The organism is Janthinobacterium agaricidamnosum NBRC 102515 = DSM 9628 (genome assembly GCF_000723165.1).
Taxonomy (GTDB): domain Bacteria; phylum Pseudomonadota; class Gammaproteobacteria; order Burkholderiales; family Burkholderiaceae_D; genus Janthinobacterium; species Janthinobacterium agaricidamnosum.
Map to the genome: position 1 here is coordinate 3,887,597 of NZ_HG322949.1, position 46,702 is coordinate 3,934,298.

Annotated in this window: 37 protein-coding genes and 1 pseudogene (2 of these 38 cut by a window edge); 7 read left to right on the top strand and 31 right to left on the bottom strand. The window is 61.1% G+C overall.

The window, feature by feature from the left end; translation table 11 throughout:
* Positions 1-31 carry the 3' portion of a winged helix-turn-helix transcriptional regulator gene (locus GJA_RS16590; RefSeq protein WP_051780999.1) on the top strand. 494 nt of this gene lie to the left of the window's left edge, so the window shows 31 of its 525 coding nt (coding positions 495-525); the start codon falls outside the window, past its left edge; it ends in the stop codon at positions 29-31.
* Positions 32-68: 37 nt separating this feature from the next.
* On the opposite strand, the gene GJA_RS16595 is transcribed toward GJA_RS16590, so the two are convergent.
* On the bottom strand, positions 69-1,211 hold the full coding sequence (locus tag GJA_RS16595) for a thiolase family protein (RefSeq protein ID WP_038494258.1): 1,143 nt from the start codon (positions 1,209-1,211) through the stop codon (positions 69-71).
* 332 nt (positions 1,212-1,543) lie between these two features.
* On the opposite strand from GJA_RS16595, the gene GJA_RS16600 reads away from it, so the two are divergent.
* Positions 1,544-2,485 (top strand): bestrophin family protein, encoded by a 942-nt coding sequence (locus tag GJA_RS16600; RefSeq protein ID WP_038494260.1) that lies wholly within the window; start codon positions 1,544-1,546, stop codon positions 2,483-2,485.
* 66 nt (positions 2,486-2,551) lie between these two features.
* Complete coding sequence (locus tag GJA_RS16605; protein ID WP_038494262.1) at positions 2,552-2,743, top strand: heavy-metal-associated domain-containing protein; 192 nt, start codon at positions 2,552-2,554, stop codon at positions 2,741-2,743.
* A 171-nt stretch (positions 2,744-2,914) separates the two neighbouring features.
* Here GJA_RS16605 and GJA_RS16610 read toward each other — a convergent pair whose 3' ends face one another.
* The 11 genes from GJA_RS16610 to GJA_RS16660 form a co-directional block, all read right to left on the bottom strand.
* Positions 2,915-5,104, bottom strand: coding sequence for a TonB-dependent receptor (locus GJA_RS16610; RefSeq protein WP_242404563.1), 2,190 nt, complete (start codon positions 5,102-5,104; stop codon positions 2,915-2,917).
* A 38-nt stretch (positions 5,105-5,142) separates the two neighbouring features.
* Positions 5,143-6,609 (bottom strand): ABC transporter permease subunit, encoded by a 1,467-nt coding sequence (locus GJA_RS16615; RefSeq protein ID WP_038494267.1) that lies wholly within the window; start codon positions 6,607-6,609, stop codon positions 5,143-5,145.
* Between the two features lie 8 nt (positions 6,610-6,617).
* Positions 6,618-8,015 (bottom strand): ABC transporter permease subunit, encoded by a 1,398-nt coding sequence (locus tag GJA_RS16620; protein ID WP_038494270.1) that lies wholly within the window; start codon positions 8,013-8,015, stop codon positions 6,618-6,620.
* On the bottom strand, positions 8,012-8,722 hold the full coding sequence (locus GJA_RS16625; RefSeq protein ID WP_038494272.1) for an ABC transporter ATP-binding protein: 711 nt from the start codon (positions 8,720-8,722) through the stop codon (positions 8,012-8,014). The genes GJA_RS16620 and GJA_RS16625 overlap by 4 nt, the downstream gene beginning before the upstream one ends.
* A 77-nt stretch (positions 8,723-8,799) precedes the next feature.
* Positions 8,800-9,207 carry a Cu(I)-responsive transcriptional regulator gene (cueR, locus tag GJA_RS16630; protein ID WP_038494275.1) on the bottom strand — a complete coding sequence of 136 codons (408 nt, stop codon included), beginning with the start codon at positions 9,205-9,207 and terminating at the stop codon, positions 8,800-8,802.
* Complete coding sequence (locus GJA_RS16635; protein ID WP_038494277.1) at positions 9,204-11,615, bottom strand: heavy metal translocating P-type ATPase; 2,412 nt, start codon at positions 11,613-11,615, stop codon at positions 9,204-9,206. Before GJA_RS16635 ends, cueR begins: the two co-directional genes overlap by 4 nt.
* Positions 11,616-11,696: 81 nt before the next feature.
* Positions 11,697-12,449: a FecR family protein gene (locus GJA_RS16640; RefSeq protein ID WP_038494280.1), complete on the bottom strand. Its 753-nt coding sequence runs from the start codon at positions 12,447-12,449 to the stop codon at positions 11,697-11,699.
* A complete protein-coding gene (locus tag GJA_RS26295) occupies positions 12,421-18,750 on the bottom strand; it encodes a YDG domain-containing protein (RefSeq protein WP_051781001.1) in 6,330 nt (2,109 codons plus the stop codon). Before GJA_RS26295 ends, GJA_RS16640 begins: the two co-directional genes overlap by 29 nt.
* Before the next feature lie 22 nt (positions 18,751-18,772).
* Positions 18,773-20,407 carry a ShlB/FhaC/HecB family hemolysin secretion/activation protein gene (locus GJA_RS16650; RefSeq protein WP_038494283.1) on the bottom strand — a complete coding sequence of 545 codons (1,635 nt, stop codon included), beginning with the start codon at positions 20,405-20,407 and terminating at the stop codon, positions 18,773-18,775.
* A gap of 240 nt (positions 20,408-20,647) precedes the next feature.
* A complete protein-coding gene (locus GJA_RS16655) occupies positions 20,648-22,915 on the bottom strand; it encodes a CHASE2 domain-containing protein (RefSeq protein WP_422567915.1) in 2,268 nt (755 codons plus the stop codon).
* Entirely contained in the window at positions 22,912-24,534 is a 1,623-nt protein-coding gene (locus tag GJA_RS16660; protein ID WP_038494286.1) for an HD domain-containing phosphohydrolase, read from the bottom strand. The genes GJA_RS16655 and GJA_RS16660 overlap by 4 nt, the downstream gene beginning before the upstream one ends.
* A 177-nt stretch (positions 24,535-24,711) precedes the next feature.
* On the opposite strand from GJA_RS16660, the gene GJA_RS16665 reads away from it, so the two are divergent.
* Positions 24,712-25,602: an MBL fold metallo-hydrolase gene (locus GJA_RS16665; protein WP_038494289.1), complete on the top strand. Its 891-nt coding sequence runs from the start codon at positions 24,712-24,714 to the stop codon at positions 25,600-25,602.
* Positions 25,603-25,614: 12 nt separating this feature from the next.
* Here the strand turns inward: GJA_RS16665 and GJA_RS16670 are convergent, their stop codons facing one another.
* The 8 genes from GJA_RS16670 to rpsF form a co-directional block, all read right to left on the bottom strand.
* Positions 25,615-26,169: a GNAT family N-acetyltransferase gene (locus GJA_RS16670; protein WP_038494292.1), complete on the bottom strand. Its 555-nt coding sequence runs from the start codon at positions 26,167-26,169 to the stop codon at positions 25,615-25,617.
* Between the two features lie 287 nt (positions 26,170-26,456).
* Positions 26,457-27,470: an inorganic phosphate transporter gene (locus GJA_RS16675; RefSeq protein WP_038494295.1), complete on the bottom strand. Its 1,014-nt coding sequence runs from the start codon at positions 27,468-27,470 to the stop codon at positions 26,457-26,459.
* Between the two features lie 47 nt (positions 27,471-27,517).
* Positions 27,518-28,144: a DUF47 domain-containing protein gene (locus GJA_RS16680; protein WP_038494298.1), complete on the bottom strand. Its 627-nt coding sequence runs from the start codon at positions 28,142-28,144 to the stop codon at positions 27,518-27,520.
* Positions 28,145-28,259: 115 nt separating this feature from the next.
* On the bottom strand, positions 28,260-29,645 hold the full coding sequence (locus GJA_RS16685) for a replicative DNA helicase (RefSeq protein ID WP_038494301.1): 1,386 nt from the start codon (positions 29,643-29,645) through the stop codon (positions 28,260-28,262).
* A 118-nt stretch (positions 29,646-29,763) separates the two neighbouring features.
* A complete protein-coding gene (gene rplI / locus GJA_RS16690; protein WP_038494304.1) occupies positions 29,764-30,216 on the bottom strand; it encodes a 50S ribosomal protein L9 in 453 nt (150 codons plus the stop codon).
* Positions 30,217-30,243: 27 nt separating this feature from the next.
* Positions 30,244-30,534 carry a 30S ribosomal protein S18 gene (gene rpsR, locus GJA_RS16695; RefSeq protein ID WP_010400024.1) on the bottom strand — a complete coding sequence of 97 codons (291 nt, stop codon included), beginning with the start codon at positions 30,532-30,534 and terminating at the stop codon, positions 30,244-30,246.
* Between the two features lie 26 nt (positions 30,535-30,560).
* Positions 30,561-30,860, bottom strand: coding sequence for a primosomal replication protein N (gene priB / locus GJA_RS16700; RefSeq protein ID WP_038494307.1), 300 nt, complete (start codon positions 30,858-30,860; stop codon positions 30,561-30,563).
* Positions 30,861-30,880: 20 nt separating this feature from the next.
* On the bottom strand, positions 30,881-31,267 hold the full coding sequence (rpsF, locus tag GJA_RS16705; protein ID WP_038494310.1) for a 30S ribosomal protein S6: 387 nt from the start codon (positions 31,265-31,267) through the stop codon (positions 30,881-30,883).
* A gap of 255 nt (positions 31,268-31,522) precedes the next feature.
* On the opposite strand from rpsF, the gene lexA reads away from it, so the two are divergent.
* Positions 31,523-32,164, top strand: coding sequence for a transcriptional repressor LexA (lexA, locus tag GJA_RS16710; RefSeq protein WP_038494313.1), 642 nt, complete (start codon positions 31,523-31,525; stop codon positions 32,162-32,164).
* Positions 32,165-32,229: 65 nt separating this feature from the next.
* Here the strand turns inward: lexA and GJA_RS16715 are convergent, their stop codons facing one another.
* From GJA_RS16715 to GJA_RS16765, 11 genes are all read right to left on the bottom strand, one after another.
* On the bottom strand, positions 32,230-33,474 hold the full coding sequence (locus tag GJA_RS16715; RefSeq protein WP_038494316.1) for a cystathionine gamma-synthase family protein: 1,245 nt from the start codon (positions 33,472-33,474) through the stop codon (positions 32,230-32,232).
* 120 nt (positions 33,475-33,594) lie between these two features.
* Positions 33,595-35,118, bottom strand: a complete 1,524-nt coding sequence (gene purF / locus GJA_RS16720; protein WP_038494318.1) for an amidophosphoribosyltransferase — start codon at positions 35,116-35,118, stop codon at positions 33,595-33,597.
* A gap of 38 nt (positions 35,119-35,156) precedes the next feature.
* Positions 35,157-35,645: a CvpA family protein gene (locus GJA_RS16725; RefSeq protein ID WP_038494320.1), complete on the bottom strand. Its 489-nt coding sequence runs from the start codon at positions 35,643-35,645 to the stop codon at positions 35,157-35,159.
* Positions 35,646-35,667: 22 nt separating this feature from the next.
* Positions 35,668-36,723: an SPOR domain-containing protein gene (locus GJA_RS16730; protein WP_038494323.1), complete on the bottom strand. Its 1,056-nt coding sequence runs from the start codon at positions 36,721-36,723 to the stop codon at positions 35,668-35,670.
* A gap of 23 nt (positions 36,724-36,746) precedes the next feature.
* Positions 36,747-38,045: a bifunctional tetrahydrofolate synthase/dihydrofolate synthase gene (folC, locus tag GJA_RS16735; RefSeq protein WP_038494326.1), complete on the bottom strand. Its 1,299-nt coding sequence runs from the start codon at positions 38,043-38,045 to the stop codon at positions 36,747-36,749.
* 112 nt (positions 38,046-38,157) lie between these two features.
* Positions 38,158-39,030: an acetyl-CoA carboxylase, carboxyltransferase subunit beta gene (accD, locus tag GJA_RS16740; RefSeq protein WP_038494329.1), complete on the bottom strand. Its 873-nt coding sequence runs from the start codon at positions 39,028-39,030 to the stop codon at positions 38,158-38,160.
* Positions 39,031-39,370: 340 nt separating this feature from the next.
* Entirely contained in the window at positions 39,371-40,168 is a 798-nt protein-coding gene (gene trpA / locus GJA_RS16745) for a tryptophan synthase subunit alpha (RefSeq protein WP_038494332.1), read from the bottom strand.
* Between the two features lie 74 nt (positions 40,169-40,242).
* Positions 40,243-41,490 (bottom strand): tryptophan synthase subunit beta, encoded by a 1,248-nt coding sequence (gene trpB / locus GJA_RS16750; RefSeq protein WP_038494335.1) that lies wholly within the window; start codon positions 41,488-41,490, stop codon positions 40,243-40,245.
* The gene (locus GJA_RS16755; protein ID WP_038494338.1) at positions 41,474-42,166 is read right to left on the bottom strand and encodes a phosphoribosylanthranilate isomerase; all 693 of its coding nucleotides are present in this window, start codon (positions 42,164-42,166) and stop codon (positions 41,474-41,476) included. The genes trpB and GJA_RS16755 overlap by 17 nt, the downstream gene beginning before the upstream one ends.
* A gap of 27 nt (positions 42,167-42,193) precedes the next feature.
* Complete coding sequence (truA, locus tag GJA_RS16760) at positions 42,194-42,991, bottom strand: tRNA pseudouridine(38-40) synthase TruA (RefSeq protein ID WP_038494341.1); 798 nt, start codon at positions 42,989-42,991, stop codon at positions 42,194-42,196.
* A 50-nt stretch (positions 42,992-43,041) separates the two neighbouring features.
* Entirely contained in the window at positions 43,042-45,675 is a 2,634-nt protein-coding gene (locus GJA_RS16765; RefSeq protein ID WP_277914403.1) for a motility hub landmark protein FimV, read from the bottom strand.
* Positions 45,676-45,812: 137 nt separating this feature from the next.
* On the opposite strand from GJA_RS16765, the gene GJA_RS27460 reads away from it, so the two are divergent.
* Positions 45,813-46,010, top strand: a complete 198-nt coding sequence (locus GJA_RS27460) for a hypothetical protein (protein WP_144241575.1) — start codon at positions 45,813-45,815, stop codon at positions 46,008-46,010.
* A 67-nt stretch (positions 46,011-46,077) separates the two neighbouring features.
* Positions 46,078-46,702: pseudogene (locus GJA_RS28725) on the top strand (contractile injection system protein, VgrG/Pvc8 family) (it continues 1,010 nt past the right edge of the window).

Consider the following 46,702-nt stretch of genomic DNA (forward strand, 5'->3'; position numbering starts at 1 on the left):
ACGGCTGGGGACTACGCCGCCTGCGCCTTGAGCATGAAGAGCGCGCCGGCATGTCTCGGCGCATACCATCAGATCATTTCCAGGACCGTCGCCACGCCCTGCCCGCCGCCGACGCATTGGGTCGCCAGCGCATAGCGTCCGGAGGTGCCGCCGCTGCGCGCCAGCAGCGCCGCCGCCTTGCCGGTGATGCGCGCGCCGGTCGCGCCCAGCGGATGGCCGATCGCCAGTCCGCCGCCATCGATGTTGACGATGGCGGGATCGATGCCCAGTGCGCGGATGCAGGCCAGCGCCTGCGATGAAAACGCTTCGTTGATCTCGGCCACCGCCAGGTCTTGCACGCCGATGCCGGCCATGGCCAGCGCCTTGCAGGTGGCGGGAATCGGACCGATGCCCATCAAGGCCGGATCGACGCCGACCGACGCCATCGCGACTATCCGCGCGCTCGGCAGCAAACCGTGCCTGGCCGCAAAATCCTCGCTGGTCACCAGTACCGCCGAAGCGCCGTCGGTCAGCGGCGACGCGGTGCCCGCCGTCACCACGCCCGGTTCGCCAAAGGCCGGTTTGAGCAGGGCCAGCGCTTCCAGGTTGGTGCCGGGCCGGATACAGCCGTCTTCGCTGACGGTCTCGCCGGCCTCGTTAATGATCGGCACGATTTCATCGCGCAGCAAGCCGGTCGAGCGCGCATGCGCCGCCTTCTGGTGCGATTGCAGCGCCAGCAGTTCCTGGTCGGCACGGCTGACTTCATATTGGCGGGCCACGTTTTCCGCCGTATCGCCCATGCTGATGTAGGCGTCGCCATGCTCGAACAGCCACGGATTCGGCGAAAAGTTAAACCCGCCTTGCGGCACCATCGTCATCGATTCGACGCCGACGCATAAATATGCTTCGCCGATGCCCGCTTCGATCATCGCGGCGGCAATGTGGATCGCCGACATCGACGAACCGCAAAAGCGGTTGACGGTCATGCCGCCCAGCTGTTCGGGCAAGCCGGCCAGCAGCGACACGATACGCGCCAGGTTATTGCCCTGCGACGATTCGGGATAGGCGCAACCGAGTATCACATCGTCCAGCAAGGCCGGATCGAGTCCGCTGCGCTCCAGCAAACCTTGCACCACCTGCGCTGCGATGGTATCGGGACGGGTTTCCGCCAGCTTGCCTTTGCGGGCAAAGTGGAATGGCGAACGCGCGTAGGCACTGATGACTGCTTTCATGTTCAACTCCTGTGGTTTCGAGGTTTAACTGCCTGCCAACATATATTACGATCATACTTTAAAAAGTCAAGCATTAACTTTCATGCAAGCTTGCAAGTCGGCCGTTTTTTTATTGTTGGAATGGAGTATTCTCTGATGGAACAATTTGCTCAGCTTGCCCCAAAGAAGTCATATAAAAATTCACCGCACAAAGAAATAATCATTCATCAAATGAATATTATGCATTGCCATTGTGAATTGGCGAGTCGCCGGGGCGAGGCCTATACTCTTGCTCCCTGCCTCATCCTGTTTCCCATGCCTACCCATCTTGCATCAGACCAAGGGAGCGCCGCATGATCGTGCGCGACCGTCCCTCGGCGTTAAAACTGTTCCTGATCGTACGCGGTTCGGTCTTGCCGCGCATCCGTGTCACCCTGTTCGTCAATACCCTGATCGCCACGCTGGTGACCTTGTCGCACGGCGTGCTGTTCGACCAGAAGATCACGCTGACGGTGATCCCGTTCACGCTGATCGGCTTGCCGCTGGCGATTTTCCTCGGCTTTCGCAACAATGCCGCGTATGACCGGTATTGGGAGGGCCGCAAGCTGTGGGGCGAACTGGTGCTGCGCAGCCGCAACCTGTCGCGCCAGTGCCTGACGCTGATCAGCGCCGGGCAGCCGGCCCATGCCGGCCTGGGCTTGACCGACCTGCGGGTGCGCATGATTTACCGGACCATCGCTTTTTGCCATGCGCTGCGCCATCAATTGCGCGGCAGCAGCAGCGCGCACGACTTGCAACCACTGCTGCAACAAGCGGAATGGCAGGCGTCGCAGTTATCGTCGAATCCGGCCGATTACCTGATGCTGCAAATGGGCCACGACTTGGCCAGCGCCGTGAAAGACGGCAAGATCGATGGCTGCCTGGCGGCGGCTGTCGACGGCACGATTTCGGCGATGGTCGGCGCGGCCGCATCGTGCGAGCGTATCAAGGGCACGCCGATTCCGTTTTCGTACACGCTGCTGCTGCACCGCACCGCTTACCTGTATTGCTTTTTGCTGCCTTTCGGCCTGGTCGATACGCTGGGTTTCATGACGCCGTTCGTGGTCGCCATCGTCGCGTACACTTTTTTCGGGCTCGATGCGCTCGGCGATGAAATCGAGGAACCGTTCGGCGTCGACGCCAACGACTTGCCGTTGAGCGCGATGTGCCGCGCGATTGAAATCAATTTGCGCGAAGCGCTGCAAGATAGCTGCATTCCGCCGCCGCTGGCGGTCAAGGATTTCAGCCTCCATTAAAAGCTTGACCTTCCCATGGAGGGAAGGCCTACAGTACAGTCCTACCCATCATCAGGAGTATCTGTCATGCTTGAATTACAAGTCGAAAACATGAGCTGCGGCCACTGCGTCAGTTCGGTCACCAAGGCAGTACTGGCGCTCGATCCGCAAGCCAAGGTGACGGTCGACCTGGCCGCCAAAAAAGTGGCGGTCGACTCCGCCGCGCCAGTGGCCGATATTCGCTCGGCGATCGTCGAAGCGGGTTATCCCGTCAATTAATCACGCATCCAGTTCCGGATAGTGACGGAAGATGGCCTCTTTACTGCACGGCAATCTCCGCTTCGATGCCAGGTAGCGCTGGATACGCGGCTGCCGTGCGACTTGCCCACGCAAGTCCATGTCGATGATGAGCGGCGCCGCCAGCCGATGCCCGCTACAACCGGGCATCTATTAAAAGTCGACTGTGGCGCCGATTTCAACCGTCCTGAGAGGCGCCAGCAATACCTGGCTGCTCGCGCGTCCGCCATAATCCGCATACAGCTTGTTGCTCAAATTACGCACGCGTAGCGTGAGCGCAGCATGGTTGATCCGATAAGTAATGCCTGCGTCAGCCGTAGTATGCCCGTTGATCCGGATCTGGTTCGCCGTGTCGGTAAACATGTGACCGGTATGATTCAGCCCCAGGAAGAGTTCCGCCGGCAGCGCATCAGGTTTCCAGGTTGAAAAGACATTGTAAACCCGCTCGGGGACATTGGTCGGCATGTTGCCGATGCGCGAAACTCCCCCCGCTTCGATCAGGTTGTCGAAGCGGGCCCGTAATATCGCTGCGTTGCCTGACAGACTCCACTGCCGTGTCGCACGCCATGCGGCTGTGAATTCCAGGCCTTGTGACGATTGCTTTCCGTTATTGACTGTCAGCGCCGCATTGTTCGGGTCGCGCGACAGCACATTGTCCAGTTCGATGCGGTACAGTGCGGCCGTCCAGCTCAGGCGCGCATCTTGCGAACTTTGCTTGAAGCCGATCTCGGCCTGCTTGCCGCGGGATTGCTCAAATGCGGTATTGGCTGCCGAGTACAGGAAAAGCGTGCTGACCGGCAGCGTGGCGGTGGTGTACTGGGCGTAAGCGCTGCTCGTCTGGTCGAAGTCATACACGCCGCCCAGACGTGCCGACGTCGCGTTCAGCGTGGTGCCGAAGGCGCTGAAGCTGCCGGTGTTCAAATCACGGACAGAACGATCGAGGCTGGTATGGTCATAACGTAAGCCACTGACCAGCGTAAAGCGTTCACCCAGTTTCAGCGCGTCTTCCATGAACAGCGCCGCGCTGTTGATATCGGTCGTGGTATCGGTCCGGTTGCCGGCGCCGCCAGAGAGCACCGGCGATGGGTTGAACAGTCCGACCTGGGGCGCCAGGGCGGAGGTGGTCAACAGCGCGCGGGTGGCATTACTGCCGTCGGAGAACCGTCGTTCGCTATCAAACCCGGTCTTGCCCAGCTCCGCGCCGGCGACGAAACGGTTGCCGAAGCCGGCAATAGTGCCTTGGTGAGTGACATCAAAACGGTCGGATACATAATGCTGCGCGTGAGTAATCAAGGTCTGGTCACGCACGATGCTATCCGGACTCGTGAAAACGGCGCTCTCGGAATTCTTGAACAGGCGCTGCGCCTGATTGAGCGCCAATTCATTTTGCCAGCGCCATCCCGGCCCAATATTTCCGCTCAGCTTGATTCTTCCCCAATAGGTTTCGGAACTGTTTTCGTTGTCCTGGACGTTGTAGTTATTTCCGGCAATGCGGCGATCGATGACGCGGCCATCCGGCGTACTCACCACGCCGGTCGGTTCCGTCGAAAACGCGCGAGGCACCAGCGGCGTGCCGAAATAGCCTTTGTTGTTGTCCTTCAAGTAGTCCAGGCTCAATTCAACCTTGATATCGCCCGGCCCGTCGAAGCGGACGGCGCCGGTCAGGTGATCAATTTTCTCTCCAGCATTGGGCACCGTGCCCAGTTTGCTTTCATTGTGGCTATAGTCCAGCCGGTAAGCGCCATTGGCGCCGACGGCTCCGCCCAGGTCCACGGCGGCACGCAGCGCGCCGTGGCTGCCGTAGGACAGCATGGCCTGCCGGCTGGTGCTGCGCTCGGGTTTGCGGGTCACGACGTTGACGATGCCGCCAATCGCGGTATCGCCGTTCAGTACGGAGGCCGGTCCCTTCAGAATGTCGATGCGCTCGTAGTTCCATGTGTCTTCGACGCGGTTCGTGATGCCGGCGGCGGAACTGCGCATGCCGTCGTACAGGAACAGCACGTTGCTGAAACCGCGCATAGACAAGCTCGCCGGCGCCGACGGCGGATTGCCGCCGCTCACGCCGGCCGCGCCGCGCAACGCGTCCAGCACGGTACGGTCGCCCCGTTCCTGCATGGTGTCCTGGGTGATCACTTCCACCGACGCCGGCGTTTCGCGCAGCGTCAGTCCGAGCCTGCTGGCGCTTCCGGCATTGGTATCCAATGTCGCCATGCCGCTGTCACGCGTGCCTGGCACTTCGATCACCGTTACCGGATGCGGCGCGACCTCCTGGGCCCCTACCGTACCGGCGCTCATCATCGCCAATGCGGCGGCCTTGTATACCTGGATGTTCATTTTTTCCATTCTCCCGTTATGGACATTGACTAATTTTTTTGTATGGATCAGACGACTTGATAGCGGCGCAGGCGCCAGCCGGCAAAGGCCAGCAGCAACAGGCACGGCGCGAGTAGCTGCGCCAGTGCGAGCAAGGCCCCGTGCCTGACGACCGCGCTGTCTTCCTCGCGCCAGCTGAAGCGCGGGATGTTGGCGAAATCTGCCACGGCAAGGGCCTTGCCGGCATCGATGCGGCTAAAGAAAAATTGCTTCCAGGCGGCGTGATAGTCCGACGTTTGCTGCATGAACCAGGCATGCCGGCGTTGTCCGGTACCGGCCAGGGCGCTCATCGCTTCAGCAGCCACTGCCGCCGGCGACAGGAAGCTGTAGCGCACCACCAGCGCCTGGCGCCGATCTTGCTGGCGATCAAAACGGGCAAGCTCGGGAGCGATCTTTTGGTCGACTTCGCGCTCGATGAAGAACATGCCGCGCAGCCGCCCCGCCATCTGGATGCTGCCATCTTTCGGCACCAGTACGCCGGGCTTGCCGACATGGGCATAATCCGTGCTGAGCAGCTTGTTGTTGCGCGCCATGGCCTCGGCGGTCAGTACCCTGGTGCGTGTCGCCAGCTCGGCACGCGATGGCGACGGCAGCGCCAGGTTCACCGCCAGATTCAGAAAGGCCGGCAATACCAGTACCAGCGTGACCCATGCAATGATCAGCACCATCGCGTTGGTCGCCGACGACTTGCCGCACGCATTGACCGCCAACACCAGCGCAAACCAGAACAAGGCATAGATGCCAACCGTGGCCAGCCAGTACAACGGGGCCAGCAAACTGCCGCCCAGCGCGCCTGGCTGCGCCAGTAACAAGGTGATGGCCGGCACCAGCACCGCCAAGGCCAGCAAGATCCCGGCCCGGCTGACGACCTTACCTATCAGCAATGTCCACAGCGCCAGCGGTTGCGACATCAGCAGGCGCAGCGTGCCGCTTTCCCGTTCGCCCGACAACAGGTTGTAGCCCAGCGCAAAGATCAGGAAAGGCAGCAGGTAGACCACCACAAAGGACAGGTCGAAATGGCCGCTAAGCAAATTCCACGGATTTTCGATATCGTTGTTGCCGATGAAGCTGATCTTGCTTTCGTAAGTCACCTTATATTGGCTGGGAAACAAATCATCTTGTCCCAATGCGATCGCCGCCAGCGGCGCAGGCGGCAGGATGGCGTGGTGCGCACCGTAGCCGCCGCCCATATGGGTCGGATCGGCGGGATTGTCGAACGGGCCAGGTAGGATGTCGCCAGTCATGATGTGTTCGAGCTTGACCAATTGCTGCGCACGCCGCTGCAGGTCGTCATGCACGATGGCCGCCTGGGCAACCCTGTGCAGCGTAGCCTGGTGGATGCCGTTCGACAGGGCATAGCCTATCAGCAGCAGGAACACGATACTGACCACCCAGAAGCTGCGGTCCGCCGCGAGCAGGCGCAGCTCCTCGGCCATCACCATGCGCAGACGGCGCGTTTGAGAGTTTTTTTTCATGATATGTCTTAAAAAGCGCGCTGGCGCGCGCTAGCTTGCCATGCAAAAACGACGGCCAGCAGCAGCGCGACGCACAAGGACAGCCAGCTGCGCCAGCTGCGCTGTATCGCCCAGCCGGCGGCTGGCGGGTGGTAGTCGAAGGCCGGGATGCGTTGCCATAATTCCGGTCCGGATTGGTAGGCGAAGTGCTGCCCCCCCAGTACGTCGGCGTGCTGTACCAGATCTGCGCTGACAATGTCCTGTATCAGCCGCCGATGCTGTTCCGCCGCCGTCGTAAAACTGCGGTGATGCCCGAAGTCGGTTCCCGCCGCATTCGTCGACAGCGCACGCATCGCCAGCATCGGCAGCAAGGCGCCGCTCCATTCCTGCACGCTTTGCTGGCGCTCCCAGGTGTCCCACAGCCGGCCGAAATTGCGATCGTAAACCGGATAGCTGGCGTGATCGTCCAACTGAAGGGCAAGCCCCCACTTGGACAGCGGCACGTCGCGTCCCCAGCGCTCGGTGGTCCCGAAATTCGCTTGCCACAAACGATCGGAGGTGGCTTTCAGGTCGGCGTCGAGTTGATGATTGAATTCAAGCCGGGTCGGCGTCGGATAGAGCCGACGCGACAGTTCAGCGATCACGCGCGGCGCGATCACCGCGTTAGCGATCCACAGCGCGAGCAATACCGTGATCGCGACGCGCGAGGTCGATGCCGCTGCCGACGTGCCCAGGGTCAGGAAGACGAAGACGGCCAGATACAGGCAGTAGCACAGCACCAGCAGGCAGAAACGCAGCAGCGTATCGGCGCCGGCGCCAGGATCCGCCGCGACCATGGCGGCGATGCCGGCAATCACGCCCGCCGGCGCCAGCAAAATAATCAGGCTGAGTCCAAGCGCGCCCGCCTTGCCCCACAACATGCGCGAGGCCGGCACGCCAAGGCTCATCGACTGGCGCAGAATACCTTGCTCGCGCTCCCCGGCAAAGGCGTTAAAGCCCAGCACGATCACCAGCAGCGGCCCAAGTACCTGCAGGATCCAGCCGGCCGACAGGTCGCCAAAGCGTTGCAGGCCGGTGGCGTCCTGCGCCGGCCGGAACATCACCTCGCTCTGGCGATGCGCCTGCAGCCAGATGGTGCTGCCGATATACGGATTGATGCCCGGGTCGATCAGCGACAATGCCGCCTCGGGCTTGAACGCGTGCATGCCCTGATGGGCGGCATCGTGCGGGTGGCGGCGTCCCTGCTTGAGCCAATCGGCATAGTCCGCACTCTGGGCGGCGCGCTGTTCGGCACGCGCCTGCTGGCGGTGTTGATAGCCGATCGCCAGTGCGGTAAACAACAGCACCATGATCATGCCGCCGGCCCAGAACAGGCGGCCATCGCGCCAACGTTCGAGCAGGTCGCGCCGTGCAATCAGCCAGATCATGCCGACGCCCTCATATGGCGCAGATACACGGTCTGCAGTTCCAGGTCGCTGATCTCGTGGCTGGCAAAATTTTCCACCAGCTTGCCCTGCTTCATGATGCCGATCCGGGTACCGGTATGACGGGCGTGGAACAAGTCGTGCGTGGTGGTCAGCACCGCCACCCCGTTCGCGCTGGCGCGCGTCAGCAGGCTCGAGAATTCATTGGCCGCATGGGGATCGAGGCCGGAGGTCGGCTCGTCCAGCAATAAGGCCTTGGCCTGCTTGGCCAGGGCGACCGCAATCCACACCTTCTGCCGCATCCCTTTCGAATACCCGGCCACGCGCCGGTCCGCCACCGCCGGATCCAGGCCGACTTGCTCCATCAAGCCCAGCAAGCGCTCACGCGTCAGTTCCACTCCCAGCGCCAGCGCCGAGAAATAACGCAAGTTTTCGAGTCCGGACAAGGTCGGATACAGGTTGACCTGTTCTGGAATGTAGGCAACGTCTTGCTTGGTACGCAAGGGATCACGGGTGACATCGACGCCGTTGATCAATGCGCTTCCAGCGCTGGGCGCAATGAAATTCAGGAACAGGTTGATGGTGGTCGTCTTGCCCGCGCCATTCGCACCCAGCAAACAAAAAATTTCGCCAGGTCCGACACGCAGGTCCAGACTGTCCAGGGCAGTATTCTTGCCGTAGCACTTGGTAAGACCGATTGCTTCAAGCATAAGTCACTCTCATCAGAAAGCGACAGAATACCTTAATGAGAATGATTTATCAATATCAATTAAAGGCCGCGAGCACGTCAATGGCAGCAATCGCCGTCCAGCGTTCCGAGGCTTTGCAGGATCGGGCAATCCGGCCTGTCGTCGCCATGGCACGACAAGGCCAGGTGGTTCAGCGTATCGCGCATTTCCGTCAATTCGGCGATGCGCGTATCGAGTTCCGCGACATGGGCCAGCGCGATGTGCTTGACGTCGGCGCTGGCGCGCTGGTCGTTTTGCCACAATGACAGCAAATCACGGATCTGGTCCAGCGAAAAACCCAGGCTGCGGCCACGCTTGATAAAACGCAGCGCGTGCAAGTCTTTCTCCGTGTACGTGCGATAACCGGCGCCGGTACGCGCGCTTTGCTTGATCAGGTCGATGCTTTCGTAATAACGGATCATCTTTGCCGACACGCCGGTCGCGCTTGCCGCTTGGCCGATATTCATTGCTTTCCCTCCTGAAGTTGTTTGCCGGATGCTTTCCAGCGCCGCAGCAGCAAGGCATTGCTGATCACGCTGACCGAGCTGAACGCCATTGCGGCGCCGGCCACCATCGGATTGAGCAAACCGAACGCGGCCAGCGGAATGCCGACCAGGTTATAGATGAATGCCCAAAACAGGTTTTGCCGGATCTTGCCATAGGTGCGGCGCGAAATGTCGATCGCGTCGGCCACCAGCGCCGGATCGCCGCGCATCAGCGTGATGCCGGCCGCATGCATCGCCACGTCGGTGCCGGTGGACATGGCGATGCCGACATCGGCCGCCGCCAGCGCCGGCGCGTCGTTGATGCCGTCGCCGACCATTGCCACCTTCTGCCCCGCCTGCCTGTATGCCTCGATGCTCGAAGTTTTATCGGCAGGCAGCATTTTCGCCACCACCGTGTCGATGCCCAATGCCGCGCCAACCGCGTCGGCGCTGCCCTGGTTATCGCCGGTCAGCAAGACGGTGCGGATGCCGAGGCTGCGCAAGTGAGCGATCGCAGCGGGTGCGGACGGCTTGATCTGGTCGCTGAAGGCAAACAGGCCCAGCAATTGCGGCGCGGCGCCGCTGCTGGCCAGCCATGAAATCGTGTTGCCGGTATTTTCCAGTGCGCTGGCGCGGTCCAGCAGCGGCGCCAGGTCGACGCCCAGTTCGTTCATCAGGCGGGTGCTGCCCAGTTGCAGCGCCAGCCCATCGACAGTGGCGCCCAGGCCGCGTCCCGGCAATGCGGCCAGCGCGGTCGCCGGCAAGGCGTCAATCTTGCGCGCGCCGGCGGCGTCCAGCACCGCCCGCGCCAGGCTGTGTTCGCTGCCTTGCTGGATGCTGGCCGCCAGTTGCAGCAAGCGCTGTTGCGTGACGCCGTGCGGCAAGGCCGCGGCCAGCGCGGGCTTGCCGATCGTCAAGGTGCCGGTCTTGTCGAACACCACGGTGGTGATGTTGTGCGCCACTTCCAATGCCTCGGCATCCTTGATCAAGATGCCGAAGCGGGCCGCCACGCCGGTGCCGGCCATGATCGCGGTCGGCGTCGCCAGGCCCAATGCACAAGGGCACGCGATCACCAGCACCGCCACAGCATTGATGATGGCCGTTTCCAGCTGGCCAGTCGCCAGCCACCAGCCGGCCACCGTCAGCAGGGCCAGCACCAGCACCACCGGCACGAAGACGGCGCTGACTTTATCGACCAGGTGCTGGATCGGCGCCTTGGCCGCCTGCGCATCCTCGACCAGGCGGATGATGCGCGACAAGGTGGTTTCCGCGCCGACCGCGCTGGTCTTGACCACCAGCAAACCATCGGCATTGATCGAACCGCCGGTGACATGGTCGCCGGCATGTTTATCGACCGGCAAGCTTTCACCGGTGATCAGCGATTCATTGACCTGGCTGGCGCCGTCGACGACGACGCCATCGACGGCGACCCGTTCGCCGGGACGTATCACCACCAGGTCGCCCACTGTTACTTCAGCCACCGGGATATCGCTGTCCTGCCCGTCGCGCCGCACCCGCGCCGATTCCGGACGCAGCACTTGCAGTGCGCGTATCGCCGACGCGGTTTGCCGCTTGGCGCGCGATTCCAGCCATTTGCCCAGCAGCACCAGCGTAATCACCACGGCCGAGGCCTCGAAGTACAGATACGGCATCGCGTCCGCATACACCAGCAGTTGGTACACACTCAGGCCGTAGGCGGCGCTGGTGCCCAGCGCAACCAGCAAATCCATATTGCCGCTGCCCGCCTTGACGGCTTTCCAGCCGGCCCGGTAAAAACGCCAGCCGAGCCAGAATTGCACCGGCGTGGCCAGTCCCCATTGCAGCCAGCCCGGCAACATCCAATGGATGCCGGCCCATTCGAGCAGCATCGGCAGCATCAGCGGCAACGACAATACTGCCGCCAGCAATACTTTGACACCGTCGCGCGAGGGCGCCGTCACACTTGCCGCGCCAGCTAGCCTGGGCAGGCTGGCCTGGTAGCCGGCCGCATCGATGGCGGCGATCAGCGTGGCCGCCTCGACCGCGCCGCTGACGGTGATGCGCGCGCTTTCGGTGGCCAGGTTGACGCTGGCCTGGCTGACGCCCGGGACTTTGAGCAACGCTTTCTCGACCCGCCCCACGCAAGAGGCGCACGTCATGCCGCCGATGCCGAGGCTGATGTCGCTGCTGGCGATGGCGTAGCCGGCTTTTTCGACGGCCGCCTGCAAGGTTGCCAGCGCAATCGGCGTAGCCGACGTGACGCGGGCCATTTCGGTGGCCAGGTTGATGCTGGTCTGGCTGACGCCCGGCACCGCGCCCAGGGCTTTTTCAACCCGGCCGACGCACGAGGCGCAGGTCATGCCCTCGATGCCGAACGATTGCGAGAAGGTAGTAGCAGTGTTCTGGTGCATGGCGTAAATCCTGTACTGATGAGTAATACAGTACAGGATTTACTATCCCATGATGGGAAGGTCAAGCAAAATATCGGGAAATCAGCGCACGATGCAATCGACATCGCCAGGCTTGCCATTCCCTTGGGCCGACGGTGACGTCGTGCCGCTGCTGCTGGAAAATGCCGGCGGCGGCGTAAACTGGATATTCGGGTTCGGATTCGGCGGCACGATGATCGGCGCCATCAAGCCGCTCGGGATAAACCCGAACTGGCCGGCGCTGAACGATTGCTGGCCGCCGTTATTCTGCACATGGATCATGCCGTCGAGCACCTGCACATACAGCCCCGGCGCCAGTCCGTCCAGGCCCGGACCTGGGGTGCCGAGCGGAATCAGCGGCACATATTGGGCGGTAAAGTTGGTGCCGCGGATGCCGATGGTGGCCAGCGGGGTTTTCAGCAAGAACTTTTCCTTGTTGCGCTTGCCGAGCAAGCCGGTAACCGAACGCAAGCCGCCCTTGATCAGGTTGAACGAGGCGCGGTCGTTATCGGGCTGGTCGGCTTCGAACGTAAACTGGTCGATCACAAAGGCGCTGTCCGGCTTCAAGGTGATTTCACCGTTATCGATGAATTTCACCAGCGCATAGGTGTTCTTTTCCGTCACCAGCACATCGCCCTGCTCGACTTCCGATTTGACGGCCAGGATCTTGACCTTGCCATCGGCTTTTTTTGCCATCAGCGGGCCGCTCAGGTTGATTACCGTGCCGACCACCTGGCCGGCCCAGGCGGCGCCGCCCATCAGGCTCAGCGCCAGCCATAACAAGACCTTAGCTGCAATACATTTTCTTGGTGTCATTTGGATTTCCATTTTCTTTCTCGCTGGTCGCCGGCTTGGCCGGCGTCTTGTCCTTGTCCGCCACCTTCGGCCCGCTCGCGGCGTCGCCTGCCGCGCCAGTCGCACTCGACGACGAGTTGCCTTGCTGGATCACGGCGACCGTGGCGGCGGAACTCTGGGCCACCTGGCTGGCCGTCGGGACAGACGGCGGTGGCGGCGGCACGCCGACGAAAATCGACGACGGCATCGAGATCGAGCCTTTCGGCGCCAGCAGCGATACCGGCGCGCCGCGGCTGTTGATGCGCACCTCCGGCGTGCCGCTGATATTGCCGTTCTGCGCCAGCAGATTGATGCCGCCGCCCGCTTGCACGTCCAGCGTCGACTGGCCGCGGAAGAACACGCCGCGGCCCGACGTCAGCGTGATGGTATTGCCTGCGTTCAAGCCTGCCGCGCCATCGAGCGTGATGTCGTTGCCGGCGGTGGCGGCGATATTGTGCGCCGCATTGAGCTGCGCGCCATTGCCGAAAGCGATATCGGTATCGGCCGCCAGCGTGATGTCGTTGCCGCTGATCGCGCCCTGCACATTGATCGGGCTGTGCGCGGTGATCGACACATTGCCGCCGTTGGCGTTGATCGCGTGGGTTTCGACGGCACCGGTGTTGTTGACCGTGATATTGCCGGAACCGCTGCTCAGGCTACCCAACAGCAAGCCGGACGCCGGTCCGGTATTGACCAGCGTAATGCCGCCGGCGCCGCTGTTGCTGGCGCTGAAATTGCCGACATGGTTGCCGGCATTGTTCAGCACCACGCCGTTTTGCGATTGCGTGTCCAGGCTGCCGGCATTGATCGCGCCGCTCTGGCCGATGGCGCCGCTGCTGGCGCTCAGGCTGACGGTTTGTGCCGTCAAGTTGGCAAAATTCAAGTCGCCGCTGGCCTGCTTGATTGTCAGCTTGCCGCCGATATTGATGCTGCCGGCGCTTTGGCTGAAGCTGTTGCTGATGTTCACATTACCCAGGCCGCTCAACAGGCCGCCGCTTTGCAGATAATTGCCCACCGTCAGGGAATTACCGATTTGCAAGCCGCCGCCGCTGAGGTTCAGGCTGGACAGATTGCCATTGCCGACACTCAGGTTGCCGCCGCTCAAGTTCAAGCCGCCCAACATGTTCAAGTTGTTCAAGATGGTATCGCCGGCCGCCGCGTTGTACGTGACGGTGCCTTTCAGGCCGCCAAAGTCGACCGCCAGCACGTTGGCGCCTTCCGGCACCACGCCGCCATCCCAGTTGGCGGCGTCGCTCCACAAGCCGCCGCCGGCGCCGACCCAGGTCGACAACGCTTTTTGCGCAATGTCGGCGTGGGTAGTGCCGCCGTTCGAGACCAGCGTGTAATTGCCGGCATCGGCGCCGGACAGGCCGAAGCCGCTGGCGGTGACGACCTTGCCGGAGCCGGCGTTCTTATCGGAAAAACTGCCGCTGCCGCCGACCAGGTTGACCTGGTCCTGCCCGATCACGCCGCCCAGCGAGGCGCTGACAGAGGCTTGATTGCTGCCGTCATACACTTTGTTGCCGGCACTCAAGCCATTCAACACCAGCGCCGCCGGCGTGATGCTGGCCAGCCAGTTACCGGATGGCAAGACCAAGGTGTAATTGCCGGCATCCGCGCCGCCCAGCGACACCGAGTTGATCGATACCACCTTGTTATTACCGGCATTCTTGTCGGCGAAACTGGCGTGCAGCGACACGCTCAGCGCATCGCCCGCGACCCGGTCGTCGCCGACGTTCAGCGTGGCATTGCTGCTGCCGTCATACACCTTGCCGCCGCCGGAATAGCTCAGGTTCAGCGCGCGCGCCGTGATGTCGGCGCTGATGCTGCCGCTGTACGCGCCCAGCACGTAGTTGCCGGCATCCAAGCCGGACAGCGCGCCGCTGCCGCTGTAATTGACGGTCTTGCCACGGCCCGCGTTCTTGTCGCTGAACCTGGCCAGCAAGTCCGCCAGGCTGACCTGGTCGTTGCCGAACAAGCCTAGCAGCGCCGCATTGACGGCCGCGTTGCTGCTGCCGTCATACACCTTGTTGATGCCGCTGACATTGCCCAAATTCAAGGTTGCGCGGCTGATGTCGGCGCTGCCGCTGGCCGTGTCCGACGCCAGCACATAGTTGCCCAGCTCATTGCCGGACAGGCTGAGACCGCTGGCGTTGACGGTCTTGCCGTTGCCGGCATTCTTGTCGAGGAATTGCGCATTGCCGCTGGCGTGGACATGGTCGCCCTCGACCACATTGCTGAGCGAATAGGTGGCGCCGCCGAAGCCGGTGCTGCCGTCATACACCTTGCTGCCGCCGACCGTCACGCCGAGCACGCGCGGCGTGATCGACAAGACATTGGCGCCGCTGATGCTGATGTCATATTTGGTCGACCACAAGCCGTCCAGCGCATAGCTGCCGACATTGCGCGCCGACTGGTAACCCAGTGAGCCGTTGACGCCGGTATCGCCGTCGAGCAAGCCGATATATACCAGCGTGCCGTTGAACATGGCGAACTGGCCATCGTAAACCTTGCTGCCGGCGGCGCCCGACACATTCACTTGCAGCGGTTTCAGGAATGCTTTCAGCAACGGCGTGGTATGGCCGTTATAGATGCGCCACACCGCCGAATTGCCGAAATTAAAACCGCCAAAACTCGATTGCTGCTGCATCTGGGCCGTGCTCAAACCGGTCGCGCCGCCATTGTCGCTATGCTGGCCGGAACTGTCGGTATTCCAGTAAGCGCCGCTGAGCGTGCCGCCGGCATTGGCGCCAAGCACGCCGCCGACCGCCGTGAAACCGCTGCCATTGATCGCGCCGCTGCTGAACACATTGCTGATCGCGCCGCTATTGCTGCCTGCCAGGCCGCCCAGGTTTTCATGTACCAGCGTCGCATCGGCGCCGGCCGCCAGTCCCACCGCGCCGCTGGCGTAGGCGTCGCTGATGGTGCCGCCGGCGCCATTGTTGCCGACCAGGCCGCCGACGCTGCGCGCACCGCTGACATTACCGGTCGCATACGATTGCGTGATCCTGGCCTGGTTGCTGCCGACCAGACCGCCGACCGATTCGCGCGCGCCATTGACGGCGCCGCTGGCGCTCGACACGGTAATCAGTCCGCTGCCGAAGTTGGTGCCGGCCAGGCCGCCGACCGCACCGCCGCCGTCGGAGTTGACGCCGTTGACATTGCCGCTGGCGCCGGAATTCCTGATGGTGCCGCTATTCGCGCCGACCAGGCCGCCGACCGCATTGGTGCCGTTGACCGTGCTGCTGCTGAATACATTGTCGAGCGTGCCGCCGTCATTCAAGCCGACCAGCGCGCCGACATTGTAGCGTCCCGTCACGCTGCCGCCTTGCAGCGCCAGGTTGCGCAGCGTGCCGCCTTGCAACCTGGCAAACAGGCCGACGCCGGACGTGCCGGGCTGATTGGCGGTACTGACGGTCAAGCCGCTGATCACATGGCCGGCGCCGTCGAACGTGCCGGAATAGCCTGAAACATTGCCGCTGGCGATAGACACAAAACCGCCGCCCTGGTTCCAGCCGGCGGTGCCGCTGGCATCGATATTCGAGACTAGCGCATAGTTGTTTGCCATGCCCAGGGTATTTATGCCCTGCAAGCCATAAATGTCGGCGATACGGTAAGGCGAGGCGCTGCTGCCGTCGCCGCCCGTGACGCGCAGGAAAGTACCATTCTGCAAATTGAAGCCATGGGCGTAAAACGCCGGCAAGCTGCCGCTGTTTTGCAGCCATGCGCCGCCGTCGAGAATAAATTCGCCGCCCACGTTGACCAGTCCGGTCGCGTTGATGGTGCTGCCGGCAACCATCAAATCCTTGCCGACGATCAGCGGACCGCCCAGCCTGAGCGCGCCGCTGGTGCGCAATTCCAGCAAGTTCAGGCTGCTCAAGCCGCTCAAATCGAGGCTGCCGAGCAGGTTCAGCGGACCATTGAACGTATGGCCGCCGATGGTGATATGGCCGGCGCCGATGGTTTTTAATTCCGCGTCGGTCAAGCCGAGGCTGGTCGAGCTGTCGGCGGCGCCGCTGCCGACGTCGATTTCGCCGGCGGAACGCCGGTCCAGCGTGACCAGGTCGCCGGACAGCGAGCCGGCACTGCCGCCCAGGCTCATTTGATCGGCCTCCAGGAACAGATTAGCCGCACTCAGGCTGCCGCCGCCATCGACGGCCAGGGTGCCGCCGACGCCGGTCTTGAGCAGCAGGGAGCTGCCGGCCTGGCGCATGGTCAACGGGTTCGACACGATGATATTGCCGCCGCTTTCGAGCGTCAGGTTTTTGACCCCGGTGCCGGTGGTGGTTTGCGCCAGGTCGATGGTCTGGAAAGTAGAAATATTGCCGCTGTTGCTGTTGCCAATGTTCAAGCTGCCGGCCGAAATCCGGTTCAACTCTTCGTTCAGCAAACCCAGCGCATTGCCTGCCGTGGTGCCGAGAAAAATCGCGCGGCCATTGGTCAACGGCAGCAAGGTGACGCTGGCCTGGCTGGCTGCGCCGCCAAAATTGATGCCACCGGAAAAATTGATGGTATCGGCTTGCAGGCTGACCGTCTGGCCCGCCGCGCCGCTGCCGCTCAATTGATCGCCGGTACCGGTCAGGTTGATGCCGCCGCCAGCCTCGTTGGCGATCAGCGCCAGGTTGCCGCTGCCGACATTGATGCTGCCGAGCCCCACCACGTTGGCGCCGGAAATCGTCACCGCACCGCCATGGGTGCTGATCGCCGCACCCAGATTGACGTTAGACGCGGCAATTTTCGGACTGCCGCTGCTGGCGTCATTGGCCGACAGTTTCACGGCGCCGCCATTGGTGGTGATCGCCGTATTGACATTGATCGACTCGCCGGCCTGCGCGGTCAGCCCGACCCCGGCCTGGGTCATGTTGATGGCGCTGTTGAACGTGATGCGGTGCAGCGCCTGCAACGTCACATTGCTGGTCGCGTTTGAAATCAGGCTGGCGCCGATCGAGGTGCTGCCGCTGGCCGGCGCGTCGCCGAACTGGTCGACATCGCCCAGCATGCCGCCATTACCGGCGACCACCTCGATATCGTAAGGGTCGAGCAGCCAGTTGCCCTGCTTGCCGCGGCTGGAGCGGGTATCGACGCGGATTCCGTCCACCGCCAGGTAATGGCCCGAGGTTTCGACAAAACCGCCATCGCCGGACGCCGCACCGCCATGCGCCGAAATGCTGCCGAATACACGCGTGGTCTGGTCGCCCCAGACGATCACCTTGCCGCCGTTGCCGCTGTCGATCGCGTCGGCGGCCACCGTCGCATCGCTGCCCAGATAGACCTGGCGGGCATTCGGAATCGCCGCATTCCTGCCCTGGTAATCGCCGCCGAGCAAGACCGTGCCGCCGCCCTTGGCGCCGCTGACATCGACCCGCGCATTGCCGGTCAGTCCGACCTGGTCGCCCAGCACCGTGACCTGGCCGCCGCTGCCGGCGCTATTGGTGGCGCTGGTCAGGCTGCCCGCTTCCAGCAGGGCCTTGCCGCTGGCTTGCAAGACGATCTTGCCGTTTTCGCCGATCACCGCGCTGTTCGCGTTCAAGGTGCCGCGCTGGTTCAGCAGCGCGCCATACATGCCGATCTTGCCGCCCTGCGCGATCACCTGGCCGACGTTGAGGGCCTGGTCCGACGGCGCCGACACCACCACCTGCAAACCGGGGTTGGCCGGGTCGGCCAATTGCACGCTGTGGCCGGCCGCCAGGATCACCTCGCCGTTCGGCGCGGTGATCACGCCGCTGTTGACGACGTTCGGTCCGATCAGCGCTACCTTGCCGCCGGCGCCGGTATGGATGGTGCCTTGGTTGCTGACCGCGCCGGCGCTGGCGGCGCCGCTGAAGTTCATCTTGCCGGCCAGGAAATCCTGGTTCGACAGGCCGAGGCTGGACGCCACCAGGCCGTTGACGTCGACCCGCGCATCGCGGCCGAACAGCACCCCGTTCGGATTGATCAGGTAGACCTTGCCGTTCGATTGCAGCGCGCCGAGGATCTTGCTCGGGTCTTGTCCGGTGATGCGGTTGAGTACCGCGCTATTCGCGTTTTGCTGGATAAAACGGGTCAGCTCGCCGGGGTTGATCGAAAAACTCTGCCAATTGATGATGGTGCCCGGCGTGTTGGTAATCGAAAACACATTGCCTTGCTGATTGAACGTCGCTTGTCCATTGACCACTTGCGGCAGCGTCGGATTCGCATAGGCGGCACTAAAACAGGAAGAAACCAGCAGCGCCAGCGCGCTGCGCCGCAACGGCGGAGTCAGGACGGCGTGGCGGCTATGCAGGACGGGATCGGTATTTTTCATGAGCTTATTCCGGATACAGATACTAATACGACAAAGCCAGCCTGACATGCAGGCGGTTGGCGTTGTTCCGGCCGGTGTCGCCGGGATTGAGGACGTGGGCGTAATCGACTTGCAGATTGGCGTAGCGGCTCAGCAGCACGCGGCTGCCGATGCCGAAGCTGCCGATCGCATTGCCTTGCGATTCGCCGGGCAAGGTGTGATTACGGCTCAGCCAGGCGCTGTCGTAAAACGCCAGCGCGCGGCATTGATATGCGGCGGTCTTGCCGCACCAGTTCGGTGTGTACAGTTCCAGGTTCAGGCTGGCGCCGGAATCGGCGGACACTGCGCGTTCGTCGAAACCGCGCACCGACGCCGCGCCGCCGGCGCCGAACTGTTCGCCGGGCACCAGCGCATCCGGCGTGTACTGGGCATTGAAGATGCCACGCGCCTGCCAGTCGCCGGCCCAGACCTGGCCCCAGTTGGCGCTGACGCGCGCGGTGCTGTAGCCGGCCTTGGCGCCGACGCGCGCCAGGTCGAAATCGGCCTGGGTGCCGTGGCGGCCGCCCGGAATATTGCGCGACAAGGTCAGCGCCAGGCTCGCTTCGCCATTGTCGCGGGTCCATGCGCCGATATAAGCAACGCTGAGCGGATGCACCGTGACGTCGCCGCCCAATTCAAAACCAAACAATTGCACGCTATTCTGGTACGCCTTGTAATCGATGCCATACACCAGCTTCGGTTCGTAGCTTTCGGTCTTCGCGAAATTCTGGTTGTAACGCAGCCCCGCCATGGTGCCGCGGCCGCTGACCGCCAGGTCGAAAATACCAGCCGTGACGGTGCCCGAATCGACATTCGAATAACTGGCGAACAGGTCCAGCGAATCGCCCAGCGCATACAGCGGCACGTGGTAGCCGAGACCGTAGATACTGACCTTGTCCGGTTTTTCCAGCGAGGTCGTGTATTGCAGGCTGGCGATATGATCGCGGCCCCACAGATTCGCGTTCTGCAACACCACACCGGCATGCGTCTTGCCGGTTTGCTGATTACCGGTATTGTCCAGGTTCAGCATGGTTTTCCACGGGTTTTCGTCGGCCACCGACACGCTGGCGTCGAGCTGGCCTTCGACTTCGCTGCCGGCCAGCTTGACCTCGATCTTGCGGGCCGGATTTTCATTGGCCAGCTTCAGGCTTTTCGCCAGCGCCGGCAAATTCGGCGACGCGCCCTCGCGCAGCGACGGCAGCGCGCGCAGCACATTGGCGTCATCGGCATGCTGGTTGCCGCTGACGGCGATGCGGCCGATCGCGGTTTCCACCACATTCAATTGCACCACACCCCGTTCCAGCTCCTGTTCCGGCAACGTGACTTGCACCACCGTGTAGCCGCGTTCGCGGTAAGCATTTTCCAGCGCTTCGACGGCATGCTGGATATCGCCGAAGTTGCGCCGTTTTCCGGTAAACGGCGCCAGCAGCATGGTCAGCAATTGTGGCGCCAACAAGGTATTGCCTTTGACATCGAAACGCTCGATGTCAAAATGAGGAATTGCAGTATCAGCCGCGTCAGCATTGAGCGTCGCGCTAGTCTGATCTTGCCCTGCAGGGGCTGGGGCGGTTGCGCAGGCGGCGCCTGCGACAAACAAAAGCGCCGACCCCGCAAGCAGGTGCACCAAACGATAATTCATGTGTGAAGATTTCTTGTGGTTGCATGGGCACGACGCTGGCCAGGCGCAAGACCGTTGTGCTCATCAATTGGTTGAATGCAAAGTTTAGACGGGTTTTCGTTTCCAGTCAGAACTTTCTACTGTTTGGGCCCAAATTTTCCCCATGACACTGCCAATCCGCGTCCAAGTCACTGAAAAAGCAGCCTTTTTCACAACATCGATACCTTATCCGCAACCATGCCGGAGTGATATTTGCCAAGCTTATTTGCTATCAAAAATAGTCACGCCATCCCAGTCGGCCGGCGGTTGCCGCTCCAGGTAGCTCGACAGGCGCACCGCGTACAGCCGATATAGCGCATCTTGCGGCGCTTCGCGCAGTAATTGTTCGACCAGTTGCGCCGCGCCGGCCCACTCGCGCACGCGCAGCAATGCCAGCGCGCGCGACCAGCGCTCCAGCCGTTGCAGCACGGCGGCATCGACTTGCTCCGGCAAGCCGAGCGGCTCGAAAATCGCCACCGGCTCCTGCTTGCCCTTGACCCGCACCAGATCCAGTTCGCGGTACACAAATTGCGGCGCGGCAAAGCGGGTCGCGGCGCTGACGACAATCCCGACGCCATAGGCCTTGGTGACGCCTTCCAGCCGCGCGCCCAGGTTGACCGCGTCGCCCATCACGGTATAGGCGCGGCGGATGCGCGACCCCATGTCGCCGACATGCATCAAGCCGCTGTTGATGCCGATGCCGATCTGCAGCGCCGGCCAGCCGCGCGCGATAAAGTCGCGGTTCAGGCGCGCCGCGCTGTGCTGCATCAGCAAGGCGCTGGCCACCGCGCGCCGGGCGTGGTCGGCAAAGGCCACCGGCGCGCCCCAGAACGCCATCACCGCGTCGCCGATGTATTTGTCGAGCGTGCCCTGGTGGCTGTCGCGGATATCTTCCGACATCGCCGTCAGGTACAGGTTGATGTATTCGCGCAATTGCTGCGGCGTCAAGCCTTCGGAAATCGTCGTGAAACCGCGCACGTCGGCGAACAGCACGCTCAGTTCGCGGCTTTCGCCATCCATATTGTAGCGCTGCGGGTTTTCCGCCATTTCGGCCACCAGTTCCGGCGCCACGTATTCGCCAAAGCGCGACACCAGCGCGCGGCCCTTGCGCACTTCGAAAAAATAACCCCAGGCCACATTAAAAATAAACAGCGCACCGATCAGCAACAGCACGATCGCGCTGTTGATCAGCATGTCCTGCACCCGGTACAAATACAGGTTGAAGCCCAGCGCGGCGCCCAGCGCGGCCAGCGCCAGCAGCATGGACCAGGCCGGAGACAGCACCGCCAGCGCGCCGGCCAGCACCAGCCCGGCCAGCAGCACCTGGCCGAATTCGATCGCCAGCGCATAATCCGGGCGCGATTTGAAACGGCCGTCGAGGATCGACTTGATCAGGTTGGCGTGCACTTCGACACCGGGATATTCGGCGTTGACCGGGGTCGCGCGCAAGTCGTTCAAGCCGGGCGCGCTGGTGCCGACCAGCACGATCACATCCTTCAGCAACGCTGGCGGCACGCTGCCCAGCAACACATCGGCCGCCGACACATAGGCGAACGCGCCGCCGGCCGGCCCGCCGCCGCCGCGGTATTGCACGGTGGTGGTCAGCGCTTCGCCGACCGGGATGATACGCTGGCCTGACGGCATCAGCATCACCAGCCGGTCGAGGCCGCCGTTGGCCAGTTCGCCGGCCGACATGTTGTCGGCGCTTTGCGTGAAATGCGGTGCGATCGCGCGCGCCTCCAGGTACACGGCGGCGGTGGCCAGCGACAGCGATGGGTAATAGGCGCCGCCTATGCGCTGCAGCAGCGTCGAGGAGCGCACCACGCCATCGCTATCGGTCAGCGCGGTAAAAATACCGGCGCCGCGCGCGGCATGTTGCAGTTGCGCGATATTGGCTTCGTAACCGCGCGCCGAAAACGCCGTGATGTCGCGCCCGTTCAAACTGTCGACGGTAAACGCCGGCGCCGGCAGCACGCCCTTCCTTTGCTGGTCCGACACACTAAAGCCGAGCACCACCGGCTGGCCGCGCATCGCTTGCGCCAGCAAGCCGTCGTAATCCATGCCCGGCTTGAGTTTTTCCAGCTGTGCATGAAAACCCGGCACGCCGGCCAGTTCATGCCGCCCCAGTTTTTCCAGCACCGCATAGCCGGAACTGGTGTCGGCTTCTGGAAAGGAAATATCGAAGCCCAGCGCCGCCACGCCGTAGTGTTGCGTCAGCTGGCTCACCAGTTGCGCCTGGATGTCGCGGCTCCACGGAAACCGGCCGATGCGGGTCAGGCTTTTTTCATCGATATCGACGATCACGATGCGCCGGTCGAGCACGGCCGGCTCGGCGCGCATGCGCAAGTCGCCCAGCAAGGCGTCGAGCCGGTCGATGGTATTGCTGTCAAAAAAACCGATGCTGCCGGCCGCCGCCAATCCGGTCAGCAGCAGGCCGGCCAGCCAGCGTGCGCCGTATTTTTTCAGCTTGCCGGCCAGCAGCGCGATCACGGCCGGTATCCGGGGATGACCGTCTCATCGACGGCATCGATCTGGCGCGGGTCCATATGCTTTTCAGCAAAGCGCTGGTACACCTTGCTGCGAATAAACACATCGAACAAGTCGGGATCGATATGGCCGTTCAGGCTGAACTGGCCGAGGATGCGCAAGGACTCCGACAGCGACTTGCCCCTTTTGTAGGGCCGGTCGGGCGCCGTCAGCGCCTCGAAAATATCGGCGATCGCCATCAGCCGCGCCGGCACCGACATTTGCTCGCGGGTCAAGCCGCGCGGATAGCCCTTGCCATCCATCCGTTCATGGTGGCCGCCGGCGTACTCCGGCACTTTTTGCAAATGCTTGGGCCATGGCAAGGTATCGAGCATGCGGATCGACACCTGGATATGGTTGTTGATGATCTTGCGCTCGGCATCGGTCAGCGTGCCGAAGCGGATGGTCAGGTTTTCCACTTCATTGGCGTCGAGGAAATTGCGCTGCACGCCATCCGGCCCGGTCCAGCGCCGCAACGCGATCTTGCGCACCCGCGCCTGCTCGCGCGGCGGCATGCCTTCGCTGCCGATATTGGCGTGGCGCAAGAACTCTCGGTCGGCGCGCAACTCGGCCAATTCCTGCTGCAATGCGCGTTCGATATCGTCGCGCAAGGCCGGCGCGGCGGCCTGACGCCGCAGCGCGGCGATTTCTGCGTCGCGCAGCAACACTTCAAAACGCGTATCGACCAGATGGATGCGGTCGAAAATGGTTTCCAGCTTGGTCGCCTTGTCGACCACGTGCACCGGCGTGGTGATCTTGCCGCAATCGTGCAGCAAGCCGGCCAGCCACAATTGCTTGCGCTCGCCTTCGCTGAGACGGAAACCGGCCAGCGGCCCGGTATCGGTCTGGTGCACCGCGTCGGCCAGCATCATCGTCAATTCCGGCACGAATTCGCAGTGGCGGCCGGTGTACGGCGACTTTTCATCGATGCCGATATTGATCAGCGCGACCAGCGATTCCAGCAATTTTTCAAGTTGCAAGATCAACAGCTTATTGGTCAGCGCCACGCCGGCCTGCGCCGCCAGCGCCTCGATAAAGCGCTGGTCGGTGGTCGAAAAAGCGCGCACCGCGCCGGTCGCGGTATCCTTGGCGTTGACTAATTGCAACACTCCAATCAAATCACCTTCGTGGTCGGTCATCGGCACCGTCAGGAACGATTGCGAGTGATAACCGTAATGCCGGTCGAAGGCGCGCATGCCGGAAAAGTTGAATTCCTCGGTCTGGTACACATCGGCGATATTCACCGAGCGGCGCAGATTGGCGGCATACGCGGCCACCGACGACAGGTTTTGGGCGCCGCCGGCATCGAACAGCGGCACGCCCGGCACGCCAATTAACACGCCTTGGCGGATGCCTAGGCTATCATTGACGGAAATATGGAAATTCAGGCTCTGGCCATCGTCGCTGGGACGGTACAAGGTACCGCCATCGGCGCCGGTCATGTTTTTGGCGACCATGACTATGCGTTCCAGCAACGGCGAGATATCGGATTGCCCGTCGCCGACACCGTCGCCCAATGCAACACTGAGCTCGGTGAGCTGGTCTAATCTCTGGGCGATTTGCTCAGGGTGCAGCTCGGACATGGCGGACACAATCTGTGAAAAAAGGAAAACCGCTAGTGTACCGTTCGCTATACGATATTCACATTGCTTTCTTGCAACAGAACACCGTGTTTGTAAAATCGCAGCGTGATTAATGTTACGCGCACACAATAATTAGAATAGAATCAACAATCATTACACTGTAACAAGGTTTTTTCAATGAAATTCACGTTCCGGGGCGTGCGAGGCTCCATCCCCTCGCCCGGCCCGCTGACCGCACGTTATGGCGGCAATACCACCTGCATCGAAGTGCGCACCAACAATGACACACTGATCATTCTCGACGCCGGCAGCGGCATCTTTGCACTGGCACAACAACTACCAGCCGGCCAGCCGGTTGACGCCCACATTTTTATTACCCACAGCCATTGGGATCACATCCATGGCTTGCCGATGTTCGGCCCGCTGTTCGTGCCTGGTACGCAAGTGCGCCTGTACGGCGCGCGCGACGGCAGCAACGGCAAGGGCATCGAGCATGTGATGGCGGTGCAACTGCAAAACAGCTATTTCCCGGTCAGCGAAACGGCCATGGCGGCCAGCATCGCCTACCGTAACCTGGCCATCGGCGAAACGGTGGAACTGGCCGACGCGCTGATCCGCAATGTCGAAATGAACCATCCGGTGACCAATCTCGGCTACCGCATCGATTGCCACGGCAGTTCGATGTTTTTCAGCGGCGACCACGAACCGTTTTATAACCCGCATCCGCCCGGCCATCCGCAACACGATGCCTGCGAGGCCGACAACCAGCGCCGCCTGGCCGCGCTGGACGCGCTGCTGCGCGGCGTCGATGCGCTGGTCATGGATTGCTCGTACACGCGCGAAGAATATCCGGCCAAGCAAGGCTGGGGCCACGGCACCTTCGACGCGTCGCTCGAACTGGCGTTGCGCTGCGGCGCCAAGGCCCTGTATTGCACGCACCACGAACCGACCCGCGGCGACGATCAGCTGGAAGCCGTGTTCGCCGACGTGATGCAGCGCTACGCCGGCCGCTTAAACGGCTTGCAAGTGTTTTTGGCGTATGAGGGATGCTCGGTCGAACTGGGCTGAACCCAGGCAAAATCAGCCGCGCCGCGCCTGCCAGTCGCGGCGCAGCAAACCGTACAGCGCCGAATCGCTGACTTGACCACCGACGATCCAGCGTTCGCGCAGCAAGCCTTCGGCGCTGAAACCGAGCCGCTGCAAGCAATGCGCCGAGCCGCTGTTGCGCGGGTCGACATCCGCTTCGAGCCGGTGCAGGTCGCGCTCGACGAAGGCATACTCCAGCAACGCGTCGAGCGCCTCGTGCATGTATCCCTGGCCCCAGCACGCGCGATCGAGCGCATAGCCGATTTCGCCGCGGCGGTTTTGCCGGTGCAGCGCGAACAGGGTGCAATTGCCGATCATTTGTTGCGTGCCGTTCAGGACGATGCAAAAGCGCAAATATTCCTCGCGCCCGAAAGCGCCGACATCGTCCTCGACCTGGCGCGCGGCGCGGGCTGGATCGGTCCACGGCGGCTCGCTGAAATAGCGCATCACCTGCGCATCCGAGTGCAGCCGGAACAGCGACTCTTCATCGCCATGGCGCGGCGGCCGCAAGGTCAGGCGGGCAGTGCTCAGGGTCTTGAAGTAAGGCATGCGACTCTGCTGGCCTTTATGAAAAGTTTATTTTAAAGTATTTAGTTGCAGTATGGCACTTCACGATGGAGCATGCAAACGCTGGTACATGCGTTTTGTCGCCTCCTGAATTTCCGGCTCAAGCTCGGTCAACATGTCGGCGCGATTATTGATTGCTGTATCGAACGTAAAACAATAAGAAAATTTAGCACTATGTTTTTTTAGTGTGCAGCGATACAGTCCAAACGTAGCGGTATAACGCAAAAAAAGGGAGCCGAAGCTCCCTTTTTAACGACTTGACCAGTCCATTACATGATGTGATGGCCCAGCCACCACGCCACGGCGGCGACAAATGCCGACGCCGGAATGGTGAAGATCCAGGCCCACACGATGTTGCCGGCCACGCCCCAGCGCACCGCCGACATCTTTTGCGCCGAACCGACGCCGACGATCGCGCCGGTGATGGTGTGGGTGGTCGATACCGGGATGCCCAGCGCGGTCGAGACGAACAGCGTGATCGCGCCGCCGCTTTCGGCGCAGAAGCCGCCGACCGGTTTCAGTTTGGTGATCTTCTGGCCCATGGTCTTGACGATGCGCCAGCCGCCGAACAAGGTGCCGAAGCTGATCGCGGTGTAGCAGGCGATGATGACCCACAGCGGCGGAATGGTGTCGCTGGCGCTCGAATAACCGGCCGCGATCAGCAGCATCCAGATGATGCCGATGGTCTTTTGCGCGTCGTTGCCGCCGTGGCCCAGGCTGTATGCCGCGGCCGACAGCAATTGCAGGCGGCGGAACCATTTGTCGACCCGGCGCGGCGTCGAACGGACAAAGATCCACGATACCAGCAGCATGATGAGGGAGCCGAAGATGAAGCCCAGCAATGGCGAGACGACGATGAACAGCACGGTTTTCCACAAGCCGGCGGACACCAGCGCGCCGGTGCCGGACTTGGCCACCGCGGCGCCGACCAGGCCGCCGATCAGGGCGTGCGACGACGACGATGGAATCCCGTAGTACCACGTAAACAGGTTCCAGAAGATGGCGCCCATCAGGGCGCCGAAGATGACGTACTGATCCACTACCGCCGGATCGATGGTGCCTTTGCCGACCGTCGCGGCGACGGTCAGCTGGTGAAACACGAAAATGGCGACAAAATTGAACGTGGCGGCCATCGCGACCGCGGTTTGCGGTTTCAGCACGCCGGTCGACACCACCGTCGCAATCGCGTTGGCGGCGTCGTGGAAGCCGTTCATGAAGTCAAACAGCAGCGCGAGGAGGACCAACAGGCCAAGAGCGTAGATGCTGATTTGTAGGGTGTGCATGGATTTTTCTTTTCTGATTCTGGCGTTTCAGGACAGGCGCGCGACGCTTACGCGTTTTCGACGATGATGCCTTCGATGATGTTGGCTACGTCTTCGCAACGGTCGGTGACGGTTTCCAGAATTTCATAGATCGCCTTCAGCTTGATCAGGTTGCGCACGTCCGGTTCATCGCGGAACAGTTTCGACATGGCGGCGCGCATCACATGGTCGGCGTCCGATTCCAGGCGGTCGATTTCTTCGCAGACAGCGACGATCTTGCGCGAGTTGTCCATATTGTGCAGCATGGCCACGGCGTCGCGCACTTTCTCGGTACAGGCCAGCACCAGTTCGGCCAGCCGCTTGGCTTCCGGCGTGACGGCCTTCAAGTCGTACAGCGACACGGTTTGCGCCGCGTCTTCCATCAAGTCCAGGATGTCGTCCATGCGGGTGATCAATTGATGGATGTCGTCGCGGTCGATCGGCGTGATGAAGGTCTTGTGCAGCATGTCGACGGTGGCGTAGGTGATCTTGTCAGCCTGCTTTTCGATGCTTTCGATCGCATGCACGCGGTTTTCCAAATCGTCGAAATTGGTCATCAAGCCAAGCATTTCCTTGGCGCCCTTGACGCATAATTCAGCGTGCTGGTTAAACAATTCAAAAAACTTGCCCTCGGTGGGCATCAAGCGTCCAAACATGTCATTCTCCGTTAATCACTACGTCGTGTTATTTACTGCAGAAAGCCGCCCACGCGCCATCCCGGACGGGATGTCCGCGCGCGCGGCAATGGCATTCCAGGGTAACTAATTTGAATTAATCGCCTTGGTACAGCGCCAGGCCGCCACTGTAATTGCCAAATTTGGTGTATTGCCCCATGAAAGTGAGGCGGATGCTGCCGATCGGTCCGTTACGTTGCTTGCCGATAATGATTTCGGCAGTGCCCTTATCGGGCGAGTCGGGATTGTAAACTTCATCACGGTAAATGAACAGGATCACGTCGGCATCTTGTTCGATAGCGCCGGATTCGCGCAAGTCGGACATCACCGGACGTTTGTTCGGCCGTTGCTCCAGCGAGCGGTTCAGCTGCGACAGCGCGATCACCGGGCACCCCAGTTCCTTGGCCAGCCCCTTCAAGCCGCGTGAAATTTCCGAAATCTCGGTGGCGCGGTTATCGCCGGGAGTATTGGCCGACATCAGTTGCAAGTAATCGACGATGATCAGGCCCAGCTTGCCGCACTGGCGCGACAGGCGGCGCGAGCGGGCCCGCAGCTCGATCGAGTTCAGCGCCGGCGTTTCGTCGATGTACAGCTGGGCGTCGTTCATCTTCTGGATCGCGTTGGTCAGGCGCGGCCAGTCTTCGTCGTTCAGGCGGCCGGTGCGCAGGCGGTGCTGGTCGAGCTGGCCGACCGAACCGAGCATACGCATCGCCAGCTGGGCGCCGCCCATCTCCATCGAGAACACGGCGACCGGCAAGCCGCTGTCGATCGCGACGTTTTCGCCGATGTTGACCGAAAACGCCGTCTTGCCCATCGATGGACGGCCGGCGACGATCACCAGGTCGCCCGGCTGCAAGCCCGACGTCATCCGGTCGAGGTCGATGAAGCCGGTCGGCACGCCGGTGATTTCACTCTGGTTGTCGCGGCTGTACAGTTCGTCGATCCGCTCGACCACCTGGGTCAGCAGCGGCTGGATCGCGGTCCAGCCCTGGGCGCCGCGGGCGCCCTCTTCGGCAATGGCGAAAATCTTCGATTCCGCCTCGTCCAGCATTTGCTTGACTTCCTTGCCTTGCGGGCTGAACGCGGTGCCGGAAATATCGTCGGCCACGGTGATCAGCTTGCGCAGCACGCCGCGGTCGCGGACGATTTCGGCGTAGCGCCGGATATTCGCCGCCGACGGCGTGTTTTGCGCCATCGCGTTCAGGTACGCCAGGCCGCCGACTTCCTCGGCCTTGCCGAGCTGGGTCAGGGTTTCAAAGACGGTGATCACGTCGGCCGGCTTGGAGCCGTTGATCATCTTGACGATTTGCTCGAAGATGATGCGGTGGTCGTAACGATAGAAATCCTCCGCATGCATGAAGTCGGCAATGCGATCCCACGCTGCATTATCGCGCAGCAAGCCGCCCAGGACGGATTGTTCTGCTTCGATCGAATGCGGCGGAATACGGAGGGAATCTAGTTGTGGATCTGAGGGGGCGTTCATGGCGCGAATTATACCTGCTTCGGCGTCTGGGCAAAAAAAATGGCGATAAAAAAGCCGGGAAAACCCGGCTTTTTCATGAGTACGGCAGCATCAAGCGAACCTGACGGCCCGCCAGACATTACGCGTTGTCGCCTACGACAGCGATAGTGACTTCCACCACGACGTCGGTGTGCAGAGCAACCGAAACAGCGTGCTCGCCAACCACTTTCAACGGACCGGCAGGCATGCGGATTTGTGCTTTTTCAACAGCAAAACCTTGCTTGGTCAACGCTTCAGCGATGTCGAAGTTGGTGACGGAACCGAACAGACGGCCATCGACGCCAGCTTTTTGAGCAACTTGAACGGTCAGACCGTTCAGTTTTTCGCCTTGGGCTTGGGAAGCGGCCAGTTTAACGGCAGCAGCTTTTTCCAATTCAGCGCGTTTGACTTCGAATTCAGCCACGGCGCTGGCCGTGGCACGACGTGCCAGGCGTTGCGGGATCAGGAAGTTACGTGCGTAACCGTCTTTGACTTTGACGACTTCGCCCAGGTTGCCGACGTTAACGACTTTTTCTAACAGAATGATTTGCATAGTTCTTCTCCAGGAATATCTGACCGATTAAGCGTGGTGCAGATCGGTGTACGGCAGCAACGCGAGGAAGCGTGCGCGCTTGATGGCGGTGTCAACTTGGCGCTGGTAGTGCGCTTTGGTACCGGTCAGGCGTGCTGGCATGATTTTGCCGTTTTCCTGGACGAAATCTTTCAGGGTGTCGACGTCTTTGTAGTCGACTTGTTCTACGTGTGCTGCGGTGAAGCGGCAGAATTTTTTACGTTTGAACAGCGGATTTTGCTGTTTGCGCTTTTCTTTAAGCTTGAGCTTGTTTTTGTCGAACTTTTTACCGAATGCCATGTGAGGCTCCTGTATATATAAATGCGCTAGTCTGAATTGACTGCACTAAAATCAATGATGTGAAACACCAGGCTTTTACTGTTGCGGCTTTTTCTAGCCAGAAATCCTGTGAACTGATACAGACCACCCAGTGGCGCCTGGTTGAACCTGCCTGAAATTTCGCCAGCGGCCAGCGCGGCAATCTCAAACTCGGTCAAGCGGGCGATGCCTGCCTCCATCTGTTGCGAACTGTGCTGCAATACTGCATTCACAATCGGCAAACCTGCCGGGGTGTAGCGCAATATCTCGCGCTCGGCAATGATGGCGACGACTTGTAGCTGGTTCAGTGCGGATTCCCGGTCAAAAATTAAGCGGCGACGGCTGGAGCGGCTGCAGGTGCTTCGGTACGATGGCTTTTAGCCGCGTCTTCGCGTTGAACCGATTTCATCATCGGCGAAGGAGCTGTTTCAGCTTTCTTCATTTTCACGGTCAGGTGACGCAACACGGCATCATTGAATTTGAATGCTGTTTCCAACTCAACCAGGGTTTCGTTGTCGCATTCGATGTTCAGGCAGATGTAGTGTGCTTTTGCCAGTTTCTGGATCGAGTAAGCCATTTGACGACGGCCCCAATCTTCAACACGGTGAACCGAACCGCCGCGGGTGGTTACGCTGGCTTTGTAACGTTCGATCATCGCGGGCACTTGCTCGCTCTGGTCCGGATGGACGATAAATACTATTTCATAATGACGCATGCAAACTCCTTAAGGACGGATTGATAATCGCCCACCTCGGCGTCAAGACGAGTGTGGGAAGAGGTAAGCCGAATAGTATGACAGGTTTTTTGGCAAGTTTCAATCCCCTGCTGCTCGCTGCCCGCCGCTGCGCTCGCCTGGCGCGGGTTCGGCTGAATTTATTTCACGAAATACGACAAATCCGCTTGCATAAGCGCCGATACTGTACAAAAATACAGACTGTTTATATAGACAGCATTTCACTATGCGCCACCAATGATCAAGCTCACTGCACGGCAAGAACAAATTCTGAATCTGATCAAGGATGCGATTGAAAATACCGGCTTCCCGCCGACCCGCGCCGAGATCGCCAGCGAACTGGGATTCAAGTCCGCCAACGCGGCCGAAGAACATTTGCAGGCACTGGCCCGCAAGGGTGCGATCGAGATTTCGCCCGGCACCTCGCGCGGCATCCGCCTGCTGGGCGCCAATGCCGAGCCGGCGCCGCCGAAAGTGCCGGCCGCGCTGCTGATGATGTCGCTGCCGCTGATCGGCCGGGTTGCCGCCGGCTCGCCGATCCTGGCGCAGGAAAACCTGGAAGCGAGCTACAACGTCGACCCGGCGCTGTTTTCGGCCAAACCCGATTTCCTGCTGAAGGTGCGCGGCTGGTCGATGCGCGACGCCGGCATCATGGATGGCGATTTATTGGCCGTCAAGAAAATCGACAGCGCCAAGAATGGGCAAATCGTGGTGGCCCGCATCGGCGACGAAGTGACCGTCAAGCGCTACAAAAAGACCGGATCGCTGATCGAGCTGTTCCCGGAAAATCCCGACTTCACGGTGATCCAGGTCGATCCGGAAGCGGACGAATTCGCGCTGGAAGGCCTGGCGGTAGGATTGATGCGCAGCTGGAATTAATGGAGCCTCGCCATTCGCAACGCCATGCAAAAAAAGCCGGGACAACAGAAGGTGCCCCGGCTTTTTTACGCCACCTCCAATGCTTGACGGAAATCGTCGAGCAAGTCGGCTTCATCCTCGATGCCGACCGACACCCTGATCAGCGATTCGGCAATGCCCATGCTGGCGCGCCGCTCGGCGCCCATCTCATAAAAGATCGTGTGCGCGACCGGAATCACCAGCGTGCGGTTGTCGCCGAGGTTGCTGGCCGGTATCGCCAAATTCAGGCGGTTCAGGAAGTCGAAGCAATCGATGCCGTCCTTCAATTCAAAGCTGAACAGCGAACCGTAGCTGCGAAACAGATCGCTCGCGATGGCGTGCTGCGGATGCGAGACCAGGCCAGGGTAATGCACGGCCGCGACGCGCGGATCGGCTTGCAGCATGGTCGCCAGCGCCAGCGCGTTCGAGCAGGTGCGCTCCATGCGCAAGGCGATGGTTTCGGCGCCGGTGGCGATGTGGTGCGCCGCGTCCGGCGCCAGCGAGGCGCCGAAATCGCGCAAGGCCTTGGCGCGGATTTGCGCAATGCCCCACTGGGCCGGCGCGACCTTCTTGTAATTGTCGAAAATATTCGGATACCGGGTCCAGTCGTACAGGCCGGTATCGGTCAGGCTGCCGCCCAGCGCATTGCCGTGGCCGCCGATCGACTTGGTCAGCGCATTGACCACCAGGCCGGCGCCGACCGCTTTCGGACGGAACAGATACGGTGTCGTCATCGTATTGTCGACGATGTACAAGATGCCGCGCTGCTGGCACAGCGCGCCGATTTTCTGCAAGTCGGCGATCTGGGTGCGCGGATTGGCGATGGTTTCGACAAACACGATACGGGTGGCCGGCGTGATCGCCGCCGCCACATTGGCGACGTCGGTGGCGTCGACGAACGACACGCCGATACCCTGTCCGCTGACGGTTTGCCACAAGCTGTTGGTATTGCCGAACAAGAAGGCGGACGACACCACATGGTCGCCGGCGCGCAGCAGCGCTTGCACCACGGCGCCGATTGCGCCCATGCCGGTGGCGAAGCACAAGGTGGCCAGGCCGTCTTCCATTTTATTAACTTTATCTTCCAGCGCGGACACGGTCGGATTGCCCTGGCGGCCGTAGCGGAAGCCCGGTTCCTTGCCCTGGAATACAGACGCCAGCTGGCGCGCATCGTCGTAGCCGAAGGCGACCGAGTGGTGCACCGGCTTGTGCAGCGAGCCATGCTCGATGCCCTTGCGGCGGTCGTTATGCAAGATGGTGGTGGTGAAGCCGTAGTTTTTCTTGTCGCTCATGATGGTGTAGTTAGGGGGGGTACATAAGTAATACAAAATGCGTCATGCAAAGTCTTGCCTTGGCGTGGCCGCGCCGCGCCGCGCAAAAAAAAAGCCCGGCGCAAGCCGGGCGTGGCGACATCAGCCTTCGGCCGTCGCAAGGTTCAGGTTCAGTTGCGAGCGCGGCGTATCTTCCGGCGCGGCGGCCTTCGGATGATGACGCGCATATTCGATGCGGTCGAGATAATCCTGCGACACGTCGCCGGTCACGTAGACGCCATCGAAGCACGACGCCTCGAAATTCTTCAAGGCCGGGTTGACGTCGGAAATGGCGCGTTTCAGTGCGTCGATATCCTGGTACACCAGCGCGTCGGCGGTGATTTCGCGGCACACCTCTTCATTGCTGCGGTTATAGGCGATCAATTCGTCGCGGGTCGGCATGTCGATGCCGTACACGTTCGGGAAGATCACCGGCGGCGCGGCGGACGCGAAAATGACTTTCTTCGCGCCGGCTTCGCGCGCCATTTGCACGATTTCACGGCTGGTGGTGCCGCGCACGATGGAATCGTCGACCAGCAGCACGACCTTGTCCTTGAATTCGGACGGGATCGCATTGAGTTTCTGGCGCACCGATTTCTTGCGCATCGCCTGGCCCGGCATCAGGAAGGTACGGCCGATGTAGCGGTTCTTGATGAAACCTTCGCGATATTCGATATTGAGCGCCAGCGCCAGCTGGATCGCGGCCGGACGCGACGAATCGGGAATCGGCATGACCACGTCGATATCGCCTTCCTTGAATTCCTTGCGGATTTTCTCGGCCAGGTATTCGCCCATTTTCAGGCGGGTGGCGTAGACCGACGCGCCGTCGATCACCGAATCCGGACGCGCCAGGTAAACAAATTCGAACACGCAAGGATTCAGGCTCGGATTGTCGGCGCACATGCGACTGTGCAATTGTTTATCGGCATCGATGAACACGGCTTCGCCCGGCGCGATGTCGCGCACGAAACGGAAACCCATGCCTTCCAGCGCCACCGATTCGGAGGCGATCAGGTATTCGATGCCTTGTTCGGTTTCATTGACGCCGTAGCACAGCGGACGGATGCCGTGCGGATCGCGGAACGCCAGCAAGCCGACGCCGGCGATTTGCGCCACCGCCGCATAACCGCCGCGCACGCGCCGGTTCAATACGGAAACGGCCTTGAACACGGCGTCCGGATCGAGCGACAGGCCGGTGGTGGCTTCCTGGATTTCATGCGCCAAGACGTTCAGCAACACTTCCGAATCGGAATCGGTGTTGATGTGGCGGCGGTCGATCTTGAACATTTCCTGTTTCAACTGTTCCCAGTTGGTCAGGTTGCCATTGTGCGCCAGCGTGATGCCGTAAGGGGCGTTGACATAAAACGGCTGCGCTTCCTCTTCGCTGGACGAACCGGCCGTCGGGTAACGACAGTGGCCGATGCCGGAATTGCCTTGCAACGAACGCATGTTGCGCGTACGGAAGACGTCACGCACCAGGCCATTGGCCTTGTGCATGGAAAACATACTGCTGTGATTGGTCGCAATCCCTGCCGCATCCTGACCGCGATGTTGCAACAGCAACAATGCGTCATACAGCAATTGATTAACAGGTTGGTGGGAAACGACGCCGACGATGCCACACATGGTGTGCTCCTAAACTGTGCTACGGATGATAAAAGAATTCAAAATTGCACGTGCTTCGCATACGCGGCCGGCAAGTAAGGCTTGATGGCGCGCGCGCCGTCCTCGGCCATCGGACGCAGCAGCGCATTCTTCCAGAAAGCCTGTTGCGGGATCGACGTCATCCCGCACAATATGACGGCAGTCAATACAATCACCAGGCCGCGCGCCAATCCGAACAAGGCGCCCAGGCCGCGGTCGGCCAGGCTCAGGCCGGTGGCCCTGACCAATACATCGACCGTCATGCCGAGCAGCCCCATCAGGATGCGCACGCCGATAAACAAGATCACGAAGGCCAGCAGCAGCCGGATCACCTCGCCGGGCACCACTTCTGGCAACATTTTAGCCAGGCTGGCGCCATAGGCGTTGGCGATCACAAACGCCACCACCCAGCTGACCAGCGACAGGATTTCCTTGACCAGTCCGCGCATCATGCTGATGACGACTGATGAAATCAGTACAAACAAGACCAGATAATCGAAAATCGTCACGCCAGTCCAGCCTTGTCCTAGATTACGCAGGTACCACGCTGCCGCCCAAACCGAGCTTTTGCAGCTTGGCGCGGGCCTTGTCCGCCTCTTCCCGGTTGCCGAACGGGCCGACACGGACCCGTATCACGCGCTCGCCAGCAGCATTGGAGGTTTTTTGAGTATAGGAGGAAATGCCGGCATCGCGCAGCTTGCCTTGCAATTCATCGACTTTATCTTGCGAGCCCAGCGCCGCGACTTGCACCACGAACTTGCTGGAAACGGATTCCTGCGGCTTGGCCGCGGCAGGCTTGCCTTCCAGGATCGCCAGCGCGCGCGCCGCATCGTCGGATGACGGGGCCGGCTTGGCGCTGTCGGCCAACACCGGTTTTGCTACAGGCTTGGGTTCGGCCGTTTTTGGCTCGGATTTGGGCTCGGACTTGGGTTCGTGCCTGACCTCAGGTTTCGGTTCGTGCCGGACCTCAGGCTTCACTTCAGGCTTAGGTTCGTGTTTGACTTCCGGCTTGGCCTTGCTCGGCTCGACGATGTCGAGCTTGCGCGGTTTGTCGACCGGCTCGGACGGCTTCAATTCAGCCACCACCGGCGCGGCGGTGACGACAGGCGCAGGGGTCGCGGCAGGCGCAGGTACAACGGCGGGCCTGGCAGGCAGCGGAGCCGGCTTGACCTTGTCAGGCTCGGAAACAATTTCTTCGGATTGGTCCAGCGCGGCACTGTCGGCCACCCGCGCCGGCGCAGGGGCCGGCGTGGCATCCGCCACCACAGCCGGCTTATCCTTCGACGGAATCTGGATATCGATATCGGTCGCCAGCGGTTTCGGTTCCGAATCGAGTATCATCGGCAACCCGACCGCCACCGCCAGCGCCAGCGCGACGGCGCCAACCAGGCGGCGCCGGGCGCGTTTTTTCTCAGGCAATACAGGGTCCGGCACATCCTTGCCGGCGCGGCGCGGGGTGGCGCCGCCGACGGCACGCTTGGAGCGGGTCCGCGCGGTCGAGGCTTGCTCTTCCGACGGTACGTAAAAACCACTGTCTTGAGCAGTGGATTCTTGCTTGTTTTTAAATAGTTTCGAGAACAAGCCCATGCGTGATTTTCAGTCGATTACGTTCAGTGAAGTGAGGATTTTCGGGCCGCCATCACACCTGCAACGGTGATGAAGGAACCAAAGACCACAATTCTATCATTCTCCCCGGCCCGGCTCATTGCATTTGCAAAAGCTTGTGCAGGATCAGCAAAAATATTCACCGTATGATCGTCGCTGCCAGGCTTGTCGGCCAGCAGCAATTGCACCTTGCCGGCCAGTTCAGACGCGCTGGCGGCACGTGGCGACGGCAAGTCCGTCAGGCACCAATGATCGACATGTTCGCCCATCGCGGCGAGTACGCCATCGATATCCTTGTCGTGCATCGAGCCAAACACCGCATAGGTGTATGGGTGGAAACCCATATTGCCAAGGTTCTGGTTCAGCGCCGAAGCGGCGTGCGGATTGTGCGCCACATCCAGGATCACGGTCGGACGACCCGGCAACACCTGGAAGCGGCCCGGCAGCTCGACCGTCACCAGGCCGGTGCGCACTTCCTGGGCGCCGACCGGCAATTGCAGCTTCAACACTTCCAGCGCGGCCAGCGCGGCCGACGCGTTCAGCAACTGGTTGGCGCCGCGCAAGCCTGGATAGGCCAGCGAATTGCGGCGCTGTTCGCGGCCGCCATAGTTCCACTGCTGCTTGTCGCCCGAATAATTGAAATCGCGGCCCATCAGCCACAGGTCGGCGCCGATCGCCCCGGCATGGTCGATCAGCGATTGCGGCGGCACCGGATCGCTGCAAATCGCCGCCTTGCCCGGACGGAAGATGCCCGCCTTTTCAAAACCGATCGCTTCGCGGGTATCGCCAAGGAAATCGGTATGGTCGATATCGACGCTGGTGACGATGGAGACATCGGCATCGACGATATTGACGGCATCCAGGCGGCCGCCCAGGCCGACTTCCAGGATCACCACGTCCTGTCCGGCGCCGGCCAGCAAATGCATGATGGCCAGCGTGGTGAATTCAAAATAGGTCAGCGGGATATCGCCGCGCACCGCTTCGACCGCGTTGAAGCTGGCGATCAATTGCTCGTCGCTGGCCGACTGGCCGCCAATACGGGCGCGCTCGTTAAAATCCAGGAAGTGCGGCTTGATGTACAGGCCGACCTTGTAGCCGGCGCGCAGCAATATCGATTCCAGCATCGCGCAAGTGGAACCCTTGCCGTTGGTGCCGGCCACCATGATGACCGGGCAAGGAAAAGCCAGCGCCAGGCGCTGCTTGATTTCCAGCACGCGGTCCAGGCCCATGTTGATGACGGTTTCGGAATGACGGTTTTCCAGCAGGGCAAGCCATGCCGGCAGAGTAGTTGGGAGGTTTTGCATAGGACAATAAAGAGGACGTTAGTATCGGGACGCCAGAATGACAAGCGGCGCGCAAACGGATAGTGTATCCGCTGGCGCGCCGTTATGTGGCGACAGACAAATTAAAAGCGGCTTAAGCCAGGACCTCTGCGGCCTGGTTTTGCAGCAAGGCCAGCAAGCGCGCGATTTCTTCGCGCATCTTGCGGCGGTCGACGATCATGTCCACGGCGCCCTTGGTGACCAGGAATTCGGAACGCTGGAAACCTTCCGGCAGTTTTTCGCGCACGGTGTTTTCAATCACGCGCGGACCGGCAAAACCGATCAGCGCCTTCGGTTCGGCGATGACGATATCGCCCATGAAGGCGAACGACGCCGACACGCCGCCCATGGTCGGATCGGTCAGCACGCTAATGAATGGCAATTTCTTTTCCGACAGCTTGGTCAGCATGGCGGTGGTCTTGGCCATTTGCAGCAGCGACAGCAAGCCTTCTTGCATCCGTGCGCCGCCAGTGGCGGTAATGCAAATGAACGGCACTTTTTGCTCCAGCGCGATTTGCGCGCCGCGCACGAAGCGTTCGCCAACCACCGAACCCATCGAACCGCCCATGAATTCGAATTCGAAGCAAGCGACCACTACCGGCAAGCTCATGATTGCGCCGCCCATGACGACCATCGCATCGGTTTCGCCGGTGGCTTCCATCGCCGATTTCAAACGGTCAGGATATTTTTTGCTGTCCTTGAATTTCAAGGTATCGACTGGCAGGATTTCCTGGCCGATTTCATAACGGCCGCCGGCGTCCAGCAAGCTGTCGAGGCGTTCACGGGCGCGGATGCGCATATGGTGATCGCATTTCGGGCAGACATGCAGGTTCGACTCCAGATCGGTGCGGTACAGCACGGCTTCGCACGATGGGCACTTGACCCACAAGCCTTCCGGCATGGTTTTACGTGCGGCAGCGTCCGAACGCTGGATTCGCGGTGGCAGCAGTTTTTCCAACCAACTCATATTTTCTCCTATGGCCCCTGGGGGGCGGGAATCTTGCGCAGTGGCTTGCCCTGATCAGGGCTCACTCGCGGGTAATAGCCTATGCGGCCAGGCAATCTTGCCTGAAATGCCAGCATGGCCTGTCATGGCAACGGTTCAGTGGCGGAAGTGTAGCGGTTTATCGGCGCACTGTCGAACATTGCGGCGCAAAATTCTTGCTCTGAGATCAGAAAATAGTTGAAATTACGATACTTTAACCAGCGCTGAATGCGGCAATCCGGCCATCGTCACAACAAAGGCCAGGCGCACTACCGGACAGTACGCATTGATCTCAAGCGTACCGTCCGATATGGCGACTTATTTACGCATCCAGCGCGGCGCGGATGCCGGCGGTAAAGGTACGCACCGCCTCCACCGCCCCGTCTTTCGGCGCGTTTTCGATTTCCTGGATGATGCGGCTGCCGATCACCACCGCATCGGCCACCTTGGCCACCGTCCTGGCGGTGGCGCCGTCGCGGATGCCGAAACCTACGCCGATCGGCAACTTGACGTGCTTGCGGATCCCGGCCAGTCGTTCGGCCACTTCCGCCGTATCGATATGACCCGCGCCGGTGACGCCCTTGAGCGACACGTAATAGCTGAAGCCGCCGCCGACCTTGGCCACCTGGGCGATGCGTTCCTCGGTCGAGGTCGGCGCCAGCAGGAAGATCAGGTCAAGTTCGCTGGCGCGCATCGCGGCGGCGAATTCTTCGCACTCTTCCGGCGGATAATCGACCACGATGGCGCCATCGGCGCCCGCTTCCCTGGACGCCTTGATGAAGGCTGCCGGACCGATGCGTTCGATCGGGTTGGCGTAGCCCATCAGCACCACCGGCGTGGTCTGGTTGGTCAGGCGGAACTGGCGCACGTACTCGAACACGTCGTGGATGCCGATATTGAATGTCAACGCGCGTTCGCAGGCGCGCTGTATCACCGGGCCCTCGGCCATCGGATCGGAAAACGGCACGCCGAGTTCCAGCACGTCGGCGCCGCCTTCGACCAGCGCGTGCATCAGCGGCAAAGTTTGTTCAGGGCCGGGATCGCCGGCGGTGATGAAGGTGATCAGGCCGGTTTTTTGTTGGGCTTTCAGTGCGGCAAATGTTGCGGAGATTCTGGACATGATGGGGCTTTCTGTATTCTGTGTATGGGATGAACCGTTTAAAACCGGGGGCAGCAAGCCGCCCCTCGCTTCAATCAGGAAAAGTTCAGCCCCATCCGTTCCGCCACGGTATGCATGTCCTTGTCGCCGCGGCCCGACAGGTTGGCCAGCACCAATTGGTCTTTCGGCAAGGTTGCCGCCAGCTTCGCTGCGTAAGCCAATGCGTGCGACGATTCCAGCGCCGGGATAATGCCTTCGATATGGCAGCAATCATGGAAAGCCTGCAACGCTTCCTCATCGGTGATGGTCACATACTGGGCCCGGCCGCTGTCTTTCAGCCATGCGTGTTCCGGGCCGACGCCCGGATAATCCAGTCCGGCCGACACTGAATGGGTCTCGATGATCTGGCCGTTTTCATCTTGCAGCAGATAAGTGCGGTTACCGTGCAGCACGCCAGGGAAGCCGGCGGTCAGCGATGCCGAGTGCTTGCCGCTGTCTATGCCCTCGCCGGCCGCTTCGACGCCGATCAGTTTGACGTCTTTCTGCTCGATATACGGGTAAAAAATACCCATCGCATTCGAGCCGCCGCCGATGCAGGCCAGCACGTAATCGGGCTGGCGTCCGGTCATTTGCGGCATTTGCACCAGGCACTCCTCGCCGATCACCGACTGGAAGTCGCGCACCATCATCGGGTAAGGATGCGGGCCGGCGACGGTGCCGATGATATAAAAAGTGTTTTCAATGTTGGTGACCCAGTCGCGCATCGCTTCGTTGAGCGCATCTTTCAAGGTCTTGGAGCCGGATTCGACCGGCACCACGGTCGCGCCCAGCAATTTCATGCGATACACGTTTTGCGCCTGGCGCTTGACGTCTTCGCTGCCCATGTAAATCACGCATTCGAGACCGAAGCGGGCGCAGATGGTGGCGGTAGCCACGCCATGCTGGCCGGCGCCGGTTTCGGCGATGATGCGCGGCTTGCCCATGCGCTTGGCCAATAATGCCTGGCCGATCACGTTATTGATCTTGTGCGCGCCGGTATGGTTCAAGTCTTCGCGCTTGAAATAGATTTGCGCGCCGCCGGCGATCTCGGACCAGCGCTTGGCGTGATAGATCGGCGACGGGCGGCCGACGAAATGCTTCAATTCGTAGCGGAATTCTTCGAGGAATTCGGCATCGGCGCTGTAGCGCGCGTAGGCTTCCTTCAGCTCGGCCAGCGCGTGGCTCAGGGTTTCGGCGACAAATGAACCGCCGTACGGGCCGAAATGGCCTTTCAGGTCGGGAAATGCGTAATCGGTGGCGTGAAACAAAGGCGCTGCTGCGCCGGATTCAGGCAAGGCTGTCATGGGGTTTCTCTCTGTCTATGATGGCATCGGCGTCGCGGACAGCGCGAATGAAGGCGCTGACTCTGGACGCATCCTTGATACCCTTGGACGCTTCGACACCGCTGCTGATGTCGACCGCGTAAGGGCGTACGCGTACCACCGCGTCAGTCGCGTTTTGTACGCTCAAGCCACCACTTAAAACGACCCGAGGCGCGAGCTCTTTTGGGATGAGAGACCAATCAAATACCTTTCCTGCGCCGCCATAGGCATCCACATATGTATCAAGCAACAGGCTTGCAAACAAGGGACTGGCGACGCGATAGCGCTGCTCATATTCTAGCAAATCATCGGCGTTTGTGTCAGGTTTGACGCGAAACACCTGCGTGTACGGCCGGTTGACGGCGGCGGCTAGCGCCGCGCTGTGCTCCGGGCTTTCATCGCCGTGGAATTGCAGCAGCGACAAAGGCGCGCTGCGTGTGACCGCGGCCACCTGTTCCACGCTGGCATTGACGAACAGGCCGACCGTGGTGATGTAAGGCGGCAAGCCGGAGATCAGCGCCGTGGCTTGCTCGGCAGTCACATAACGCGGGCTTTTCGGATAAAACACAAAGCCGATCGCATCGGCGCCGGCCGCCACCACCGCCTGGATATCCTCGGCCCGGGTCAGGCCGCAAATCTTGATGCGCGTACGCGACATGCTGTTACTCCTTTCAATGCTGCGATCTTAAAACCACGGCAAGGCGCTGCCGGTTTCCTGCGGCAAGCCCCATTTCGGGTCGTAATCGATTTTCGCCAGGTACAGGCCATCCGGCATGAAGGTCGGCGCCGCTTCGCCCCGGTCGCGCCCGGCCAGCACTTCGCCCAGCCATTGCGGCGGATGCTTGCCGAGGCCGATATAAATCAGCGAACCGACCAGGTTGCGTACCATATGATGCAGGAAGGCGTTGGCGCGTATCGTGAACACGATCAAGTCGCCGCGCCGTTCGATGCGAATTTCGTGCATCAGCTTGACTGGCGACTTGGCCTGGCATTGCGACGCGCGGAAGGCGGTAAAGTCGTGCCAGCCGATCAGCGGCTTGACCGCTTCTTGCATCGGTCCGATGTCCAGCGGACGGAACACCCAGCCGGCGCGCCCTTCCAGCAGCGGCGAGCGGGTCGGATTGTTGTAGAGCACATAATGATAGGCGCGCGAGCGGGCGCTGAAACGGGCGTGGAACTGGTCGTCCGGGTCGGCCGGCACTTCATGCGCCCAGCGCACCACAATGGAAGGCGGCAAGAAGGTATTCACGCCGCGCACCCAGGAATGTATGTCGCGCTGCAAGTCGGTATCGAAATGCACCACTTGCTCCAGCGCATGCACGCCGGTATCGGTGCGTCCGGCGCAGGTGGTGCCCAGCCGGACCCGGGCGAATTTCTCTAGCGCGTCTTCCAGCTGGTCTTGCACCGTCTGGCCATCTTCTTGCTTTTGGTAACCATGCCACGCCGTACCGTCGTACTGGACACCTAATGCGATCCGTTTCAATTCCTGTCCAATATGAAGTCTGTCTCGGCGCATTATACCGCCGAGTCAGTTCAGCTTAGCAGCGCCCGCATGGTATTGGCCTTGGCGACTTGCTCTGCATTACCGCCCTTGATGACTTCATCGATCAATTCGCGCGCGCCTTCCTTGTCGCCGATCTCCTGATAGGCGATGGCCAGGTCGAGCTTGGTATCCATTTCCATGTGGATACCCGACAGTGCATCGTCCTGCACCGCGCCGGCAGCCTTGTCGCCGGCGCCCAGGTCCAGGTCGATACCGGACAAATCGAATTCCGGCACCGCCGCAGCCGCTTCCGGCACGGCCGCAGTCGTGGCCGCGGCTTGCGCAAAGATATCGTCGGTCGATATTGGCGCTGCCGCCGGGCTGGCTGCGGGAGTGACGGCAGGATTTGCCTCAGGAGTAATATCAGCCGCCTTGACCTTGGTTTCCGGCAAGTCGAAATTCATCAAGTCCAGATCCATCAGCGGATCCGGCGCCGGTGTGGCCGTGATCGTGCCGCCGGCGGTCATGGGCTCCAGATCCAGGCCGAAGTCCATGCTGTTGTCGAATTGCGGTTCGGCAGGCTTGTTGATATTGACTGCCGGAGCCGCCGGCGCGCTGGCCGGCGGCGTGATCGCGATCGGCTCGAAATTCAAGTCGCCCAGGTCAAAATCGAGCCCGTCGGCACTGGCCGGGGTCGGCAACGCGGTTTCCTCGCTCGCGCTGGCGGCAGGCGTAAAGTCCATGCTTTGGCCGGTTACTGCGGCGGCATCGCGGCTCAGGTCGCGGTCCAGGCTGTCCAGCGCCGCCGACTGGGCGTTGTGTTCGGCGTTTTCCACTGGCGCTTTGCTGAAATGCACCACGGCATCGACATCGGTATTGGCATACAAGGGATTCAGCGGATCGAGCGCCAAGCCCAGCGCCGCGGCCTGGCGCCATTCATCGCCCTGGCCACGGGTAAGGCTGTACAGTTCGCTGGCCTGGTCTTCGAATTGACGCGTATTCTTGCGCGCGGAATAGATTTCCAGCAGCTTCAAACGGGCGGCATGGCGCTCGGGATTGGTACGCAAGGCGCCCAGCAACAGTTCTTCCGCCTCGGAGTCGTGGCCGTAAGCGATATACACTTCGGCTTCGGCGACCGGATCGGCTTCATTGGTATCGATCTGGCTGGTATTGAGCGCAAAACTCGATTCGAACACATTGTTGTACGCGTCCGTGCCTTGACTTTCGGCTTCGCCGAACGCGGCAGCCGGCACCGGCGTCAGCGGATCATCCACGTCCGCTTCGCCGATGAAGCTGTTTTCAGCCTTCGGCGGCTCTTTCTTCTTGCGCCGCACCACCAGGAATACCGCCAGCAACAACGCGGCCAGCACCAGGCCGATGTTGCTGATATTGTCCATCAGCTTATCCATCAGCGACGGTTCGGGCGGCGGCGCTTTCTTGACCAGCGGCACCGGCTTCGGTTTTGGCGCCGCCGGCTCGGCGGCCGGCGCGCTGGCAACGACCGGGGCACTGGCGACAGCGTCCGGTTTCTTTTGATCGGCCAGCGACTTGTTCTTGACCGCCATCAGGTTTTCAAGATCGTTGACGTTCTTTTCCAGTTCCTTGACGCGGGCGGCCGCCTCGGCGACCTGTTTTTCCTTGGCGATCTTGTCTTCGACATTGGCGACGGCGGTCTTGCCGGCCGCGGCGGACGCAGGCTCGGCTTTCGACAGCTTCAGCTGGTCTTTCGACTCATTGGCGGGCGTGGCCCGTTCTTCGACCTTGGTACTGATCTTGCCGGCCGCGCTTTGGGCCGCTGGCGCCGCTTTCGACGGCGTGCTTTGCGCCACCTGCCCAGCCAGCTTGTTGCGGTACGCCGAGAAATCGCTGGCGTGTGCCACCACCACGCCCTTGGCCTCGCCCTCGGCGGTGTTGCGCAGGGTATCGGCGTCCGGCACGCTCAAGATGCGGCCCGATTGCAGGCGGTTCATATTCTTGCCGGAAAACGCTTCCGGATTGGCGCGATACAAGGCCACCAGCATCACGTCGAGCGACACATCGGCCGGCTTGACCTGATTGGCGATGCGGCTCAGCGTATCGCCGGCCTTGACCTTGTAATCGGCGCCGGCGGTTTTCTTCGGCTTGTCCTTGGCGGCCTGGACCGGCGTCGGCGCGGCGGCCGGCACAGGAACCGGCCGTGGCGCACGCTCGCTACGCTGCGGCGGCGCAACCGGCGCCTGGGCAGCGGTTGCCGGCTGAGGTTGCGATTGCGGCTGCGCTGGCGCAGCCACCGGTGGCTGCGCCGGGGCTTGCGGCTGTGGCGCGGCCACTTGCGCAGGCTGGGTCTTGTTCATGTCGACCGGATCGAGCAAGAACGTATATTCGCGCACCAGGCGGCCGGTATTCCAGCTCAATTCCAGCAGCATGTCGACAAACGGCTCATTCACCGGTTGCGATGAGCTGACGCGGATAAATTGCCGGCCAGCGCGTTGCTCAACGATAAAATTAAGCGACAACAGGGTCGGATTGAAATCGATATTGGCTTGCTGAAAGGCTTCGGCCGGCGCCAATTTGGCTACCAAGGCGCTAGCCTCTTCCGGCGATACCGCGGTCAATTCGATCTCGGCGCGCAGCGGCTGGCCTAAAGCGGACAGCACCGTCAGCTTGCCCAGCCCCGCCGCATGCACCGCAGGAGATAAAAACACGGCACAGGCGACAGCGCTGGAGAGTGTTTTCAAGGCAAAGGAGGCGACCCCGGGGCGATTTTTTACGGGCATAGTGTGCGGTAGTGTAGTTGGCTAAGGGAAAAAAGTTACTTTTCCAGATGTCTCAACATATCATCATGCATCAAGCCGTGCAAGCTTTCCTCTCCTGCAACGCGGCTTCTTTGACCGATCGCCGCTTTTCTGGCGACAAACTTCAGCACCAGGCCCTGCTGCTGGCCTTTATTGATGCAGCGCCATATATCCGCCAAAAAATTCGTCAAAATGCTTATTCTCAATTGAACATCGAAAATAAGAATTCCCAGATACAATTTTAAAGTTACTAAATGAACAAAACTGTCTGACGACCAATTCGGGGGGATGAATGAAATCGCGGGGAACGGCATGGCATCCAACGTGATCGGCACAATCTTTTCCGCACTGGCGGCATTCACCAGCGCCACGCGGCTGTATGCATTGACCATCGGCGATGGCGACGCTGACAGCTTGCTGGTCGAGGCGTTCGCCGCCGACGAGCAAGTGCATGAAATCGGTGCACGCGACATCATCGCGCTGTCGACCAGTCCTCAGATCGCACTGGCGTCGCTGCTCGGCAAACCGGCCACGCTGCATATCAGCCTGGCCGATGGCACGCGCACCCAATTTTCCGGCTGGATACGTGAAGCCGCGATGCTGGGCAATTACGGCGGACTGACGCGCTACCGGCTGAACTTGACGCCATGGCTGTGGGAATTGAGCCAGGTGCGCAACAGCCGCGTCTGGCAAGACAAGACCGTCATCGAGATCATCGACAGCGTGTTCAGCGCCTATGCGCCGCGCGCTATATGGCGCTGGAGCGACGAAACGCGCTCGTTCATGGAAGGCGCCGGCCGGCGCGGTTATTGCTGCCAGTACCGCGAATCGGACTTTGACTTCATCCGCCGCCTGCTGACCGACGAAGGTTTGACATGGCGTTTCGAAGAGGCCGATGGCGGCCAGTGCATGGTGCTGTTCGCCGACAGCAGCGAGC

Bases quoted from the DNA above. Each gene is read 5' to 3' on its own strand.
- GJA_RS16595 (WP_038494258.1), bottom strand. From the start codon at position 1,211: ATGAAAGCAGTCATCAGTGCCTACGCGCGTTCGCCATTCCACTTTGCC.
- GJA_RS16600 (WP_038494260.1), top strand. From the start codon at position 1,544: ATGATCGTGCGCGACCGTCCCTCGGCGTTAAAACTGTTCCTGATCGTA.
- GJA_RS16605 (WP_038494262.1), top strand. From the start codon at position 2,552: ATGCTTGAATTACAAGTCGAAAACATGAGCTGCGGCCACTGCGTCAGT.
- GJA_RS16610 (WP_242404563.1), bottom strand. From the start codon at position 5,104: ATGGAAAAAATGAACATCCAGGTATACAAGGCCGCCGCATTGGCGATG.
- GJA_RS16615 (WP_038494267.1), bottom strand. From the start codon at position 6,609: ATGAAAAAAAACTCTCAAACGCGCCGTCTGCGCATGGTGATGGCCGAG.
- GJA_RS16620 (WP_038494270.1), bottom strand. From the start codon at position 8,015: ATGATCTGGCTGATTGCACGGCGCGACCTGCTCGAACGTTGGCGCGAT.
- GJA_RS16625 (WP_038494272.1), bottom strand. From the start codon at position 8,722: ATGCTTGAAGCAATCGGTCTTACCAAGTGCTACGGCAAGAATACTGCC.
- cueR (WP_038494275.1), bottom strand. From the start codon at position 9,207: ATGAATATCGGCCAAGCGGCAAGCGCGACCGGCGTGTCGGCAAAGATG.
- GJA_RS16635 (WP_038494277.1), bottom strand. From the start codon at position 11,615: ATGCACCAGAACACTGCTACTACCTTCTCGCAATCGTTCGGCATCGAG.
- GJA_RS16640 (WP_038494280.1), bottom strand. From the start codon at position 12,449: ATGACACCAAGAAAATGTATTGCAGCTAAGGTCTTGTTATGGCTGGCG.
- GJA_RS26295 (WP_051781001.1), bottom strand. From the start codon at position 18,750: ATGAAAAATACCGATCCCGTCCTGCATAGCCGCCACGCCGTCCTGACT.
- GJA_RS16650 (WP_038494283.1), bottom strand. From the start codon at position 20,407: ATGAATTATCGTTTGGTGCACCTGCTTGCGGGGTCGGCGCTTTTGTTT.
- GJA_RS16660 (WP_038494286.1), bottom strand. From the start codon at position 24,534: ATGTCCGAGCTGCACCCTGAGCAAATCGCCCAGAGATTAGACCAGCTC.
- GJA_RS16665 (WP_038494289.1), top strand. From the start codon at position 24,712: ATGAAATTCACGTTCCGGGGCGTGCGAGGCTCCATCCCCTCGCCCGGC.
- GJA_RS16670 (WP_038494292.1), bottom strand. From the start codon at position 26,169: ATGCCTTACTTCAAGACCCTGAGCACTGCCCGCCTGACCTTGCGGCCG.
- GJA_RS16675 (WP_038494295.1), bottom strand. From the start codon at position 27,470: ATGCACACCCTACAAATCAGCATCTACGCTCTTGGCCTGTTGGTCCTC.
- GJA_RS16680 (WP_038494298.1), bottom strand. From the start codon at position 28,144: ATGTTTGGACGCTTGATGCCCACCGAGGGCAAGTTTTTTGAATTGTTT.
- GJA_RS16685 (WP_038494301.1), bottom strand. From the start codon at position 29,645: ATGAACGCCCCCTCAGATCCACAACTAGATTCCCTCCGTATTCCGCCG.
- rplI (WP_038494304.1), bottom strand. From the start codon at position 30,216: ATGCAAATCATTCTGTTAGAAAAAGTCGTTAACGTCGGCAACCTGGGC.
- rpsR (WP_010400024.1), bottom strand. From the start codon at position 30,534: ATGGCATTCGGTAAAAAGTTCGACAAAAACAAGCTCAAGCTTAAAGAA.
- rpsF (WP_038494310.1), bottom strand. From the start codon at position 31,267: ATGCGTCATTATGAAATAGTATTTATCGTCCATCCGGACCAGAGCGAG.
- lexA (WP_038494313.1), top strand. From the start codon at position 31,523: ATGATCAAGCTCACTGCACGGCAAGAACAAATTCTGAATCTGATCAAG.
- GJA_RS16715 (WP_038494316.1), bottom strand. From the start codon at position 33,474: ATGAGCGACAAGAAAAACTACGGCTTCACCACCACCATCTTGCATAAC.
- purF (WP_038494318.1), bottom strand. From the start codon at position 35,118: ATGTGTGGCATCGTCGGCGTCGTTTCCCACCAACCTGTTAATCAATTG.
- GJA_RS16730 (WP_038494323.1), bottom strand. From the start codon at position 36,723: ATGGGCTTGTTCTCGAAACTATTTAAAAACAAGCAAGAATCCACTGCT.
- folC (WP_038494326.1), bottom strand. From the start codon at position 38,045: ATGCAAAACCTCCCAACTACTCTGCCGGCATGGCTTGCCCTGCTGGAA.
- accD (WP_038494329.1), bottom strand. From the start codon at position 39,030: ATGAGTTGGTTGGAAAAACTGCTGCCACCGCGAATCCAGCGTTCGGAC.
- trpA (WP_038494332.1), bottom strand. From the start codon at position 40,168: ATGTCCAGAATCTCCGCAACATTTGCCGCACTGAAAGCCCAACAAAAA.
- trpB (WP_038494335.1), bottom strand. From the start codon at position 41,490: ATGACAGCCTTGCCTGAATCCGGCGCAGCAGCGCCTTTGTTTCACGCC.
- GJA_RS16755 (WP_038494338.1), bottom strand. From the start codon at position 42,166: ATGTCGCGTACGCGCATCAAGATTTGCGGCCTGACCCGGGCCGAGGAT.
- GJA_RS27460 (WP_144241575.1), top strand. From the start codon at position 45,813: ATGCATCAAGCCGTGCAAGCTTTCCTCTCCTGCAACGCGGCTTCTTTG.